Source organism: Selenomonadales bacterium (assembly GCA_018335585.1).
In the GTDB taxonomy this organism is placed as follows: Bacteria; Bacillota; UBA994; order UBA994; family UBA994; genus UBA994.
The window spans coordinates 1-43,055 of the sequence record JAGXRZ010000062.1; the positions used below are offsets into that span (position 1 = coordinate 1).

At 56.4% G+C, this 43,055-nt stretch carries 45 protein-coding genes and 1 rRNA gene; 12 read left to right on the forward strand and 34 right to left on the reverse strand.

The window, feature by feature from the left end; all coding sequences use genetic code 11:
• Nucleotides 1-188: 188 nt before the first annotated feature.
• From KGZ66_11250 to metG, 6 genes are all read right to left on the reverse strand, one after another.
• Entirely contained in the window at nt 189-842 is a 654-nt protein-coding gene (locus tag KGZ66_11250) for a hypothetical protein (GenBank protein ID MBS3986162.1), read from the reverse strand.
• 73 nt (nt 843-915) lie between these two features.
• Nucleotides 916-1,401 carry a hypothetical protein gene (locus KGZ66_11255; GenBank protein MBS3986163.1) on the reverse strand — a complete coding sequence of 162 codons (486 nt, stop codon included), beginning with the start codon at nt 1,399-1,401 and terminating at the stop codon, nt 916-918.
• Nucleotides 1,402-1,644: 243 nt separating this feature from the next.
• Nucleotides 1,645-2,112, reverse strand: a complete 468-nt coding sequence (locus tag KGZ66_11260; protein MBS3986164.1) for a ribonuclease H-like YkuK family protein — start codon at nt 2,110-2,112, stop codon at nt 1,645-1,647.
• A gap of 5 nt (nt 2,113-2,117) precedes the next feature.
• Complete coding sequence (gene rsmA / locus KGZ66_11265) at nt 2,118-2,981, reverse strand: 16S rRNA (adenine(1518)-N(6)/adenine(1519)-N(6))-dimethyltransferase RsmA (GenBank protein MBS3986165.1); 864 nt, start codon at nt 2,979-2,981, stop codon at nt 2,118-2,120.
• Nucleotides 2,974-3,756 carry a TatD family hydrolase gene (locus KGZ66_11270; protein ID MBS3986166.1) on the reverse strand — a complete coding sequence of 261 codons (783 nt, stop codon included), beginning with the start codon at nt 3,754-3,756 and terminating at the stop codon, nt 2,974-2,976. The genes rsmA and KGZ66_11270 overlap by 8 nt, the downstream gene beginning before the upstream one ends.
• Before the next feature lie 2 nt (nt 3,757-3,758).
• Entirely contained in the window at nt 3,759-5,678 is a 1,920-nt protein-coding gene (gene metG, locus KGZ66_11275; GenBank protein MBS3986167.1) for a methionine--tRNA ligase, read from the reverse strand.
• 516 nt (nt 5,679-6,194) lie between these two features.
• Here metG and KGZ66_11280 point away from each other — a divergent pair.
• Nucleotides 6,195-6,446 carry an AbrB/MazE/SpoVT family DNA-binding domain-containing protein gene (locus KGZ66_11280; protein MBS3986168.1) on the forward strand — a complete coding sequence of 84 codons (252 nt, stop codon included), beginning with the start codon at nt 6,195-6,197 and terminating at the stop codon, nt 6,444-6,446.
• 24 nt (nt 6,447-6,470) lie between these two features.
• Here KGZ66_11280 and rsmI read toward each other — a convergent pair whose 3' ends face one another.
• From rsmI to KGZ66_11325, 9 genes are read right to left on the reverse strand one after another with little or no spacing between them, the layout of a single operon-like run.
• Nucleotides 6,471-7,313: a 16S rRNA (cytidine(1402)-2'-O)-methyltransferase gene (gene rsmI / locus KGZ66_11285; GenBank protein ID MBS3986169.1), complete on the reverse strand. Its 843-nt coding sequence runs from the start codon at nt 7,311-7,313 to the stop codon at nt 6,471-6,473.
• A 25-nt stretch (nt 7,314-7,338) separates the two neighbouring features.
• Nucleotides 7,339-9,222, reverse strand: coding sequence for a hypothetical protein (locus KGZ66_11290; GenBank protein ID MBS3986170.1), 1,884 nt, complete (start codon nt 9,220-9,222; stop codon nt 7,339-7,341).
• The gene (locus tag KGZ66_11295) at nt 9,209-9,937 is read right to left on the reverse strand and encodes a stage 0 sporulation family protein (protein ID MBS3986171.1); all 729 of its coding nucleotides are present in this window, start codon (nt 9,935-9,937) and stop codon (nt 9,209-9,211) included. Before KGZ66_11295 ends, KGZ66_11290 begins: the two co-directional genes overlap by 14 nt.
• 11 nt (nt 9,938-9,948) lie before the next feature.
• Entirely contained in the window at nt 9,949-10,869 is a 921-nt protein-coding gene (locus tag KGZ66_11300; GenBank protein ID MBS3986172.1) for a hypothetical protein, read from the reverse strand.
• A 14-nt stretch (nt 10,870-10,883) separates the two neighbouring features.
• Nucleotides 10,884-11,216, reverse strand: coding sequence for a cyclic-di-AMP receptor (locus KGZ66_11305; GenBank protein ID MBS3986173.1), 333 nt, complete (start codon nt 11,214-11,216; stop codon nt 10,884-10,886).
• Entirely contained in the window at nt 11,213-11,863 is a 651-nt protein-coding gene (locus tag KGZ66_11310; GenBank protein MBS3986174.1) for a dTMP kinase, read from the reverse strand. The genes KGZ66_11305 and KGZ66_11310 overlap by 4 nt, the downstream gene beginning before the upstream one ends.
• Nucleotides 11,856-13,259 carry an aminotransferase class I/II-fold pyridoxal phosphate-dependent enzyme gene (locus KGZ66_11315; protein ID MBS3986175.1) on the reverse strand — a complete coding sequence of 468 codons (1,404 nt, stop codon included), beginning with the start codon at nt 13,257-13,259 and terminating at the stop codon, nt 11,856-11,858. The genes KGZ66_11310 and KGZ66_11315 overlap by 8 nt, the downstream gene beginning before the upstream one ends.
• Before the next feature lie 8 nt (nt 13,260-13,267).
• Complete coding sequence (locus KGZ66_11320; GenBank protein ID MBS3986176.1) at nt 13,268-13,453, reverse strand: hypothetical protein; 186 nt, start codon at nt 13,451-13,453, stop codon at nt 13,268-13,270.
• A 50-nt stretch (nt 13,454-13,503) separates the two neighbouring features.
• Nucleotides 13,504-14,883 carry an MATE family efflux transporter gene (locus KGZ66_11325; protein MBS3986177.1) on the reverse strand — a complete coding sequence of 460 codons (1,380 nt, stop codon included), beginning with the start codon at nt 14,881-14,883 and terminating at the stop codon, nt 13,504-13,506.
• A gap of 330 nt (nt 14,884-15,213) precedes the next feature.
• Here KGZ66_11325 and KGZ66_11330 point away from each other — a divergent pair, with 330 nt between their 5' ends.
• On the forward strand, nt 15,214-15,609 hold the full coding sequence (locus tag KGZ66_11330; GenBank protein MBS3986178.1) for a GNAT family N-acetyltransferase: 396 nt from the start codon (nt 15,214-15,216) through the stop codon (nt 15,607-15,609).
• Between the two features lie 35 nt (nt 15,610-15,644).
• On the opposite strand, the gene KGZ66_11335 is transcribed toward KGZ66_11330, so the two are convergent.
• The 10 genes from KGZ66_11335 to aroD form a co-directional block, all read right to left on the reverse strand.
• The gene (locus tag KGZ66_11335) at nt 15,645-16,331 is read right to left on the reverse strand and encodes a GntR family transcriptional regulator (GenBank protein MBS3986179.1); all 687 of its coding nucleotides are present in this window, start codon (nt 16,329-16,331) and stop codon (nt 15,645-15,647) included.
• Nucleotides 16,332-16,346: 15 nt separating this feature from the next.
• Complete coding sequence (gene aroE / locus KGZ66_11340) at nt 16,347-17,225, reverse strand: shikimate dehydrogenase (GenBank protein ID MBS3986180.1); 879 nt, start codon at nt 17,223-17,225, stop codon at nt 16,347-16,349.
• A gap of 21 nt (nt 17,226-17,246) precedes the next feature.
• Entirely contained in the window at nt 17,247-18,737 is a 1,491-nt protein-coding gene (locus KGZ66_11345) for a tripartite tricarboxylate transporter permease (protein ID MBS3986181.1), read from the reverse strand.
• Nucleotides 18,738-18,752: 15 nt separating this feature from the next.
• Complete coding sequence (locus tag KGZ66_11350; protein MBS3986182.1) at nt 18,753-19,229, reverse strand: tripartite tricarboxylate transporter TctB family protein; 477 nt, start codon at nt 19,227-19,229, stop codon at nt 18,753-18,755.
• 60 nt (nt 19,230-19,289) lie between these two features.
• On the reverse strand, nt 19,290-20,309 hold the full coding sequence (locus KGZ66_11355; GenBank protein MBS3986183.1) for a tripartite tricarboxylate transporter substrate binding protein: 1,020 nt from the start codon (nt 20,307-20,309) through the stop codon (nt 19,290-19,292).
• 37 nt (nt 20,310-20,346) lie between these two features.
• The gene (locus KGZ66_11360; protein ID MBS3986184.1) at nt 20,347-20,727 is read right to left on the reverse strand and encodes a cupin domain-containing protein; all 381 of its coding nucleotides are present in this window, start codon (nt 20,725-20,727) and stop codon (nt 20,347-20,349) included.
• An 89-nt stretch (nt 20,728-20,816) separates the two neighbouring features.
• Nucleotides 20,817-22,574, reverse strand: a complete 1,758-nt coding sequence (locus KGZ66_11365) for a thiamine pyrophosphate-binding protein (protein MBS3986185.1) — start codon at nt 22,572-22,574, stop codon at nt 20,817-20,819.
• Between the two features lie 30 nt (nt 22,575-22,604).
• Nucleotides 22,605-24,011, reverse strand: a complete 1,407-nt coding sequence (locus KGZ66_11370; GenBank protein ID MBS3986186.1) for an aldehyde dehydrogenase family protein — start codon at nt 24,009-24,011, stop codon at nt 22,605-22,607.
• 6 nt (nt 24,012-24,017) lie between these two features.
• Nucleotides 24,018-24,959: a hydroxymethylglutaryl-CoA lyase gene (locus KGZ66_11375; GenBank protein ID MBS3986187.1), complete on the reverse strand. Its 942-nt coding sequence runs from the start codon at nt 24,957-24,959 to the stop codon at nt 24,018-24,020.
• Nucleotides 24,956-25,720, reverse strand: coding sequence for a type I 3-dehydroquinate dehydratase (gene aroD, locus KGZ66_11380; protein MBS3986188.1), 765 nt, complete (start codon nt 25,718-25,720; stop codon nt 24,956-24,958). The genes KGZ66_11375 and aroD overlap by 4 nt, the downstream gene beginning before the upstream one ends.
• A gap of 268 nt (nt 25,721-25,988) precedes the next feature.
• Between aroD and KGZ66_11385 the strand changes: the two genes are divergently transcribed.
• Nucleotides 25,989-27,323 carry an MFS transporter gene (locus tag KGZ66_11385; protein ID MBS3986189.1) on the forward strand — a complete coding sequence of 445 codons (1,335 nt, stop codon included), beginning with the start codon at nt 25,989-25,991 and terminating at the stop codon, nt 27,321-27,323.
• On the opposite strand, the gene KGZ66_11390 is transcribed toward KGZ66_11385, so the two are convergent.
• Nucleotides 27,320-28,756 carry a HAMP domain-containing histidine kinase gene (locus KGZ66_11390; GenBank protein ID MBS3986190.1) on the reverse strand — a complete coding sequence of 479 codons (1,437 nt, stop codon included), beginning with the start codon at nt 28,754-28,756 and terminating at the stop codon, nt 27,320-27,322. The genes KGZ66_11385 and KGZ66_11390 overlap by 4 nt on opposite strands.
• A complete protein-coding gene (locus KGZ66_11395) occupies nt 28,746-29,444 on the reverse strand; it encodes a response regulator transcription factor (protein ID MBS3986191.1) in 699 nt (232 codons plus the stop codon). Before KGZ66_11395 ends, KGZ66_11390 begins: the two co-directional genes overlap by 11 nt.
• 394 nt (nt 29,445-29,838) lie before the next feature.
• Between KGZ66_11395 and KGZ66_11400 the strand changes: the two genes are divergently transcribed.
• The 5 genes from KGZ66_11400 to KGZ66_11420 all read left to right on the forward strand — a co-directional run bounded on the left by KGZ66_11400 (nt 29,839) and on the right by KGZ66_11420 (nt 34,778).
• Nucleotides 29,839-30,489 (forward strand): sigma-70 family RNA polymerase sigma factor, encoded by a 651-nt coding sequence (locus KGZ66_11400; protein MBS3986192.1) that lies wholly within the window; start codon nt 29,839-29,841, stop codon nt 30,487-30,489.
• On the forward strand, nt 30,479-31,732 hold the full coding sequence (locus tag KGZ66_11405) for a hypothetical protein (GenBank protein MBS3986193.1): 1,254 nt from the start codon (nt 30,479-30,481) through the stop codon (nt 31,730-31,732). Before KGZ66_11400 ends, KGZ66_11405 begins: the two co-directional genes overlap by 11 nt.
• Nucleotides 31,733-31,820: 88 nt before the next feature.
• Nucleotides 31,821-32,909 carry a hypothetical protein gene (locus KGZ66_11410; protein MBS3986194.1) on the forward strand — a complete coding sequence of 363 codons (1,089 nt, stop codon included), beginning with the start codon at nt 31,821-31,823 and terminating at the stop codon, nt 32,907-32,909.
• A 136-nt stretch (nt 32,910-33,045) separates the two neighbouring features.
• Complete coding sequence (locus KGZ66_11415) at nt 33,046-34,014, forward strand: ABC transporter ATP-binding protein (GenBank protein MBS3986195.1); 969 nt, start codon at nt 33,046-33,048, stop codon at nt 34,012-34,014.
• Complete coding sequence (locus KGZ66_11420; GenBank protein MBS3986196.1) at nt 33,999-34,778, forward strand: hypothetical protein; 780 nt, start codon at nt 33,999-34,001, stop codon at nt 34,776-34,778. Before KGZ66_11415 ends, KGZ66_11420 begins: the two co-directional genes overlap by 16 nt.
• A gap of 78 nt (nt 34,779-34,856) precedes the next feature.
• Here the strand turns inward: KGZ66_11420 and KGZ66_11425 are convergent, their stop codons facing one another.
• From KGZ66_11425 to KGZ66_11440, 4 genes are read right to left on the reverse strand one after another with little or no spacing between them, the layout of a single operon-like run.
• Nucleotides 34,857-36,584, reverse strand: a complete 1,728-nt coding sequence (locus tag KGZ66_11425) for a serine hydrolase (GenBank protein ID MBS3986197.1) — start codon at nt 36,582-36,584, stop codon at nt 34,857-34,859.
• Between the two features lie 2 nt (nt 36,585-36,586).
• Nucleotides 36,587-36,961, reverse strand: a complete 375-nt coding sequence (locus tag KGZ66_11430; protein ID MBS3986198.1) for a hypothetical protein — start codon at nt 36,959-36,961, stop codon at nt 36,587-36,589.
• A gap of 16 nt (nt 36,962-36,977) precedes the next feature.
• Nucleotides 36,978-37,376 carry a hypothetical protein gene (locus KGZ66_11435; GenBank protein MBS3986199.1) on the reverse strand — a complete coding sequence of 133 codons (399 nt, stop codon included), beginning with the start codon at nt 37,374-37,376 and terminating at the stop codon, nt 36,978-36,980.
• A complete protein-coding gene (locus tag KGZ66_11440; GenBank protein ID MBS3986200.1) occupies nt 37,373-37,897 on the reverse strand; it encodes an RNA polymerase sigma factor in 525 nt (174 codons plus the stop codon). The genes KGZ66_11435 and KGZ66_11440 overlap by 4 nt, the downstream gene beginning before the upstream one ends.
• Before the next feature lie 120 nt (nt 37,898-38,017).
• Here KGZ66_11440 and KGZ66_11445 point away from each other — a divergent pair, with 120 nt between their 5' ends.
• The 3 genes from KGZ66_11445 to KGZ66_11455 are packed head-to-tail and all read left to right on the forward strand — an operon-like array spanning nt 38,018 to nt 40,384.
• A complete protein-coding gene (locus KGZ66_11445) occupies nt 38,018-39,121 on the forward strand; it encodes an AAA family ATPase (GenBank protein MBS3986201.1) in 1,104 nt (367 codons plus the stop codon).
• Complete coding sequence (locus KGZ66_11450) at nt 39,118-39,807, forward strand: DUF4276 family protein (GenBank protein MBS3986202.1); 690 nt, start codon at nt 39,118-39,120, stop codon at nt 39,805-39,807. The genes KGZ66_11445 and KGZ66_11450 overlap by 4 nt, the downstream gene beginning before the upstream one ends.
• Nucleotides 39,808-39,835: 28 nt before the next feature.
• Entirely contained in the window at nt 39,836-40,384 is a 549-nt protein-coding gene (locus KGZ66_11455) for an ECF transporter S component (protein MBS3986203.1), read from the forward strand.
• Here the strand turns inward: KGZ66_11455 and KGZ66_11460 are convergent.
• Nucleotides 40,345-40,995 carry a hemolysin III family protein gene (locus KGZ66_11460; protein ID MBS3986204.1) on the reverse strand — a complete coding sequence of 217 codons (651 nt, stop codon included), beginning with the start codon at nt 40,993-40,995 and terminating at the stop codon, nt 40,345-40,347. The genes KGZ66_11455 and KGZ66_11460 overlap by 40 nt on opposite strands.
• Before the next feature lie 147 nt (nt 40,996-41,142).
• Entirely contained in the window at nt 41,143-42,003 is an 861-nt protein-coding gene (locus KGZ66_11465) for a hypothetical protein (GenBank protein MBS3986205.1), read from the reverse strand.
• A 103-nt stretch (nt 42,004-42,106) separates the two neighbouring features.
• On the opposite strand from KGZ66_11465, the gene KGZ66_11470 reads away from it, so the two are divergent.
• On the forward strand, nt 42,107-42,751 hold the full coding sequence (locus KGZ66_11470) for an undecaprenyl diphosphate synthase family protein (GenBank protein ID MBS3986206.1): 645 nt from the start codon (nt 42,107-42,109) through the stop codon (nt 42,749-42,751).
• 40 nt (nt 42,752-42,791) lie between these two features.
• Here the strand turns inward: KGZ66_11470 and rrf are convergent.
• Nucleotides 42,792-42,908: ribosomal RNA gene (gene rrf / locus KGZ66_11475) — 5S ribosomal RNA — on the reverse strand.
• Nucleotides 42,909-43,055: the final 147 nt, after the last annotated feature.

Genomic DNA, 43,055 nt, shown 5'->3' on the forward strand with positions numbered 1-43,055 from the left:
CCGTCTCTGTACACCAAACAAAAAACGCGGGGCGACTTTTCAAGCAGCCTGTAATTTGTTATGATTAACATGCTGTTTGGGGAGACGTCTCGGGTGAATCTGCTTAATTCACCGCAAAAGAGACGTCTTTTCCTTTCCTAAGATACGGTCATTATATCCGTCAGCTTGCGGACAAACAAGCATGTCAACTAGTGGCCATTATGCGGGAGCTGAAACACCCCAAGGTTAACCCGTCTTTTTACCTCAAGCCTCGTGCTGATATTAGTTCTAAACGCGAAGGACGATTCTAAGTAACCAACCTGGTTTATCGTGGCGACGGTAGTTAGACGATTGGCATATGTTGTATCATCCCACCATACCAACCGATGCCTTATTGTGCCAGGAGGAGTGGCCAGCGGAGCGATCTCTTGCGTCACCTGCTCTTCTGTGCTGGAGGTCCTCATGGGCCTTCTCAGCGTAACTGTCACGGCTTCGGTCGGCTCGTTTCCTTCACGAGCTGTTTTTCCGCTCTGGTGCATCTGTTCAACAGACCAGTGCCATGCCCCTACCTCGAATCCCGGTGCAGAAACCATGACCGACAGATGCACTCCTTGGCCACACTTATCTACATACTTAGGCTGTGTGAACACTGACACTCCCTCAAAGCTAGTATAGGAAGAACCAACCATGGTTGAAGGCGTAGTTGAGTGATTCCAAAGCGAGACATAAGCCTGTGGGACTGGCTGACCATCGACGCCTATTACTTTGACTGTGATTAGTGTGGCGGGTTCATTTGCGCCTGCATGTGTGATCACTCCGTTCAGCAACAACAACAGACACAGGACTGACAACGCTTTTTTCATTCCCTAGACACTCCTTCTAAATATAGTTGCGTTTTGTGCCATGTGGCAATGTCCCTACTCTCTGTGCCACGGATCACCTCCAAAGTGTCTCCCAAGTAATGTGCCGCCGCAGGAACAGGATTCGATAGTAGACGGTGATGGTAAATGCAGTTTTTGAGCCATCGTACGTGCGAGTCGGGTGAATTTCTAACAGGATGTTAAGTGGTGGGACAGCGCCTTGCAACGGAAGCTTTGCAGGTTTCTCCCCAAAATCGCACAATCCATCAATAGGCACCGGCATCCTGACGATGCTCGGGTCGAAGTCTGTAAGCCAAGCGTCAACGCTTTCGTAGTATGTTCCCTCCAAGGTCGCGGACTGCACCTTCACAAAGGCCCTCCAGATTGAAGGTGGCGCGTTAAAGCGTACGGTGATGTACAGCGGGCCCCTTGAGCCAACGGGAAACGCATGGGCCGCTACTTCCAGCTTGGCCTCATACCTAGCTATTGAGACACTAATAGCCACCAAACTAACAATGAGCAGGGCGGCGAACAGGACAACCCACATGACAAATCTTCGCATAAGGCACCTCCGGTTATGGCTCACTGATCAAATTTCCTGTACTTTGTAGGTAGATGCCCTCACCTCCGCATTTGTCCTCACTTGATAAGACACTTAACGCAAAGAAATGCAACGCTCCGTGGAAAATTTTCTTTCGAAAGAAGAAAAAAGTTCCGCGGGAAGTGCTCACCGAGCACATCGCGGAAGGTAGTGCCTAGTAGCCCGAGCAACTCCCGTCGAGTGATGGAGGTGACCCTAGGCCTGCTACTTTGTAAAGCGGTCAGCGACAGCAGACGCCCCAAAAGAGTCTGGTTTGACCTTGGCCACCAAGCCGGTAGCCATTACCATGCCCACAATCTCGCGGATAATCTCGCGGCTCGCCCCGACGAAACCGGCGTCCACGTGAATCTCGATGCGCATGCCGACGAGCAGGTTCTTGTAGAGCTTCTCCTTGAGCGCATGGACTACGTCAAGGCTGATAGCCGTCTCATAGTAAAGCTTCTGCCTGAGGCTGCTCATGCACATGTGCTCGGTATGGCGGTAGAAGAAACGCGCGCCCTTACCCAGCCGCTGAATAATGACAGCCGTGACCATATGCGTGCCCTTCTTGGTATGCGAATCTGTGCCGATAATTAGGCGGTAGTCGGCGGTGCGTTCGGCCCGCACGTAGTCCACGATGTCGGTCACCATTGCATCGAGTGTCATGGGGCCTTTAGACGGACTTACAAACATAGCTATCACTCCTCTCGCAAACTGCGTATTGTCTCTGCTAATGCTACAAAGGCTGCCAAGTCGAGTTTTTCTCCCCGCGTCGCAGGCGGGATACGGCAGATGCTCAGGGCCTCTAGAACCTGCTCGCGCGGGAAACCACCCGCAGTCAGCGAATTGGCTAGGGTCTTCCGGCGCTGTCCAAACGCGGCGCGTATGAGCTTAAACAGCAGACGCTCATCCTTAAGCCCGAAATACACTGCCGGGCACTCGCGCACTTCTAGTTCGACTACCGCTGAAGACACGCGCGGCGGGGGAAAGAAGGCGCGCGGTGGAATCACGGCTTTAACCTTGACCAAAGCATAATACTGCACGGCTAATGAGAGTGCGCCGTACTCCGGCGTGTCGGCTTTAGCCTGCATGCGCTCTGCTACTTCCTGCTGCACGAGGAAGACCAAACGGGAAAAGTGCACGCGGCTCTCTAAGAGCCCTAGTAGTAGCGGTGTCGTTACATAGTACGGCAGGTTAGCCACTACTTTGTACGGCGGGGCTTGAGTGCGCAAGCAGTCCTCCCACTCAATTTCTAGGGCGTCCTGAAAAACAAGCTGCACGTTAGCGTAGTCGCTTAAAGTCTCTGCCAGAACAGGCGTAAGCTTTTTGTCTTTTTCTATCGCTATGACTTGACGCGCACGCTTGGCTAATTCACGCGTAAGCGTGCCTAGTCCCGGCCCGATTTCGACTACTAGCTCACTGTCCTTAATATCGGCCGCGGCGACGATTTTCTCTAGGGCCGGCGCATCGACCAGAAAGTTTTGCCCTAGGCCTTTATGCGGCGCGAGGCCAAACTTCTTTAGTACCTCGGCGACGCGACTCGGGCGAACTAGGTCATTCATGAGAAATGCTCACGCCAAACAACATTTGTGCGTTAGCGGTAGTGGCTGAAGCAAGCTCGGCTAGCTTAATGCCGCGCCTCTGTGCGACGGCCTTGGCAATATTCACGAGGAAGGCAGGCTCGTTGCGCTGCCCGCGGTTGGGGTCAGGTGCGAGGTAGGGACAATCGGTTTCGATGAGGAGCCTCTCTAGTGGCACATGCCGAGCCACCTCATGCAGGCGTGGGGCATTCTTAAAGGTCACAGGTCCGGCGAGAGAGATAAACCCGCCTAAGCGAAGGCATTCTCGCGCTATCTCTAGACTGCCGGAAAAACAGTGCATGACAAACCCGCTTGGGTAGGGGGCGTGCTCCTTAAGGAGCGCCAAAATATCGGCGTGCGCGTCGCGGTCGTGGACAATGAAAGGCTTCCCAAGCGACTTCGCTAACTCTATCTGGGCGCGAAAAGCTGCGTGTGCAATCTCCTTGGGCCACGAGTTCCAGTGGTAATCTAGCCCAATCTCACCTAGTGCCACTACGCGCGGGTGCCGCAGGTGTCGCGCAAGTTCGGTTAGAGAATCCTCGCCCACTTCAACCGCGTCATGCGGGTGAACGCCAACCGTCGCGTAGATATCCTTATGCTGCTCGGCGAGAACGACAGCCTGTCTGGATGTGCGCATATTGTGCCCGACAACTACAATTTTTCGCACTCCGGCCTCGCTTGCGCGCGCGAGCACTGCGGGCAAGTCCTGGGCAAAAGCCGGGTCGTTAAGGTGAGCATGCGTATCGACTAGGAACATCTCTAGGTAACCTTAGCCCCGCTTGAGATGCTCTCCCGCGCCGGCGACAAGACAGCCAAGCTGTGCTCATCGCTGGCCGCTAAAACCATGCCTTGCGACTCGATGCCGCGAATCTTGGCGGGTTTGAGGTTAGCTACGATTACGACGCGCTTCCCTACTAGCTCGTCGGGGGAATAGTGCGTGGCTATGCCGGCGACGATGGTGCGCGTCGTAGGCCCAAGCTTAACCGTGAGCTTAAGCAGCTTGTCTGCCTTGGGCACCTTTTCCGCGGCTACTACTTCGACGACGCGCAGGTCTAGCTTGGCGAAATCGGTGATATCTACGGTCGGCAACAAGGGCGGCGTGAGCACATCGCTAGTGTCGGCTTCCGGCTCGGCGGGGACTTCCCACTCCACGCGCGGGAAGAGCGGCTCGCCCTTCTTGACCTGTACACCTACCGGAAACTGGCCAAACTTCGCCGCGGAGGCTAAAGTAAGTACGCTAGCATGCGCCGTTGTATCTAGCCCTAACTGCTCCCAGATGCGCTGTGGCGTGCGCGGCATAAATGGCAAAAGCAGTATGGACATGACCCTTAGCACTTCCGCGAGATTATACAGGACCGTCGCCAGGCGGTCGAAGCGCTTCTCGCGCGCTAGTTGCCAGGGCGCGGTTTCGTCGATGTACTTATTGCCTCGTTTCGCCAACTCAAGAATCTCACCTAGCGCCGCGCCAAACTGCAGCTTCTCCATGTGCTGACGCACTGCCTCCGGCAACGCCTCGGCCATAGCCATGAGTTGACCGTCTGGCTCCTCGGCCAGCAAACTTGCGGGAACCCGGCCCTGTGAGAACTTCTCCAACATGGCCACAGCCCGACTCAATAAGTTGCCTAGGTCATTGGCCAGGTCGGAGTTGAGGCGGTGTACGAGCAGCTCCTCGGTAAAGTTACCGTCACTGCCAAAAGATATTTCTTTCAGGAGGTAATAGCGCACGGCGTCGGAGCTATACTTGTTGGCTAACTCCACCGACGAAATGACGTTGCCCTTAGACTTAGACATTTTGTCGTTGCCAAAGAGGAGCCAGCCGTGCCCGTAGACCTGTTTTGGCAAGGGCAAATCTAGGGCCATAAGTAGCGCCGGCCAGATGATGGCGTGAAAGCGCACGATTTCTTTGCCCATGAGGTGCAAGTCCGCCGGCCAAAACTTGTTAAAGCGCTCGCTGTTGTCGCCTACTCCAAGCGCCGTAATGTAGTTACTTAAGGCGTCAATCCACACGTAGATGCGGTGCTCGGGGTCAAAGGGCACGGGAATGCCCCACTGATGCGTGGTGCGCGTTACGCACAGGTCGGACAAGCCGGGCAACAGGAAGTTGTTAATCATCTCGTTGCGGCGCGACGTCGGCTGTAAGAATTCGGGGTTCTCGGTGAGGTGCTTAAGGATGCGGTCTTGGTACTTGGATAGCCTGAAGAAATAGCTTTCTTCGGTTACCCACTGCACCGCGCGCCCGCAGTCGGGGCAGTTGCCGTTTTGCACCTGTCGTTCCGTCCAAAACGACTCGCAGTCCACGCAGTAATGGCCTTCGTACTGATGTTTGTAGATATCGCCCTGTTCGTAGAGCTGTGTAAAGATGCGCTGCACTTGCTCTACGTGCTTGCGCTCGGTCGTGCGGATGAAAATGTCATAGGAGATATCAAGCGTAGCCCACACTTGCTTGATGTCAGCCACAATCTCATCGCAAAAGGTCTGTGGGTCCTTCCCGGCGGCTTTGGCCTTGCGTTCTACTTTTTGCCCGTGCTCATCGGTCCCCGTCAGGAAGCAGACGTCTTTGCCGAGCATGCGCTGATAGCGCGCTAGCGCATCTGCGATAACGGTGGTATAAGCGTGGCCAACGTGAATGTTGGCGTTAGTGTAGTAGATAGGTGTCGTGACGTAATACTTGTTGTTCATCGGTTTCCTCCTGCCCGCACAAGCGGCGCGACAAATACTTCCCTTATTATAACCGGATAAAGGCGTGGGCGCCACTTGTCGAGTGTGGCGGTGTGGCATGTCGCATGTCGCTTGTCGCTTGTCGCTTGTCGCTTGTGGGGGCGCTCAGCTGTGAGCTGTGAGGGGGCAATCATCAATCGTCAATCATGAACTGCAACCGCGGAGTGGCTTTCCGCTTTCCGCTTTCCGCTGTAAGCCGTAAGCTACTGAGCACGAAGCACGCCTCCTCTACCAGCAGCCAGGAGCCAGGAGCTAGAGACCCCCGTTCTACTGGGCACTGGGCACTGGGCACTGAGCACTGAGCACTGAGCACTGAGCACTGAGCACTCCTCTCCTGGCGGCTGGCGGCTGGCGGCTGGCGGCTACACCTATAAGCAAATTTTATCGCTTACGCCTATTGACAGCTATTGGTAGTGTTGGTATACTATTTTCTGGGTGTAGAAATATGTCGAAACATGTAAGGAGGGAAATTTAGCAATGAAATCTACAGGTATTGTGCGTAAAGTTGATGAACTCGGCCGCGTGGTTATCCCCATCGAGCTCCGTCGTACTCTAGACATCAGCGAAAAAGATGCGCTTGAGATCTACGTTGACGGCGAAAAAATCATCCTCAAGAAGTACGAGCCCGCATGCATTTTCTGCCAAGACGCAGACGATGTCACCACTCACATGGGCAAGAGAATTTGCCAAGGTTGCCTCAAGAAGCTAGCAACCCACATCCATCCATAATAGACAAAGGCGCCTCGCAGGCGCCTATTTTTTTTGCATTTGTGCTCCACGCGCCACGGCCAGAGCATAGAGCTCCGCGCGCGGTAGCGCACAAACTTGCGCGGCGTGGCGGGCCGCCTGAGCCGGGGAGAGCCCCTTAGCAAGCAAACGAGCCACTACCTCCTCACCGTCAAGGTCGGACGACGTATCGCCGACCTCCGCGCCTCCTACTACCAGAACAATCTCGCCGCGCACGGGCTCGTGCCGGGCAGAGGCTAAGAGCGAAGACAGCGAACCGCGCTCGACTTTTTCGTAGACTTTCGTCAGCTCACGCACTACGGCCGCCGGCCGTTCACCAAACATCTCCAGTAAATCCGCGAGCGTTTCCGCTAAGCGATGCGGAGCCTCGTAGAAGATGAGCGTGCGCTCTTCATACTGCAGCTTACCGAGCACGCTGCGCCTATCTGTGCGTCCCCGCGGCAGGAAGCCTTCGAAGGCAAAGCGGGCGGTAGGCAGCCCCGCTATAGCCAAGGCGGCAATTGCGGCCATGGGGCCGGGGATTACGGTAACCTCTGTCCCCTGCGCGATAGCGTCGCGGATAAGCTCTTCGCCGGGGTCACAGATGCCGGGCATGCCTGCATCGCTAATCAGGGCGATATGCTTGCCGGCAGAGAGCGCCGCAAGCACCTGCGCGTGTTTGGCTTTGCCGCTGTGCTTGTGGTAGCTAATCAGCGGGGTATGGAGCGAGAAGTGGTGCAGCAACTTCGCACTATGGCGAGTGTCCTCGGCAGCAACAAAGTCGACTTCTTTGAGGGTGGCCAGCAGTCGGGGAGAGACATCGGCAAGATTGCCAATCGGGGTGGCGCAGACGTAGAGTTTGCCGCTCACGCTACTCATCTCCTCTATAGTAGACCTATCTTAACTGCAGCAGCTGCAAGCGGTGATTGTAGGTGTCGACGACCCATACTTGCCCCGCCTCCTGTGCCGGAGCCAGAGCAGTGGGCAGATACAGCTTCCCTACCTCGCTGCCGAAGCTACCGACGGCATAGAGCGGCTCACCGGTGTGCGCAAACTTAAGGATGCGGCTGTTGTACGTATCTAAGACGTAAAAGCTGCCGTCAGCCGCTACGATGATGTCGCGCGGCCCGCCGAGCAACCCACGGTCTTCCACTACGCGCAGCTGCCCAAAGCCGCGGCCCGGGGAGGCATAAACGGCCAGCAACTCCCCGGCGGCATTAAGGCGCAGCACCTGCCCGCCAAAAGTGTTAAGCACCAGGAGTTGCCCGTCCGCGGTGAGAGTTAGTGCGGCTGGCCACACGTCTGCGGTGAATGGTATTTCCTGCAGGAACTCGCCGAGAGCCGTAAACGCCACTATGCGGTGGTTAAACGTATCTGCAACCAACACGCGGCCTGTAGCATCGACGTATATGGCTTGCGGGCCTTGCTCTTCCCCAAACAGGTTAACTTGTTTGAAGCCGGCCCATTCCCCCAGCGCTTCGCCAAAGGTGCGCAGCTTTTCGCCTTCTAAGGAGTAAACGTCGACCCGATCCCCCTCTAGCACATAGAGCACCCCATTGCCGCTGGCAAGGCGCACTGCGTTTGTGCTTAACCCTACCAGCACGCGGCGCAGTTCTCCTCCTTGCGCCGCACGAAACCACACTTGGCGCTCTCCGTCAACGGCGGGATTAGCCGCTAACACGTACATGCCCGTGGGGGTTATCGCCACGTCTAAGGGATAGGCGAACTCGGCGCGGGACCGCACGGCAACGGCGGACACCCGCAGGCGGCCGGCCGCTAACTCAAAGCGTGAAACTGTCCCGGCCAGCGCGTTGCTGACAAAAATCTCTCCGCCCGGCGACACGGCGACATCGGCGATTTCAGCCTTGGCTAGCTGTTCGTTGGTTGTGAGGCGGTGCTCGGCGAGCAGCCGACCGGTGTAATCGAGTGCCAGCAGCATTTGACGGGCACTATCGACCACAATGAAGTTGCCTAGCGCATCTACGGCTAGGCTGGTTGGGTAGGGAGCTACACCCCTTACTGCTGGCAGGGTTAACACGCCGTCAAATTTGGTGCCCGCGCCTAAGCCAAGCAGGCGCCCGTTCACAGCGTCGCCCACCCAGACTACGCCTTCGCGCACCGCCAAACCTGACGGCCCCATATAGAACTCCGAAGCCGCCGTGCCAAGTTCGGTTGCGTCACCTGCCGTCGGATAAGCAGTCACCAGGCGCCCCGATAAGTCTAACTTAAGCAGCCGATTGAGCGTTAACACATAGTAGTGGTCGGCAGTGGCAACAACGCTTTTGGCCCACATAACCTCAAGCTCAGCGGCAAGCGCCGTTAAGTCTAAGCGCTTCTCTAACGCGCCGTCCGCGGTAAAGACATGCAGCGTCGGCGTCGCGTCAAGCACGACCACGTTGTCGACCGCATTAAGTGCGATATCGACTATTTCTGCCAAACCGTCACTCGCTAGCGTGCCAAAGCTGGTGACAAAAGTGCCGTCAAAAGCAAATACTTTAATAACCCCGCGCGTAGCCAAAGTATCCACGACAAAAACCCGCTCGTCTGCGGCGACAATATGAGCGGGGCGTCCTAAGCTGCCGCGCGCAATGCCCTCAACCACTTGCAGCGCGACCACCGGCGTGGCGTGCGGGTCCGGCTCTAGTTCCGCAGGGTCATTGGGCACCCTAGGGGTGGCCCAGCCGTCTAGGGTGATGGCCCATACTAATCCTGTCGCCATCAGGGCTAAGGCTACGACTACTAACGCCCACGTTCTCCTATGGCGATTAAGTCTCGTCACTGCTCCCCGCTCCTTCGCAGTTCCGGTGGCACGCCTCGCACTTGCAGCGATTATCTGCGCGGAGTGCCTCGAGGACTTCAGGGAAGTTGCTCTCGTAGCGGAGACAACACATCAGGCGCCCGCACAACCCCGAAATCTTGGCGGGGTTTAATGACAGGTGCTGTTCTTTAGCCATCTTAATCGAAACCGGAGCGAACTCCCCTAGGAAGCTAGTACAGCAGAGGACTCTCCCGCACGACCCCAGCCCGCCTATCATTTTTGCCTCGTCACGCACGCCAATCTGCCTAAGCTCAATGCGCGTGCGAAAGATGTGGGCCAGGTCTTTCACCAGTTCGCGGAAGTCGATGCGGCCGTCTGCCGTAAAGAAGAAGAGGATTTTGGTGCCATCGAAAGCGACTTCGACGTCGATTAGCTTCATGGGCAGCTGATGAGACGCAATTTTCTCTAGCGCCACGGCAAAGGCTTCTTCCTTAAAGCGCTGGTTCGATTCGACGCGTTGTTCGTCGACGGCCGTAGCCTTGCGCAGGACGGGTCTAAGCGGCGTGCGGCAGCTCTCGTCACTTGCGGCGCGCGGCAAGCTCACTACTTCACCGTACTCTTGACCGCGCACGGTGTCTACTACGCAAAAATCTCCCGGCACGAGCGGAATATCGCCTGCGTCAAAATGGTATACTTTCCCACCGCTCTTAAACCTAATGCCTACTAGATTCGGCATATCACTCACCTCTATTTCAGCGCCAAGAAAAGTTGGTCCAGCACTAGGCGCTTATTAGTGCCGGGACTCCACCGTGTGAGCAACTCCTGCAGGTGCAAAAGGCGTGCCACAATCGCACCATGCTCTAAGCGCCTTGCCTGCGCTTCGATTTCCTCGACGTAAGGCAAGGCGAGATGCTCGCGCAGTCCTAGCTTTAACCATAACACATCTCGCGTCCATAAAGCGAGAAAACTGACGTAGACGTAGAGGTCATCCTTTTTATCTTCCAGGTGAACCATCTCGCTTAGCTTCGCAGCGCCGGTCAGGCCCAAGATAGATTGCGCCAGCGTCGCCATTTCCCGCTGACGCTCCAAAGCGCCGGGGTCGAGTAGACGCAGCGCTTCCCCGGGCGAACCGAGGCTCTGCCTAGCAGCAGACTCTAGTCCGGCTGCCTGCGCGCCTACGCGTTTTAACACCAACATCGTCTCAGGCAATGTGAGAAACCCAAAGCGCAGCACTTGGCAGCGCGAAGAAATCGTACCAAAGACATTGGGTCTGTCCGCTAGCAGGATAAAATGCGTCGCCGCAGGCGGTTCTTCCAGTAGCGTCAAAAAGCCGTTAGCCGCCTCGATAGTAAGTGATTCGACGTTGTGGAGGATATAGACTTTACGCTTGGCTATGGCCGGCGCAAGCAGGGCTTCTGCGCTAAGCTCTTTAATCTGGCTAAGGCGCAGGCTATTGCCTTGTGGGCGTATCTCCCGTATATCCGGGTGTAGTGTGCCCTCTCTGCACTCCGGCCCGCCGATTATGCCAACGGCAAAGGCGCGGGCAATCGTAGCTTTGCCAACACCATCGGGGCCAAGAAACAAGTACGCATGGGGAATACGCCCTGCCTCTAGCGCGCGCCGCAGTAAGCGCAGTGCCAAGCTATGCCCGACAATATCCGAGAACACAGCCTTCCTCCTAGCTAGAAGCGTACAAACTGCGCAACGTCCACCACAAAAACCGTCGCGCCTCCCACTACCACTTCTATGGGATAGGGAACGTAGGACTCTACAGCGTTGCTGCCGGCAGGCGCCATCGGCGTCAGCAGCTGTTCACGCGCTTTGCAGGTCTCGCCGATGACGGCTAGGGCACTCTCTACCTGACTGTCTTCTACGCCAATAAGTAAAGTGGTGTTGCCGGACTTAAGGAAGCCACCGGTACTAGCGAGCTTGGTGGAGCGCAAACCCTTTTGTATGAGTTGGTCAATTAGGCGTTGGCTGTCTCTATCCTGCACGACGGCAATAACCAGTTTCATCCCCTGACGCCCCTCTCTAACGCGTGTATTTTATCTATTATATCACGTGTTATGCTGGAGGGGTCGCGCTCGGCATCAACTTCTACCACGCGCTCCGGAAACATGGCGGCTAGCTGGCTGTACCCAGCCGCCACCTTGGTGATGTACTCGAGGCCGCGAGCCTCAATGCGGTCGGGGCCGCTGGCAGTCTCGGTTTGTTTGGCTTGCAGGCGCGCGCAGGCGGAAGCTACGCTCACCTTAAAGACTACCGTGAGGTCAGGCAGACACCCCTGCACGGCCACCAAGTTCACGTTATAGACATCAGGCAGCGGCAGGCCTAGGCCGAGCCCCTGATATACAAGGCTAGAATCGATAAAGCGGTCGCAAATGACAAATGTCCCCGCCAGCAAGTGTGGGAGAATTACTTCTTCTACATGCTGTGCCCGGCTAGCCGCATACAGCAGCATCTCGGCGCGGGCGCTCATATTAGTGTGGCGATAAGAGAGGAGCATGTCGCGAATTACCTCCCCAAGCGCCGTACCCCCGGGCTCACGCGTGAAAAGCACTTCCTTGCCTTGCTGCCTAAGCGCCTGCCCGAGGGCTTGCGCTTGCGTCGTCTTGCCGCAGCCGTCGGGTCCTTCCAGAGAAATAAACAGTCCTCTACGCACTGCTTTCACCTGCAATCACCAGTATTTTTCCGGCGGGAGAAATGCCGGTGCAGCTTCCCCCTGCCGCCGAGAGCTCTGAGAGAAAAGCGATATCTGCTTGCTCGATACATTGTCCGGGCCACAGCAAGGGTATGCCCGGCGGGTTGGGGACTAAGGGCTCTGCACATATTCTACCCTTCGCCTCTCCAAGCGGCACCCATACGCGCTGACTATAGAAGGCTTGCCGCGGCGCCAACACCTGCGGCGCACAGGTCTTCGGCCTTGGTGCGACTTGTGCGGATACGGGAACGGCCTTCTGCGGCAAGCGCTCGGCGAGGGCGGCCGCTCTCTGACAGCCTTCATCGCCTTCCGAGAGACCTACGACCAGCGTTACCGTATATGCATCCGCCATTTCCGGGGCTAACCCGTGTGCCTGCATAACTTGCTCTAAGGCAAACCCACTCATGTCAAAGTAGCGAGCATCGACTACTACACGCAAAGGGTCCTGTTTCCAGGGCGGCGGCAGCAGTACTGTAGGCAGTGACGCCGAGAGCTTGTCCGCATGTCGGCGCGACAAACTAAACCGCGCCGCGCCTTCTGTGGCCAGCATTTTTCGCGCTAGGTCGAGGGAAGCAAGCAATAGATACGAGGGGCTGGTAGACTGCACGAGCCTAAGCGCCCGTTTGAGCGGTTCCTTGAAGTGCGGATTAAAGCAGTGCACCCAAGCCGCCCCCGTCAGTGCCCCCGCAGTCTTGTGCACGCTCTGCACCACGACATCGGCACCCGACCGCACCGCGGACTGCACCTCGGTATCGCTGACAATCAGGTGGGTGCCGTGCGCCTCGTCTACTAACAGGGGCACGCCGTGCTCCCGGCAAAGTTCGGCTATAGCGGCGGTATCGCTGCACACCCCATGATAAGTCGGCGTAGTGGCTACCACTAGGCTCGGGCGGCATTTCGCTAGGCTGTCGCAGAGAGTCGCCGCCGTATAGCAGAGAGGCAGCGCGACTTCGGGCTGAAACTCCACCGGCAGAAAGACCGGTCGCAGGTCGCCTAGCACACACGCGCCAAAAAAACATTGGTGGGCATTAGCTGGCAAAAAAACTGTGCTGCCCGGCGATGCCATGGCCAATACCCCCGCCATTAGGCCGGCTGTGCTGCCGTTGGTGGTGAAGTATGTGGCCTCTGCACCTACCAGTGAGGCCGCTAACGCTTCGGCTGCAGCCAAAGGACCGTTTGGGGCCAGTAAATTGTCGAGCCCCGGCAACTCCGTTAGGTCAAACTCGGCCATATGCGCGGCAAAAGAGGGGTCGAGGCCGCGTCCGCCCTTGTGACTCGGCACGTGATAGGGATAAAGGCCTTGTACTCTGTGCTTGGCCATGGCGTTCCACAACGGAGCCTCTCTTTGCTCAGCCATCCGCTCCCCTACCTCTCCCCTAATGGCACTCCTGTCCACAGCTTCCTTAGGTTGACTATGAGTTGCCCGTAGCCGGCGTCTCTGGCCCGCGCTTTGACGATTCTACGCTCGCACTTCGGACAGATTACAAGCTCCCGCACCTTAAGGCCCGCCGTGCATGACTCTTGGCAGACAAGGCATCTTTCGTCTTCCATGGGCACAATCCCTACCTCTTAGGCATTTCTACACCATGCTATGGCAACAGCTAGCGTTCGGTGCCTGCGGCAAGTATGGTCCGCCAAGGGCCACGGTAGTATCGAAATGTGCTTAGGCCAAAGCGCAGGAAAAGGTCGACCGTCATGGCTAGCCACACGCCTTCTATCCCTAGCCCAAAACCAACGCTGAGCACCCACGCCAGCGGCAGTCTGACTAGCCACAGCCCCACGCCACCTATGACCATGGGCGCTTTCGTGTCGCCTGCGCCTCGTAACGCGCCGTTTAGTACGCCGGCAATTTGCATCGGCAATTGTGCTAAGGCCATCAGCCGCAAATAGATGGCACCTAGCCTAATGACCTCGACTTCATTGGTCAGCACACCCATAAGGGCCTCGGGCAGAAAAAAAAGAATACTGGCCGTAACGACAGTCAGCAGTGCGCACACTCGCACAGTTTCTCCCACATAGCGCTCGGCGAGGTGTGGGTTCTTTGCCCCAAGACTTTGCCCAACCAGCGCGGTGGCGGCAATGCCAAACCCCACCGCCGGCATATAACTTAGCGACTCGGCGGTGAGGCCAAGCTGATGCGCCGCAAGCTCGTGCGTGCCAAACCGAACAATCAGACGCATAAGAACAATGGTAGCCGCCTGCCAGAAAATCATTTCAAAGGCTGCGGGCACGCCGATAGCCAGAATGCGCCAGACGACGTCTGGCTGCGGGCGATACCGCCGCACGGCACTGACCGAAATTATGGCGTGTAGCCGCGTCAGCGCAAAGAACGCCAAGACTGCACCTAAAGCCTGTGCCATGACGGCCGCTAAGGCTGCACCGCGGAGGCCTAACGCCGGGAGTCCGAAATGCCCATAGATCAAAGCATAAGTCAAGCCGACGTTTATGGCATTGACTAAGAAGGCAATCCCCATGGGCGTCTGCGTATTGCCCGCGCCGCGCATTATCGCTCCCGCTACCTGCATAATAGCCATAAAGGGCATACCAAGGGCTACTATGGACAAATACATGAAACTTAAGTCAAGAACTTTGCCTTGGGCCGTAAACAACCACATCATTAGAGCTCTCGCCTGCCACACTACTAAGGCTGTGAGCACGCTGACGAGAGCAATCGCGAGAACAAGTGCCTGCAGAGCCGTACGCTCAATGCCCTCGCGGTCGTTGCCTCCTACCGCCCGCGCAATCAGCACGGTCGCTCCGGTGCCGGCGGCAGAAAACATGGCCCAGACAATCTGCGTCACCCGGCTAGATAGACCGACGGCTCCTATTGCCTCTGCACTTAGGTGCCCTACCATCGCTGTGGCGACGATGCCTACTAACATTTGCAGCACGCTCTCCGTCGTGGCCGGCCACACAATACGGAGGATGTTGCTTCTTAACGTCGGCAACGCCACTTCATGAGGCTCCTGTGTAAGTTGCATGTCTGACGCACCTTCTTCCAGTCACCGGCTTTTCTTCGGCATGCTAAGATTATAGCACCGCGCGGCAAGCACAGAAAGCCTGTCCTTTTTCTCACGCTTCTCACGAGCGGACGTAGACTGGAGTGAGCGGGGAGTGCTCAGTGCCCAGTGCTCAGTGCCCAGTTGAGAACACGTACTTGTACGCTCATGAATCGCAAATCATGAACCATGAGTAAGGGTGAATCATGAACTAGGGGAATCGTACCCCGCTGGGCACTGGGCACTGAGCACTGGCACTCTACCAGAAGTTAGCAGCCGCTACGCGTCCCCAAAAGAAAAGGAGGCAACCCTATGCGCTTAGTAAGAATCCGCGATTGGCGCAAGGCCGGCCTGGTCGCGGCCGGAGTCAGGCGTTACAACGGCGTGAGCGTAAGCCGACAACGCATCTTGTCGCGCCCGCACTTTACTATTGAGACGGGTTCGCGCGTCGCCGGCTGGATTGGCTTCGAGGGACGACGTCCCGGCGTTTTTGAACTGGTGCATCTCTCGGTAAAGCCACAGTATCGCCACGGGGGACTGGCCCAAAGCGCTGTTTACCGCGTGCTGAACATGGTGCGCAGTTGCGGCGGGCGCTATGCCTACACGCGCATCAACCACCGCAACTACCCATCTATGTGCTTGGCGCGCAAGCTAGGCTTTGCCAGAACAAGCCGGGGTCCCCTCGTGCGCTATGGTCGGCGCGTATAAAGAAAAAGACTAGCCCTCTCGGCTAGTCGGATTGCCTAATTCTTGTGTCGGGGCGTAGCCATCGCTTTGCGCTTGCCTGGCGCGGCGCAGGCCTCCATGGCGTGCTGTACGTGCAGCTTGGCACGCTGCTCAGCTAGCTCGCCATTGCGTTGCTCGATGGCTTCAATGATTGTAAGGTGCTCGTCCCAGGCCGCACTTTGTCGCTCCGGTGTATCCAGGCTGACATAGCGCAGGCAGCTAAGCTGCGAAGCATAGGTTTCCATGAGCTGCATTAAGCGCGCGCTGCGGCTGGCGCGATTCAAGATGGTGTTAAACTCCGCGAAGATACGCGCATACTCTGCGAAGTCCCCGAGCGGGGGCTTCTTGGCTTTAAGCCGTTTGAGTTGCGCGAGTTCCTCAGGCGTGATATGCTCGGCCGCTAGTTTCGCCACCAGCCCTTCTAAGACCGAGAGAATGCTGTATATCTCTAGCGCGTCCTCGAGCTTTAGGCCGACGACGACTGTCCCGCGCCGCGGCACGGATACGGCAATGCCGTCCTTTTCCAGCATACGCAGGGCTTCGCGCACCGGCGTACGGCTCACCTGCAGTCGCTCCGCTATCTCACTCTCAACTAGGCGCTCCCCTGCCTCTAGATGCCCTTTCATAATGGCACTGCGCAGGCTTTCGTACACTAGGTCGCGGATAGGGCGCAAGTCAGTTATCTCGATAGGGCTTAAGGCCATGGGCAACCTCCCTGCTTAGGATAGACGCGCGCTTAATTCCGCTATTGTCTCCTTCATAGTGGCGACGGGGGCGGCTTGCCCTGTCCAGATGGTAAAAGCGGCCGCACCTTGATAGATGACCATACCGAGGCCATTGGCAGTTCTACAGCCCCTACCTGCGGCCTCGCGCAACAGCCGCGTAGTTGTAGGGTTGTAAATAATATCACAAACAAGCTGCCGGTTGTCAAGCCCGCCTGCCGCCAACCACTCGCTTGGCAGCGGTGTGTCGTCAGCGTAAGGGGCCATACCCACCGCCGTGGCGTTAATTACGACGTTTGCTTCCGCGACTGCGTTTCGCATGCTAGCTGTTCCGAGCTCTACGCGCGAGACAGGATAAGAGAAATGCTGGTCTATCGAATCCGCCAGGCTTGCTACCGCAGCGTCTGACATATCGGCCAACGTAATGCCTTGCGCACCTTTGGCGGCAAGAACAGCGGCGATAGCTCGCCCTGCTCCCCCGCAGCCAAGCACGAAAAAGCGCGTGCTTGGAATGTGAATCGCCTCGTCTTGCTCGAGAAAGGTCGCAAAGCCAAGGCCGTCCGTGTTGTAGCCGGTGAGCTTCCCGCCCTCGGCCTTAACGGTATTGACTGCGCCAATGGCGAGAGCGGCCGTGTCTACAGCGTCTAGATACTGCATTACCTCAATTTTGTTGGGCTTTGTGACATTGCAGCCTGCGAAATTCATGCGGCGCATGCCCTGTAGTACATCGCGGAGGCCTTCGGTCGCCACTTCGATGGGAAAGTAATAGTAGTTAAGGCCCGCTGCCCCAAAGGCGCGGTTTTGCATAGCCGGAGAAAAGCTCTGCTTTAAGGGCGTGCCAAGCAAGCCCACTAGCTTGGTTTCTACATCAATCACGTCTGTTTCCTCCTTGGTCGGCTACTTTCGCCACCTAGCGAACAGCGACTTCCAGTCTTGTTGACTGACAAGCATTATGACCATAAACGCGAGTAAAGCCGCCGAAAGTGGGTTCGTGACCATGCTCAGCAAGAAGTCGCCCACATTGCCGTGTGACAAGGCCATTGCCCGGCGGTAGTTTGACTCGATTAAGGGGCTAAGAATCACGCCTAGCACCATCGGGGCCAAGGGATAGTCATACATTTTCATAAAGTAACCGAGGACGCCAAAGGCAATCATCCAGTAGACGTCGGCCACGTTTAGGTTAATGGCGTAGCTGCCAATTACAGACAACACCAGAATAATTGGCACGATAATGTTTTTGGGGATTTCTACTACTTTGCTAAAGATGCGGATGCCCGTCATCCCGAACACGTATAAAAAGATGTTCGCGATGATGAGGGAGCCGACAATCATCCAAAAGAACTCCGGCTGTTCGCGCATTAGGAGCGGCCCGGGGCGCAGACCGTGAATCATCATTACGCCAATTAACACGGCCGTCACGGAATCGCCGGGGATACCGAGCGTCATCATTGGGATAAAGGCGCCGCCGATAGCCGCGTTGTTGGCGGCCTCCGGCGCAACCACTCCTTCCCAGGCGCCTTCTCCAAACGGACGCGACGGGTTCTTAATCGTGCGCTTGGCATGGTCGTAGGCCATAAGTGCGGCAATGTCTCCGCCGGTGCCAGGGAGCGCACCGATAAGGGTGCCTAGCACAGAGCAGCGCAGCGCCAAGGGCAGGTTTTTTAAGACAAGCTTTAGATCCGGCACTATGCGGTCTATTTTTTGCTTGACCGGAGGAATCTTGTAGCGCAGTTGATACAGTCCTTCCGATAAGCCAAACAAGCCAATCATCACTACGACGAAACTAATGCCGCCAAGGAGCCGCGGGTTGCCAAAGGTGAGGCGTGCCTGTGCGGTAAAGGGATCCATGCCGACGAGGCCTACAAACGTGCCAAGCGCGGCAGCAAGTAGTGCCTTGCTTAGCGAGCCACGGCTAAGACTCCCGACGAGAAGCATCCCCATTAAAGCCAGGAGCAGATAGTCGCGCGGCGCGAAGCTTAGCGCCAGCCTTGCCACAAACGGGGCGGCAACCGCTAACACCGCAATGCCAAAAAAAGTGCCGAGTACTGACATGGTCGTCGCTAACCCCATGGTCTTACCGGCCTCCCCTAATCGGGCTAGCGGGTACCCGTCAATGCCGGTAGCTACGGCCGACGGAGCGCCGGGGATGTTAAGCAATATTGCCGATCGACTGCCCCCGTACACGCCGCCTGTGTAAATGCCTACCATCAGCGCAAGCGCAGGGTACACATCCCAAGCGTAAGTGAAAGACAAGAGCAGCGACACGGCCATAGTTACCGAAAGACCCGGAATAGCGCCAATGTAAATGCCGACAAAGACACCCACAGCGACATAGAGCAAGAGCTCGATGCTCAGAAAAGGGATAAGAAAGCCCTCAAGACCTGCCATTAGATTCCCTCCTCACTACGGCAAGACGACTTCAAAGAGCATGGCAAAGATGACGTAGATGATACCTACCGTAGCGACAGCTAAAACAGCTTTTCGCAGTAGTCTAACGGGCTCCAAGAGATACATTGCGGCAACCAAAAACCCTAAGGTGGCCAACTCAAAGCCAAGCGGAACCAAAGCCACGGTGTAACCGACGACGGTAGCAAGCAAGAGAACCGCGTCCCGCGAAAACAGGTACTGCACGGTGGGCATGAGGCTCTGTGAATCGGCGCGGACAGCAGTTACCAAGAGCCCGCCGGCAAGAGCCATCAGCGCGAGCAACAAGAGCTGGGCGACAGAGCCCGGCCCGGCCCATTGCCCCTGAAAGATGCCGGGCAGTTTTAGTGCTTCGGGCAGCAACCGAGCGAGACCAAGCAGCAGGACTGCGAGAAATATGCCTTCCCCGGGACGCTTTTCGGCTTGTCGGACTTCGTGGGTTTCGTGCTCTACCACACTCACCCCTCCTTTGCTTTAACGAGGGGAGGACTTTGCTCCTCCCCTCATAATCATAACCTATGGTCTCGCGATATTGAATTTCTGCGGCGATTCCTTGGCACCGCCGGCATCGTAGATCAGCCAAGCCATATGGCGCTGCCACTGCGTCATGTAATCGCGTGCGGCTTGCCCGGTGTGTCCAAGGAGCACTAATCCGCGCTCGTTAGCGAACTGCACAAATCGCGGGTCGTTATATGCAGCAACGAAAGCCTCTCGCAGTCTGTCGACGACCGGCTGCGGGGTGCCTTTGCGCACATGCACGCCATAGAAGAAGCCGGCTGTCGTAAGCATGGGGCGCGCCTGCGGACGCATCTGTCCTAACGCCGGAACCCCGGGGAGCACTGCTAACGGCTCGTTGGCTACTACGGCCAGCGCGCGCAGCGTGCCACCCTGCACTTGCGGTACGGCGGCTAAGAGGGCGAGGCCTGTTACGTCAATGTGCTTGCCAAGCAAAGCTGTTGCCAACGGGCCGTCGCCGTCAAAGGCTACTTGGTTAAAGCGCACGCCTTCGATGCTGTTAAGGATAGCAGCGGTTACATAGGGCTGACCGCCTACGCCGCTGATGCCGAGGTTAACTCGGCCTGGGTTGCGTTTCGCTTCCTCAATGAGCTGCTCATACGTTTGGATAGGGGATTGCGGGTGCACGACGATAACCGTCGGCCCCTGCACCGTGAGAATAATGGGCTCAAAGTCGGCATAGGTGAGGTTTGAGAGCCCTAGTACCTGATAGAGCTGCGGGTTCTCGGCGTGGAACAGCACGGTGTAGCCGTCGGCGGGACGGTCTTGCACGTACTGCGTGGCAATGGCACCTGTTCCGCCCGTGCGGTTGGTCATGGTAATGCTTTGTCCAAGCTTAGCTTCGGCAATGGAAGCCAGCAAGCGAGACGAAGTATCCGTGCCGCCGCCTGCACCCCAAGCGATAACACCTTCAATCGTGCGCTCCGGGAAGGGACGCGCAGCCGGGCGACACCCGATAGTTAAGGTAACAAGTAGGACGCCTATTAGGACCAACCCGACGATTCTGCTCAGTTTACTCATTTTGACCCTCCTCTTTTTTTGGTTACCTAGAAAGCAATTAGGCTTTCGCCGGCGGCAGCTCCGCTTGCGGCGTGTACACCCACAAAAGCCACAGCGGCTCGTCGCCAATGCTTACGTGTTGATGGTACTCCCCTTCGGGAATAAACATGCAGTCATTTGGTTCAAGAATAGTCTCGTTGCCTTCTGCGTCAATCGCCAAAGCTCTGCCTTTCAGAATAAAGTCGATTTCTTCGGAGCCGGGGTGGTTATGCATTTGGCAGCGCTCGCCCGGTTCAAAAATGGTAATGCCCATGTTGAAGTGCTTTGAACCCACGAGCTGTTTGCTGATTAGGCGGAAGACTTTGCGCCTCATGCCGGGGTCGTCGAGTCCCAGCCAGATTTGTTCTGCGTCACGAAACGTCTTAAGAAATTTTGCCATTACTTGTCCCCTTTCTCTGGTTGCGTTAGTGTCAAGTAGTGTGCTTTTGTCTCCACCTCCTTGGATTAGTCTGGGTTTGGCGAGCTAGCCTAGGTGCTGGCATGGTGCACTTTGCGGTGCGGCGAGTAAATATCCATGATGTTCCAATGCCCCGCGGTAGGCACGGGGTTGTTGACCATCGGCACGTCGATAACTACGGCCTTGTTGCCGGCGATAGCTTCGCGGAGAGCCGGGCCGAACTCATGCGCTGCGTTTATGCGTATGCCGTCTACGCCGTAGGCGCGCGCTATCGCCGCGTAATCCGGCGAGTAGGGTTTCCCGTCTTTTTCGAACAGGGTGCCTAGGGTAGTGCCGTAGTGAGCTTTTTGCAGTCCGGCGATAGTCCCAAAGGCGTAGTTGTTCATGATTACGAAAATTACCGGCACATTCTCTGCCGCTGCCGTAGCCAGTACCGCGGGATTCTGCCCAAAACCGCCGTCGCCGATTAACGAGACTACGACGCGGTGCGGAGCGGCGATTTTTGCTCCCAAAGCGGCACTTGAACCAAAACCCATGGTCGCCAGGCCGCCGGGCGTAAGAATGCTGCCCGGTTCATAAATGGGAAACTGCTGCCCCACGCCGTTCTTGTTCCAGCCTACGTCGGTGGTAATCAGTGCATCGGGCGGGAGCGCTGCCCTTACTTCCGCAAGTATGCGCTGCGGGCTCATGGGGAAGGCGTCGCTCTGGGCGTGAGCTTGGTTGCCGGCCGCAAACTCCCGGCGATACTCCGCTATGGCAGCTTTTTCCTGTGCGTTGTCAAAGCCTTGCGGGTACATCTCCTTCGCTACGGCCAGCAGGGTGGCGGCGGCGGACTTCACGTCGGCAATGGCCCCTATCTCTACGGGGAAATTCCGCCCGATTTCGAGCGGGTCAATGTCGATGTGGATAAGCTTGCTCGGCGGGAAACTAAACGTGTACTCCGGATACCAGGAGCTGCAGTCGGCCTCGGAAAAACGCGTACCTAGAGCTAGGACGTAATCGGCACTGAGGCAGCGGTCGTTAATAAACTTGGTGCCCCAAAAGCCGGTCATACCTAGAGTTAGGGGATGGTCGTCCGAGACTACGCCCTTGCCCATAAGCGTGTGAGCGACGGGAATACCTAGATGGTCGGCTAACGCCCTGACCTCTCGGGCGGCATCAGCCAGAATAACGCCCCCACCCACGTAGAGAAGCGGGCGCTTAGCTTCCGCCAAGAGGGAGACTATGCGACGCGCTACACTCATCTCTAGCGCCGGGCGGGTTAACGTAAGGCTGCTTTGCATAACTCGCTCAAATAGCTTGCTGGGAATGTGCTCCGAGAAAATGTCCATCGGCACGTCGACCAAGACAGGTCCCGGCCTTCCCGCCTCGGCGAGAGTAAAGGCTTTGTGCATAATCTCCGGCAACAGCGCGGCTTTCTCCACGCGCCAGGCGCGCTTAACAAAGGGACGGTATATCTCCCACTGCGCGGCATCGGCGTGCATGCCCACTTCCTGGTGTGGGTGCTTGCCGTAGTAATGCGAGGGCACATCCCCGGCGATAACGACCATGGGGATAGAATCAAGCGCGGCGTTAGCTACCCCGGTGGCAGCGTTAGTTAACCCCGGGCCAAGGTGACTGAGCACGACTGAGGCCCGCTTGGTGACGCGGGCATAGCCGTCGGCGGCATGTGCGGCGATTTGCTCGTGCCGCACGTTAATGAACTTAATTTTACTCTCTGCCAGGGCGGCTAACACGGCAATGTTGGTGTGTCCGCAGAGGCCAAAGATATGTTCGACGCCTCTTTGTTCAAGGTATTTGACCAATAGGTTAGCTACTGAATCCTTCATGCCTGTTCTCCTTTACTGCGCTTTGTCGCCCTAGCGCTCAAGCTCTGGGTCATAAAACTCGCCAAACAACTCCGCATCGGACGGACGATCCTCAGGAATAGGGAAGGACACCCACGTCGTGTTGAGATAATGTTTTAGACTAATATTCTCTGAGACGATGTTGCCTCCCCAGGTGCCGCACCCTAGGCTCGAGGTCATGGGCATGCCGTTAGTGAACGCACCGGCATTGGCCTTAGACTGCGGCTGGCGCACCATGATTCTGCTTACGGGTGCCGCTAGGGCTAGGCGGTGAATGTGGTCGTTGTTAAAGGAGTAAATCCCCACCGAGTGGCCCTTGCCCCCGACTTCGTAGATAGCAGCCATCTTAGTGAGGGCCTCGTCAAACCCGCTGTACTTAAAGACAGAGAGCAGCGTGCCGAGTTTTTCCCCCGAGAACGGGTTGTTCTTGCCGATATGCTCTTCCTCGGTAACAAGGAACAGCCTGTCGTCAGGGATGGAGAAGCCGGCAGCCTGGGCTAAGGCGGTAGCGGCTATAGCTACCGTGTCACTTTTGCGATAGCCCGCTTCGTCCCACATTACTGCTCTTAACTTGTCGCGCTCGGCGGGAGTAACCAGATACCCGCCAACTTGGACTAGCGCTTCAAGGAGACCTGCGTAAACTCGCTCGTCAACGAGCAGGTTGCCGTCGGCCGAGCACCCCGACCCAAAATCCGACGTCTTGCTCTGCATCGTGTTCTGCGCGGCGTCCTGCAAATCCGCGGTCACGTCAATAACCATAGTGGCATTACCTGCACCCACGCCTAGTGCCGGCGTGCCTGAGCTATAGGCTGCGCGCACCATACCCGGGCCACCGGTGGCCATAACTAGGTCGGCCTCGGCCATCAGGGCCTTGGACATGGGGATATTGACCTCAGTCAAACACTGTAGAATATCTGCCGGTGCGCCTTCCTGCTCTAGCGCCTCGCGCATAAGCTGCACCGTCTTGTAGGTGGTGTGCTTGGAGCGCGGATGCGGGGAGAAAATAACTGTATCGCGCGCCTTAATCGCGTAGATAGCGGTGCCGGCGGGAGTAAGGTCCGGATTGGTGGTCGGAACAATCGAAGCAATAATGCCTACCGGTTTCGCGTATTTGACGATGCCTTTTTCCGGTATCTCTTCAATGATGCCGATGCTTTTCTGGCGGAGAGCATCGCGCAGGATACCGCGAATCTTAAACCGCTTGTTAGCGCGACTCACGGGGTCGCCTAAGCCGCTCTCCTTAATGCCTAGGTCCACTAGCTCTAAAAAAGTGCGCTTGTTGGCCACAGCCCAAGCGACGGCTTGGCAGAGGCGGTCTACCCGAGCTTGGTCGTACGTAGAGATGATTTCAAGCGCACGCCGAGCTTTTGCCAGCGCACTGTCTAGTTCTGCCCGCTGTGTGGGTGTTAGGTCACTCATTCTGCTTCATCCCTTCTGCTGTTGGTCAGGTGTCGCGTGAGAAGCTCTAGCCGCCGCGAGGCGAAGCATGGCGCTGTCGGTGACTCGTCCCACTAGCTCTTGCACCCGGCACCCTAGGCCTACCACTTTGGCTAACTCAACCCCGGTCTCTATCTGCAGCGCCTCGGCCATATGCACGAGGTCCTCCGTCGCGATGTTGCCGGTGGCTCCGGGCGCAAAGGGACACCCGCCGAGTCCGGCAAAAGCGGCGTCGTAGTGCGTTACGCCGGCGAGCAGGCCGGCGAAAACGTTTGCTAGTCCCAAGCCGCGCGTGTCATGAAAATGCAGGGTCCATTGTACAGTCGGGTACTCCGCGCGCAAGGTAGTGCAGTAGTCGTAGACTTGGCGCGGGTTAGCTACACCCGTCGTGTCCGACAAAGAAAGCTCCGTAATGCCAAGCGCCAAGAAGCTTTCGATGAGAGCGCGCACCCGGTCTATGGAAACCGCTCCTTCATAGGGACACCCAAAAGCCGTGGAGATAGCCCCTGCAAGTGCTATGTGGTGCTCGCGCGCAAAGGCCGCGCAATCCGCAAAGTCTTGCATTACCTTGTGCGGCGTACGACCTAGGTTTTTTAGGGAGTGCGTCTCACTCGAGGATACGGTGAGTTTAGCCTTATCAATGCCGGCAGTCTGACAGCGCTTGAGCCCGGCTAGGTTAGCGACTAAGACTCGGTACTCCACTCCTTCGCGTCGCTCAATGCGGCGCGCCACTTCGTCGGTGTCTGCCATGGAGGGGACTGCCTTAGCGCTGACAAACGAGCCTATTTCAATACAGCGCAATCCTGCGGCTGCTGCCATCCCAATAAGCTCGGCTTTCTGTGCGATGCTAAGCTGTACGGCCTCGTTTTGCAGACCGTCGCGCGGCCCTACTTCGCAGATACTTATCCTCTGCGGCAAGCTAAGCGTCATGGCAACAGCCTCCAAATGGAGCGCAGCTCTGCTATGGGAATCTGCCCCGGCGCTGAACCGCTTTGCCCCCGGGCAAAAGTGACATCCGAGCCGAAGTTGCCGCCAAAGACGCGTGACATTGCGCCAAGCGCACCCATAGACATAGTGATAAGCGGCATATCCGGTGCCGCTTGCCGCGCTGCGAGAGTTGCGGCGAGGAGCGTTAAGACATCGCGGGCGTCGTTTGGCATAACCGCAACTTTAGCTATGTCTGCGCCTTGCTGCCTAGCTTCGTGGAGCTTGCTTAAGATAAAAGACTCGTCCGGGGTAGTGGCAAAATTATGCCAGGAAAGTAGCAGCTTTTTGTCTTGCTTACTTGCTTCGTGCCTCACTCTCTGCACCGCTTCCGGGCCGGAGGCGAGCTCGAAATCCACTATGTCTGCGTTTGGAGAGGCCAGAGCTGCAAACACCGTTTGCAGGCGCAGCGTTAAATCGTCCGGGGCGCGCCCGCCTTCTTGCGGCGAGCGATAAGTGAAGATAAGGGGCGTCTCCCCAACTAGCCCACGCAACTCGGCCAAAAGCGGAGCAACGTCTGCCGGCAGCAGCCCCGTAAGGTAGTCCGCACGCCACTCTAAGAGGTCTGGCCTGCTCTGGCAAGCCTCGCGCGCCTCCGTCAGCAGCGCTTCTCTTTGCATTGCGACAAGCGGCACACACACCAAGGGTTCCTGCCCGCCAATTAGTGTGCCTCTTACTAGCAGCGGTTGTTTGACAGGTATTCGCATCTTTAGCCACTCTCCTACGTCACACATCATACTACTGCGGCCGGAACAGATAAAGTCAGGCCGTTATTCGAACTGCTATTGTAGCCCGGTATACCGGAATGCCGGCATACCGACGCGCTTTAAAAAAATGCCCCAATATAACTGCTTCTTTCACCCCTAGTGTAAAGTGTAGCGCGACTATTGTCAATATTGTTTGTATGGAATTTTCCTGTCATATAGCCGACAATTCGTGTACCATAGTAAAGGAGCAGCATAGGAGGGATGCATTTTGCACTTACCACAGCACGAGAAGCTAAAAAATGGGCTGGCCCTGCTTAAAGCCGACTTCTCCGGCTGTACCAGCGACACGCTAGCCACAAACATTAGGCTAAACAACTACCACGGCATTATGTCTACGCTTGCGCAGAACCTTGTGGGCCCGTTTATTGGGATTTTCGCAGTGCGTCTTGGGGCCAGCAACTATCAAATTGGCCTCCTCTCTTCGGCACCTGCACTGATGGCTCTGCTCGCGATGATTCCGGGCGCAAAGTACGTCGACAGCCGCAGCAACAAGAAACGCGTTACAGCTGCCTTTATGTGGGCACATCGCCTCTTTTTCTTTCTGCTTGCCCTTATCCCTTTGTTTGCCGAAGACAGCCGCGCAACCATTTTAGTTATCTTAATTGCCGCCATGAACTTCCCCGGAGCCATCAGCAATGTAGGTTGGCAGGGGTTTATTGCCAATGTCGTGCCAAGTGAGCGCCGTGCGGCTGCCTTTGCCGACCGCAATCGGCTGATGAATATCGTAGGGACGCTAGCGGTGCTTGGAGCGGGCCGCATGCTCGACATTATGCCCTTCCCGCTTGGATACCGCATTATGTTCACGCTAGCCTTTGTGCTGGCCATAGGGGAAATCTGGGTCTTCTCGCGGCTCAAGGAGCTCTCGCCAAGCGGCACACCGGCACACGGGCAGGACGTACCGTGGCCGCGCTTTCTCTTGGAGTTGCCGCGCTCAATTGCCGCAGACATTAAGGGTATGGCGCACCAGAAGCGTTTCTTGCGTTTTACCGCGACCTCGCTGTTTTTCCACTTTGCCTGGCAGGTTGCTTGGCCGCTGTTTACACTTTATCAGACTAGAGAACTCGGAGCCAACAACCTGTGGATTAGCATGCTTACCCTTAGCAACACGGGCGGCACGCTGCTTGGATACGGGTTTTGGGTGCGTTACACCCAGAAGTACGGCTCCCTAAAAACACTCTTTATTTCTTCGCTAGGGATGTTCATGGTGCCGCTTGTGCACGCTTACTCGCGCAGCCTCACTACCATTGCTCTGTTCAATATCATCACCGGAGTAATCTTCTCCGGCGTGATGCTGTCACTCTTTAATGCCCTACTCGACATGACGCCAGAAGACAGGCGTACGACATCTATAGGTTATTACAATACGGCCATCAGCCTAGGTGCCATAGCTGCACCGCTTGCTGGCGTCGCTATGCTCAATCTGTTCGGCTACAAAGTTGCCTTTTTGGTTGCTGCCGCTCTGCGCATCCTAGGCGGCCTCGCCTTTGGTGCAGTGTACTGGCTAGAGACGGCTGAGCAGAAGAAGTCGGCCGCAAACCCCTAGCTAGGCGGTGTCGTTACGGGCACAGGTAAGCTGAGGAGGAAGGTGGCGCCGTGCCCATGCGCAGTTTCTACACGGATATTGCCCTCATGGGCTTGCACTACCTCGTAAGCAATCGCTAGCCCCAGCCCGCTACCGCCTGTAGCGCGTGCGCGTGATGCGTCGACACGATAGAAGCGTTCAAAAATCCTCGCCTTAGCTTCGAGCGGAATCCCAGGACCGTCATCCACGACACAGAGCGAAATCGCCTCGGGAGTAGTGCTTAAGGCAATATGTACGGCGTTGTCGGCAAACTTGATGGCGTTGTCTACTATGTTAAAGATCGCTCGGTGCAGCGCGGCTTCATCCCCCACGTAAGGGACCTCCCGCGGAATGTTCGTCGTCACACTGACTCGCCGCGTCCTGGCAAGAGCCGACAGGCTCGCTACCACCCGCCGGGTTAGGTGTGCTAAGTCGCAGTGTTCACGCACTAGCGCCGCTCGGCTGTCGAGGCGGGCTAGCTGGAGCAGGTCTGCCACGAGAGTGCTGAGCCTGTCTATTTCCCGCACGAGGTCAAGCAGCAGTTCTTGTCGGGTATCAGAGTTTATGCTTGGGTCGGTCACCAGCGGGTCGATAAGCGCCTTCATGGCCGCTAAGGGAGCGCGCATTTCGTGGGAAGCGTCGGAAATAAAGCGCATGCGAGCCGCTTCTAGCGCATGCACTCGCTCGCTCATATGATTAAATGCTACGCCAAGCTCGTAGATCTCTTCATCGCCGCTCTCGGCCACCCTAGCCGTCTGTTCCCCATCGCATATTTTGCCAACGGCTTGCGTCAGGTGCACAAGCGGAGAAGTTATACTTGACGCTAGCCCGAGTCCCATGATGGCGGCAATCAGGGCGACTGCCGCGCTCCCCACTAGCAGCCGCCGCTCAAGGAGATCGAGAGAAGCGTAGACATCGTCGAGGCTGCTGGCAATAAAGGCCACGCCGATTTGCTCGCGCCCCATCAGCTCGGTAGGGACTCCCCCTTCGCCGTAATGGTCGCGGAAAATCGGCGCCAACACGTAGAGAGTAGCCCGCCCTACATTCGTGTGCCGTTCCAAGACCTCGGTGTTTCCCATAAGGCTACTCGGCAGCGCCGGGTGCGTGAGTGCGTGCCCCGTGAGTTGGTCAAACGCATCCGCTAACACCAGACCTGACGTATCCGTAATAATGACACGCGCCCGTAACTGCTCGGCGAAAGTGCGGGTCATGCGCGCTAGGTCAAGCTTACTATCAAGCATGGCTTCCCGCGCGCTGTTGGCGATAATGTTGCTCTGTATCAGCAAGGCTGCGCGCCGCTCACTAAGAAAATGCTCGTGCAAAAACTGCTGTATGATGAGCCCTAGTCCCACTACAGCCATGGCGATGACGAGCAAGTAAGTAAGCGGCAGTCGCAGCCTGAGGCTAAGTCGCATGATCGTTTTCTCGTAAATAGTACCCGGCGCCCCATCGCGTTAGCACGTACTTGGGGCAGGCTGGGTCTTCTTCTATTTTGGCCCGCAGGCGCCCTATGTGCACGTCGACGTTGCGCAAATCGCCTAAGTGGCTGTATCCCCACACGAGCTGCAGCAGGTTCTCGCGCGAAAACGTTTTGCCGCGGTTAGTAGCCAGCGTTAGCAAAATATCGTATTCTTTATTGGTTAAGTCGACAGGTCGCCCTGTGACGGACACCTTGCGCTTACCCGTATCTATGACTAAGTCCCCCACGCTGAGGCGCGTTTCCTCGCCAGAGCTGCGGCTCCAATCTTTGCGGCGCAGCAATGCGCGCACACGCGCTACTAACTCGCGCGTGTTAAAGGGCTTCGTCAGGTAATCGTCGGCACCTTTTTCTAAGCCCAGAATCTTGTCTACGTCTTCGCTGCGCGCCGTAAGCATCAATATTGGGACAGTGGCCTTTCGCCTGATGGCTTCGCAGACAGCGAACCCGTCTAGACCGGGCAGCATGACATCAAGTATTACTAGGTCTGGGGCAAGGCGACTAAAGGCGGCAAGCGCTTCGTTGCCGTCGTAGGCGGCATGCACTTCATACCCCTCGTGCTCCAAACTGAGGGTGAGCCCCTTAAGAAAGCTAGCTTCGTCGTCGACTAAGAGTAGCTTATACATGGCCAGACCTCCTGTACCATTAGTATAACGGGTCGGGGGTAGGGGGGCAAGGGAGCGCGCGACGTGCGACGTAGGCCGTGCGCCGTGCTTCGTGCTTCGTGCTTCGTAGCTTAAGGCGTACGGCTTACAGCGTACAGCTTACAGCGAAGAACCGTTCCCCTTTGACCTTTCCACCTTTCCACCCCTCCCCTCAACGCTGATAGCACTCCCACCCAGTTCATGATTCACGATTCACGATTCACGATTACCCCGCTCACAGCTCACTGCTCAAAGCTGTCGGCTGGCGGCCGGCGGCTGGCGGCCCCCGCCCCAAGCGACAAGTGACAAGCCACAAGCAGGATTGTTTCATGCGACACCGTATTTAATGGTTACGGAAAAGAGGCAGGTGAAATGAGTGGATCTCGATGAGCGCGGCCTAGAACAGGAACGTCAGCTAGTGGAACGGGCCAAACGAGACCCGGAGGCTTTTGGCCTGCTTTACGAGCGGCACTACGATTCTGTCTATAACTATGTACTGCGCCGCACCGGACACGTGCAGACCGCGCAGGACATTGTCAGCGAGACGTTCTTTATTGCGCTGCGTAGCTTAGGCAAGTTTAAGTGGCAGGGCGTACCCTTCTCGGCTTGGCTCTACCGAATCGCTATCAATGAGCTGGCCGGCCACTTCCGCCGCGGGCGCGCTAAGACTGTCTCGCTGGAAGCCCTGCGCGAGGAGGGGTTTGAGCCGTTAGCGGACAGCGATGTTGAACGCGAGGCGCTCGCCTGTCAGGAAGAGATAGACCGCTACCTTGAGTATCACGCCGTGAGGAAGGCCGTGAACGACCTACCGGAGCGATACCAAGACGTGGTCGCGTTGCGTTTTTTCGCCGGCAAGCAGGTAGCCGAGATCGGCGTAATCCTAGGCAAGCCGGTAGGTACCGTAAAGTCGCTCCTGCACCGCGGGATAGAAAGACTAAGGCAAACGCTCACACAGGCAAGACAAGGTGCAACCTTTAGCGAGGCGTCGACTTATGTAGAGAAAGGGAGGGGATTGCATGGAGACTAACGCACGCGATGACCAAGCGTTTGTTTCAGCCCTAGAGGCCGTGTCGTTGCCGCATGCCGATACCCCCCGCTTTAAGGCAGAGCTTAAGGCGAAGCTACTGGTGGAGGCGGCGCAGCGCGCGCAACCCGTCCGTCCCGCTAAGCCCGCCGGTGTGGTAGGGCACCCGTGGTGGCGCTATGCGCTTGTTGCGGCGGCATTGCTTGTGGTGCTGACTTGGCAAATGCTACCCGCTCCCTTGCCTGCTTTTGCCTACCTAGAGATTGAGGTTAACCCCGGCGTACGCCTGACGCTAAATGTGCGCGGGCAAGTCATCGGCCTGGAACCCCTAGACGACGCTGCGGCACTGGCCTTGGGCAACATTAATCTGCGCAGGCAAACCACTGCGGAGGTCGTAACACAGGTACTGGGGCGCTTGCATGGCGCGGCTCTACTTGACGCAACAAGTCGGGTGTGGCTGGTGGCGTCTCCTGTCGGCGAGGCGCGGGCAGAGGAAGTAGAAAAGCTCTTGACCATGGCGCAGACGGCCGTCAACACAGCGACACAGCACTTACTTACGCAGTCGGCGGCAGCACAGGGGCTGGTAGTTGACCGCGAGCGCTACGAAATAGCCAAGCAGGCCGCGCTTAGACCGTCGCAGTACCTTCGCGTGGCACGGGCAGGTGTGTCGGCAGCCGGGATGAAGGAGCTGGTGGCGGCAGGTGCAAGGCTACAGGCGACAGGGAAACTACCCGGGAACCGCCTGCGCGAACTGGCGGAACTAGTCGCGGAACTGCTGGAGCTAGGCTTGCCGGAAGGTGAAGCTGTGCAGCTTATTGAGACCTTGCTTGCGCAAGAACAGAACATGGAACGCTTGACTAAGCGCATTGAGAAGGCCGTGGAGCGAATAGAGGAAGGGCAAGCGCTAAAGGACGCCGTGCAGGAGCTGCGAGAGGGCAAGGATCGGCTAGATGAGCGAGACGACGCAGAAGACGACGAAGATGACGACAAAGACGACGAAGATGATAAGCGTGACAGATCCGAAGGCCGGGGACAAGGACAAGGTCAAGGTCAAGGTCAAGGCCAAGGCCAAGGTCAGCGCGAGCGCGAGGATAAGCGCGAGGATAAGCGTGAGGATGAGGGCGAAGGCGGGATTGACGACACAGGTGACGACGAGCGCAAGCCCGGCCCTGAGGATATTCCGCCACAAACCGATGGGGACGGCCAGGATAAGCAGGCGAACGAAGACAAAGACGAGGGAAATTAATTTTCGGCGGGAGTGCAACCTTTCGCTGCTAGACCCCTTATGAGAGTAAGAGACGCCGGTCTCGCAAAAATTGTAAGAGGTGAAGGCAATGTTATCAGGAAACCGGAAATTCCTTGTTCCCTTATTGGTAATCGCTCTTTTGGCCACTAGTTTACTCTGGACCTTCCGTGCTCGCCCTGCGTTCGCACATATCACGCTGGAAGTTAATCCGAACCTGACGCTTACGGTTGACTCGAGGAACCGCGTTTTGGCCGTCGAACTAGGGGAAGGCAAAGCGCAAGAGCTTTTTGCCGACACCGATTTCCGCCATATGCCGCTTGAGGCGGCCCTCCGGCAAATCACCGCCAAAATCGAAGCGGCAGGGCTCCTTACTCCTGAGAGGCGTGTACTGCTAACTGCCCATGCGGCGACAGGCACTACCCCGGAACAACTGGCTCCGCTGGTGAAAAAGGCACAGGCAGTGATAGACGTCCACATCAGAGAGGCTGCGTCGGCGGTACCGGTAGCCACGGCGATTGTATCGGCACCGCTAAGCGAGGCAGCAAAGAGACTGGGCGTATTGCCCTCAGTTTACGCAGAACTGATCGCCGGCGGCATATCCAATGAAACTCTGGTGGCACTGTTTGGCCAACTGACCGGCGAGGGCATTACCGCCAAGAATTTTCGCAAAGAGATTCGCGACATAGCCGAGAGCCTGCTCGATATGCGGGAGGAAGGCATTAGCGAGGCAATGGCTCTGCAGGTGCTGCAAAAGGCCATTAAGGCAGACCCGGCTCTGCGCGAAGTTACTACTATCGCTTATGATTTCCTAGACCTAGTCGAGGCCGGGTTTGCGCCTGAAGCTGCACTGGCCGCCATTTCTCGGGCTATCGCCGCCGACCCGACGCTCCGCGAACATAGCACAATTGTTGCGGTGCTTGCCGATCTAAAAGAGCAGGGCCTCTCCGACACAGATGCGTTAACTAAGCTTGAGCAGGCCATTACCGCCGACCCCACCCTGCGCAGTCTAGACGATTTGGTGGAAAAGGCCCCCCCGGGCACGCGCGGCCGCGCTCTAGGGAGGAACAAGGACAAAGATCGGGCTGACGAAGATAAGGATGACGAGGACGACGACAGCGACGACGACGACAGCGGCAAACCCGAGTTTCCCGGCAAGGGCAAGGCACGCGGACGCTAAACCTAGTAGCGACAACGAACAGAGGGCTCCCCGCAATATCGGGGAGCCTTTTTTTGATCAGACCATTGACAACATCTACTTGCCCTTGCTAAAATCAAGGCACGTATTATTAATATAAAGGGGTTGATACACATACATGAGCATGCTAGATATTCATAACCTCAGGAAGACTTTCGCCGGCAAGAAGCAGAAGGTGGTGGCCGTGGACGACGTGTCTTTCACAGTGCTACCGGGGGAAATGGTGGGGTTGCTGGGCCCAAACGGCGCGGGCAAGACTACCATCATTAAATCTGTGCTTGGCATCGTCGAGCCTGACAGCGGCACGATTAGCGTTAAGGGGTATAGCCCGGCGCGGGAGCTTAGGCAGCTCCTCTCCCACACCGCGGCGGTACTTGAGGGTAGTCGCAACATCTATTGGCGCCTAAGTGTGTGGGAGAACATCTGCTTCTTTGCGGGTATTCACGGCATATCTGTAGCCGCGGGCAAGAGCTACTTCGAACACCTCTTGACCACCTTTAGTCTCAAAGAGAAGCGCGACAGCGAGGTGCGCCATTTGTCGCAGGGCATGAAGCAAAAGGTGGCCATCTGCTGCGCACTGGCCAAGCAGACCTCGCTTGTTTTTCTGGATGAACCCACGCTTGGACTCGACGTAGAAACTTCCTATGAACTGCGCGATGCACTAAAAGACCTGGTACAAAATGAGCAGCGCACCGTCGTGGTGAGCAGTCACGATATGGACGTGATTCAGGATATTTGCCAGCGTGCCATTATTGTATCCGGAGGCAGAGTGATCGCCGACGAAAGAATCATCGACCTATTAGCGCTCTTCGAAAGCCGCACATTCAAGCTTGTCGTGGCGGGGGCCGAACACAAGGAGCTGCTTGCTGCGCTAACCCACATCTTCCCGCATTTTACTTACAGCACTAACGACAGGCAGCTCCTGCTTACGGCTAACTTGCCGCAAGCGAGCGACCTGTACGCCTTAATCGACCTCTTGCGTGAACACGGTGCCGAGCTTGAGACCATTAACCAAGAGGCGCCCGACCTAGAAAAAGTCTTTGTCAACCTGGTGCGGAAGGAGAGAGAGCGGTGCAACGGTATTTAATCGCCATGCGGGCCATGATTACCCGCAACCTGATCAATATGCGGCGCTATGTGTTTAACACCATATCGGGGCTAGTCACGATGTACATAGTCTTTATGCTGCTTTTTATGGGGGTGCGAGGCATAGGCGGCGCGGCTCTCGCCGGCGGCACGACGCTCGAAGGGTTAGTTGTAAGCTACCTGCTGTGGGTGCTTTCCATTAGCGCCTACAGCGACCTCGCATGGGACTTAAACCAAGAAGCGCAGGTAGGCACACTAGAGCAGCTGTACATCTCTCCTATCGGCTTCAACTGGCTAAATGCCTTCAACCTTATCTCGGGGCTTGGTCTAAGCTTTGTTTTCGCGAGCGTGCTCCTGACGTTAATGATGCTTACTACCGGGACGTACCTTAACCTGGACGTAATAAGCGTGATACCGCTGATGATACTGTCGCTGCTTGGGGTCTACGGCATTGGCTTTGCTATGGGCGGCCTAGCCCTTATCTTTAAGCGCATCCAGGCCTTCTTTCAGATCTTCCAGTTTGTCTTTGTGGCTTTCCTCGCCCTGCCCCTAGACCGCTTCCCGTGGGCACAGTTTCTGCCGTTGACCATGGGCGGGCATTTAGTTCGTCAAGTGATGGTTCACGGCACTCGCCTGTGGGAACTGCCCGCATCTTCTCTGGCGGTGCTAGCACTAGTTGGCGTCTTCTACTTAGCACTTGGCCTCACTATCTTTGAGTGGAGCGCGCGTATCGCTAAGCGCAAGGGGCTGCTAGGGCACTATTAGGCTATTAACTAGCTACTTTAGACAAGAACTCCCCCTACCTGTGCGTAGGGGGAGTTTTATTGTGCCGGGGAGTTGCTCTTAGCCTAACTTGCCTACACGGCGCAGAAGATACCGTTCGTAAATCAGCTCGATGCCTTTGTCGCTTACCGCAAACTCAATAGGCACTCTCACGCCGGTGTTAAGCGTGTAGAACCGCTTGTGCGCGCCCGATAAATCCTCCACAAGCAATGGCGCGGTAGTGTCGTTGTATTTGTCCTTGTTCTCAAGCATCAGGAGACTGCCCGCCTTCTTGACCTGCACGCGCATCGTGCCCTTGTAAGTCTCGTACACGCCTGTTAGCGCGGTTAGTTCGCGCTCTAGCGCGATAAAGGGGAGCTCTGCTGGCTCTTGCCCAAGCAGCAGGCACAAGGCGTATTGCCCTATCTGCGACAGCGGATAGCCGCTGCCGTTAGCGAGTAGGACTACCCCCAGCCCTTCCTCGGGCACAAAACCCATAAAGGCAGTCGCCACGAGCACCGAGCCGCCGTGGTCAATCAGAGTGCGACCGTAAAAGGCCGGTGTATTAAACAAGCCCAAAGCGTAGTAGCGGGAGCCGAAGTTCCCCTGATAGGGGAGCGCAATGCGCGGCTCCTGCATGGCTTTGATGCCGTCTTCGCCTAAGACGCGTGTCTGCCCAAACTTGCCCCCGCCCAAATACATCGCGGCGTAGCGGGCTAAGTCGTAGATATTGCTAATCAGTGCGCCGTCGGCCGTCAAGCCGCCGTAAGCATAAGTTGAAGGCATCTGCTCGCCGGTGCGGGTGATGACGTAAGGCACGGCGACGTCGCTGTCCTTCTCTACCGCGGCTTTGCCAAAAAAGCTTCTGTCCATACCAAGGGGCAGCAAAATATGTGTGCGCACGTAGTCCTCGTAAGGGACGCCCGCGCACTTCTCAATCACCGCGCCAAGCGCGGCATAGCCCTCGTTCAGGTAAAACCAGCGTTCGCCGGGCTTAAACAGAGTCCAGTCGTTAGCGTCCTGCATAAAAGTCACGAGGTCGCTGTAGCTCGCAATCGGCAGCCAATTATCCTGCGCGCCCGTGCGTCCTCGGATTACCGCCTCGGCATAAGCTAACGCCGGTATGCCGGACGAATGGGTGAGCAGGTGCAGAATGGTCACGCGCTCGCCCTGCGGCCTCACCGGAAACGGCACGTGCAGGTCGACCGGGTCGTCGAGGCGGAGCTTCCCCTGCTCGGCTAGCTGCATAATGGCTAGCGCAGTAAAGGACTTGGTCACCGAGCCGATGCCATACAGCGTCTTCGTCGTGGCCGGGAGCCCGCGCGCCACGTCTTTAAAGCCAAACGCCCTCGCCCACACCACTTCCTCTCCCTTGACGACGGCAGCTGTCAGCGACGGCAGCTTAGTTTCGGACAGCTTCTCCAGAATAAACTCCTCTAACCTAGCAAACACAACGCCACCTCCTCGTATTTGGCACACATAGGTGCTGTAAGTGGTAATTCTGCGGCGAGGCGGCAAATCCTTTAGATATGCGAAACTGCAGGCTCCCCCACTCGCAAGGCGCACGAAACGCCTGGAATGGGGGAGTCTCTCTAGCCAGTGATTAATTCTCCTCTGGGTCTCCTGGTAACCTTGGCTGTCACACAACTGGGCAATTGTCTCGGGCGGGAGATTGGCTTTTCTTAGCTCTGCGGCAAAGGCGCCTACGGCCGCTTGACGCGATGCTTTAAGGCTTAGACCCATAACACCTGCTTTGACTGCTAAGCCTAGGCCCTTGCCGGCAAGGCGCATTAACCGTAGTGCACCCAAGGCTATTCTTCGTCCTCAGGGCAGCAGACAATCTCCTCGCCATGGCTTCGGTGCATCCGTATTTTGTGGCTCATCTTATGTGGGTGTATCGATACCACGCCGGGCTTGTCGATTTTGTCACTAAAGCTTTTGATTGTGCTAAGGTAGTCGCGCGTGAGACTGGAGGCAAGCTCAGTGTCAATACCGCTGGCAATAAGCTCTTTGTAGAAGTTGCCTACTGCTTGCCCCATGCCCTTCCCGGCTTCGGGGGAATAGACTACTTCCTTTATGGACCTAATGAGATGCGGCACTTTGTCGCTTACTACGCCAAGCAGCTTGCTGATCTCTTCAACCGGAATCTCTCTTCTCCCTTTGTTTTCATCGTGTTCTTTTGACATTTCTCAGACCTCCCTGTTAATTCCCTACTGCGGCGAGCAGCCAGTCGGCAAGTGATTGGTTTCTTAGTGTCGGGACGGGCATTTTGACTACAAGGAACCCGTCGAAGAGCGGTGGCAACGCAAATTCGGCCATGCAGACTGTCACCCTAGGAACAGAGATTGGCACGAGCTGGAGTATCTCTCGCAGCACCCTGTGCGTCAAGGCATCGTCGGTATGGTCCGGCAGCGGTCGTGTGCACAGCCTCGCGATGGGCAGGGAGTCAATTTCTGCGTGCAGCTTAGGCCCAATGCTATGCCAAAACGCAAGCTCCTGCCGGCATGTACCACACGTGCCGAGGTGATGCACTACCAACATTCTATCGCTTTCATCGAGGCCGTCGGCAGCAAACCAAGGCAATAGCTCGCAGATGCTCATGTCCTCACCTCCCCTAGGCTTGCCAGTAGCGCACGTCTGGCTAGAAACATTCGGCTTTTGACTGTACCGACCGCAACGCGCTGCAGCTCTGCTATTTCGCGGTAGGTTAATCCGGCATAATAGGCTAGTAGCACAACTTCTTGCTGCTCCTCCGGCAGAGCGCGTACCGCACTAAGTACCACCAGCCGATTTTCGCTCGACTCGCTGGCATTGCCCACGCCTAGATGCTGGACTTCGCTAGTTAGCTCCTCCGTCGGTCGGTGTTTACGCCTTGTCTCGCGGATTTTGTTGTGTGCGACTCCAAAGACCCAAGTAGAGACGGTGGACTTCCCTGTGAATGAAGCGGCTGATTTCCACACGGTTAGGAATGTCTCCTGCAGACAGTCGCTGGCCAGTTCGCTATCCTGCAGCCGACTTAGGGCAAAGCGGTAGATGCGTTCCTTATACTTTTCGTACAGCGCCGCAAAGCTACTCGTGCAGCCTTTACTGATAGCTGCCAGCAGTTCTTGGTCACTGTACACCGCGCTCACCGCCTCTCGTATATTAGTGTCGGTTTAGGGGTGAGAGGTTCACTTCGCAGCAGGATTTTGCTCGATCTCGGCAGAATAAGGAGTGAAACGTAATCGATGGGAGCTGATTAGGTGCTTCGACGAATCAGCATTAGAGGCTTTAAAAGCTTACGCGATGCGGACATTGAACTTCAGCAAATCAACGTGCTGATCGGTGCTAACGGAGTCGGGAAATCTAATTTCCTTGCGTTCTTTCGCATGCTCAATTACCTAACTAGTAAGGGCCTGCAGGTGTATATTGCTAAGGCTGGCGGAGCCGACATGCTTTTGCACTACGGGTCGAAGAATACTCCACGCTTAGAATGCTCCCTCGCATTTGATACAGAGCAGGGAACGAATATTTACGAGATGTCATTAACAAGTGCTGCAGGTGATACCCTAATCTTCACTGATGAGAAAGCATGCTTTAACAGGAGGGATGGCACGCAGAGGCTTCCGATATCATTAGGTCAGGCGGGCCATAAAGAGACGGCTCTTGACGAGAGCACAGTGGAGGGTATTAGTAGAGTCGGACGCTTCATTAGATCTGCTATGAGCATGTGGCGAGTCTATCATTTTCATGATACTTCTCCTGAGGCCAGACTAAAGAAAAAGTGTAGCATCTACGATAACGAGTACTTGCGAGATGATGCCGGGAACCTCGCTGCCTTCTTGTTTCGTTTGCGTTCTGAATCATCACCGTACTACAATCGAATTGTTGAAGCTGTTCGTCAGTTTGCGCCTTGGTTCGGTGACTTTGTTCTCAGACCAGACGTGGTGAATTCGGGGTCGATCTCCTTGGCGTGGCGTGAAAGAGACTCGGACCACTTGTTCAGCGTCGACCAGCTGTCTGATGGCACGGTAAGAATGATGGCCTTGGCTACACTCCTCTTACAACCCCAGCTACCCTCATGCATTATTCTGGATGAGCCGGAACTGGGCCTTCACCCCTATGCGCTTAACATTCTCTCAGATCTCATCAAGGCAGCCTCCATGAAGTCACAGGTAATACTGGCAACTCAATCTGCCCACCTCGTTGATCAATTCGCTGCCAAAGACATCATTGTCGCGGAGCGAAGGAACAGTCAAACAGTCTTTGAAAGACTAAATGAGGAACACCTTGCAGCTTGGCTACAAGAATACTCCCTAGGCGAGCTGTGGGATAAGAATGTCTTCGGGGGCAGGCCCGCCCTATGAGTCGCATTAATGTTGTTGTGGAGGGGCAGACCGAGGAGGCTTTTGTCACGCAGGTGCTCGCTCCCTATCTTGGCGCACAAGGCGTCTTCCTCACACCTAGGCGAGCCTATACCAGCAAGCGCGGAACTAAGTATCATAGAGGAGGTGTGACCACCTACTCTCTAGTCAAACGCGATATAGTCACTTGGCTTCGGCAAGACCAAGGCGCGTGGGTAACAACTATGCTGGACTTGTACCGGCTTCCTGACGACTTTCCCGGGCACCTAACTACATCATCTAGCCAAGACCCCTATGTGATTGCGAGTGCGCTAGAAGCGGCATTGGCTCAAGACATAAGCAGCCTTCGGTTCATCCCCTACATCCAGCTACACGAATTTGAGGCTTATCTGTTCTCAGACGTTTCTGCTATAGCCAGTTATTTCTTCGAATGTGAAGGTCTCAGAGACAACCTTAGTGCGATCAGAGATGGATACCATAGCCCAGAACACATTAACTCCAGACCTGGGCAGGCACCCTCCAAGCGACTCATGCAGCACGTACCTGCATATGACGCGTTAAAGAGAATAGCTGGGCCCGTGATTGCGGAGAAAATCGGTCTCGCTGTAATCCGAAAGGAGTGTCTGCACTTTAACTCCTGGATTGAGCGCATGGTGGCCGTCACCCAGAAGCCCAGCGGAACACGTTAACGTAAAGATGAGAGGAGCAAAACTCAATATGAAGCCAAGTTTGCCTCTATTTGTTAGAACAGCCCTAATGATTGCACTAGGAATCGCTCTCCCGTTTGCGTTTCACGGCATCCCTAATGCCGGACGCATATTCTTGCCGATGCACATCCCTGCCATTTTGGCCGGGTTGCTGTTTGGGCCACTTTCGGGTCTTCTGACCGGCGCGATAACGCCGCTGCTTAGCTCGCTCCTTACGGGCATGCCACCGCTAGCCCCTGTCCCCATTGCTGTGCAAATGAGCGTAGAGCTAGCGATCTTTGGCTTATTGGCAGGGGTCTTGTATCGCGTTTTGCGCCAAAACCTCGTGCTTAGCTTAATTGTCGCGGTGTTTGGGGGCAGATTCGCCTATAGCGTCATCACGCTGGCGTTTTTCCCACTGGTTGGCCTGCGTCCGGCCCCGCTCGGCGTCGTCTTTGGTGCCGCGCTGACCATGGCTGTGCCTGGCTTGCTGCTACAATTTGTGGCCATTCCTGCGGTCGTATTGGCATACGAAAAGCTCTATCCTACAAAGGCCAGAAAGCGAAACACCGCCCAGTAGTGCAGCGCACTGCCAGCCAGGACAAAGAAATGCCAAAGCTCGTGAAAGCCAAATACGCCTGGGAGAAGCCTGGGCCAGCGCAAGCCATAGAATACTGCCCCCACGGTATAAGCTAGGCCTCCTAAGGCCAGAAAGATTAGTGCCCCAGCGGGGAGAGCTTGTACCAGCGGCACAGCTACTATAACCACCATCCACCCCAAAAGCAGATAGAACCCGAGATAGAGCCACCGCGGTGCGCTAAGCCATACGACGCGAAAGACCATGCCTAAAATGGCCAGTGTCCAAACGGCACCAAGCAGCCACTCACCGCCCCGCCTTTGTAGAGCTACAAGGCAGAAAGGTGTATACGTGCCGGCAATCAGCACAAAGACCATCATGTGGTCGATGCGGCGCAACCACTGCTTGACCTTTGTGCGGACGGCGGCTAAGTGATACACGGCCGAAGCGGAGTAGAGCAACACCAGGCTGATGCCAAAAACAAGGAACGAGGCTAAGTGCCGCGCGGTGCCATGCGCTAAGGCGACACTAATCAGGGGAATTAAGGCGACTACAGCCAAGACCGCTCCTGCCGCATGCGAAATGCCACTCGCCCAATCGGGCCTGCTGATCACTGGCGCACCTCCAATGCGATGTTCGAGGCTGACACGCTTATATTATTGACGATATCGAGAGCATAAAGTGTCTATTTGGGGACGGAGCGGAGAGTGTCTTGTGATGGACGGAGGAGAGCGACATCTGCAGCTCCCGCTCGCTCGCAGCTACTCATACATACGCAGGTAATCCTTGACGTGCTGTCTGACCTTCTCGCGAGGCAGTGAAGCGATTTGTTGGATATCCAACTCGATCTCCTCAAGGTACAGCACGAACTCCCGGCCTAGGTAATAGCCTGCGTCACTTTTCCCCCCGATATGATTCCAGTTCCCGTAGAATTCAGAGACGGCTTCGCCAGCATCAACTCGTTCGCGGTACACCCCGCAGAGCCTAATGTGATTTTCTTTGCACCAGGCTAGCCAGCTTGCTCCGTAGCGCTGAAATGCCGGATAGCCGAGGACTAGTTCTTGGTAGCGCTCTGCGAACCCTTCGAGGTACAGCCTGAGGGAGCCGTCCTCAGCTGTTCCCTGCAGCAAGTCTAACCATTCCCGCTTACCGCGTAATGCTTGGTGCGCAACGTGGCAGATTTCGTGGGCCACTAGATATTGCAGCGAGGCGACGTCCGTCCAGCCGAGATCCGCGATGTTCTCAAGGCCAAACAAAATAGCTGACTCCCCTTCGTATTCGGTCACCCAGCCTGCACCGTTACCCAGCCCGATATAGACGACTATGTTCACCTCTCCTACGCGTCCGAAGAAGTTGGCACCCCTCTCCGTGACCGACGGAAGAACTGCAAGCAAGTTGTCGTGCGCCATTTGCATCTTCTCTATGCTCCGACAGAGCCTTGGGAAGACGTGCGAAAAGAAGACTTCCCGCCAGTTGTCGCCGTACTCGCCTTGGCACAGCTCGCGAAGAGCTGGCCACGCAGAGATATAGCGCTCCCACTCCGCTAGCGCCTCTTCGGCAGAGCCGCTACAGCAAGTCTTAAGGTAAAGCTGAGCAGCGTCAAAGGTGTCGATTACTGTCATGGCGGCATCACCTGACTTTCGAGTTTCTGGATGTCGCGCTCCTCCGTCCTCATCCTCCGTCTCTCTCCGTATAAGTTCCTTAAGCGCGGGGCACACCAAGGCTATGCAGAGAAACAAGAGGTTCACCCGACTGCCAAAGCATATCGGCATTATTCCCGATGGGAACAGAAGATGGGCTGTCAAGAACGGCAGGCAGAAGCAGGACGGATACCAGCGGGGCTTAGAGCCGGGGCTCCTAGTGTATGAGATGTGCCTAGAGCTAGGGGTACCGGAGCTTACCTTTTATGGCTTTACCCAGGACAACACCAAGCGCCCCGCTGCCGAGAGATTGGCTTTTCAGCAGGCCTGCGTGGATGCTGTTAGGCTGCTCTCTAACCGCGATGCCTCCTTGCTCGTGATGGGGGACCATACGTCGCACTTCTTCCCACCCGAACTTTCGGAGTATGTCCACAGGAAAGTCTTCGGCAAGGGTCTTATGCACATTAACTTCCTCGTTAACTATGGCTGGAAATGGGATTTGTCGCATCTGACGAAAGCAAGCGGTGGTCGCATTGCTTCCCACGACATATCGCGCATTGACCTGATCATACGGTGGGGTGGCCGGAATCGGCTTAGTGGCTTTCTACCTTTGCAGTCCGTCTACTCAGACATCTACGTGGTAGATGATTATTGGCCGGACTTTAGACCAGAGCATTTGCAGAGGGCCTTGGAATGGTATCAGAAACAGGATATCACGTTGGGCGGATAGGCGAAAACCCCGAGCGTATGCTCGGGGTTTTCTAATTTTCTTCCGGCAGCGTCCTACTCTCCCGGGGACTTGCGTCCCAAGTACCATCGGCGCTGGAGGGCTTAACTGCCGTGTTCGGGATGGGAACGGGTGGGTCCCCTCCGCCATTGCCACCGGAAATGTGTTAATCTTGAATCTTGAATCTTGAATCGCGAATCATGAACTGTGAGCCGCAACCCGAAGGTCATGTTTCATGATTCATGTTTCATGATTTCTCAGGCGCATCGTGCACCTTCAAAACTGAACAGTGGGAAGTTCACATTCA

Bases quoted from the DNA above. Each gene is read 5' to 3' on its own strand.
- KGZ66_11250 (MBS3986162.1), bottom strand. From the start codon at position 842: ATGAAAAAAGCGTTGTCAGTCCTGTGTCTGTTGTTGTTGCTGAACGGA.
- KGZ66_11255 (MBS3986163.1), bottom strand. From the start codon at position 1,401: ATGCGAAGATTTGTCATGTGGGTTGTCCTGTTCGCCGCCCTGCTCATT.
- KGZ66_11260 (MBS3986164.1), bottom strand. From the start codon at position 2,112: ATGTTTGTAAGTCCGTCTAAAGGCCCCATGACACTCGATGCAATGGTG.
- rsmA (MBS3986165.1), bottom strand. From the start codon at position 2,981: ATGAATGACCTAGTTCGCCCGAGTCGCGTCGCCGAGGTACTAAAGAAG.
- KGZ66_11270 (MBS3986166.1), bottom strand. From the start codon at position 3,756: ATGTTCCTAGTCGATACGCATGCTCACCTTAACGACCCGGCTTTTGCC.
- metG (MBS3986167.1), bottom strand. From the start codon at position 5,678: ATGAACAACAAGTATTACGTCACGACACCTATCTACTACACTAACGCC.
- KGZ66_11280 (MBS3986168.1), top strand. From the start codon at position 6,195: ATGAAATCTACAGGTATTGTGCGTAAAGTTGATGAACTCGGCCGCGTG.
- KGZ66_11295 (MBS3986171.1), bottom strand. From the start codon at position 9,937: ATGCCGAATCTAGTAGGCATTAGGTTTAAGAGCGGTGGGAAAGTATAC.
- KGZ66_11305 (MBS3986173.1), bottom strand. From the start codon at position 11,216: ATGAAACTGGTTATTGCCGTCGTGCAGGATAGAGACAGCCAACGCCTA.
- KGZ66_11315 (MBS3986175.1), bottom strand. From the start codon at position 13,259: ATGGCTGAGCAAAGAGAGGCTCCGTTGTGGAACGCCATGGCCAAGCAC.
- KGZ66_11320 (MBS3986176.1), bottom strand. From the start codon at position 13,453: ATGGAAGACGAAAGATGCCTTGTCTGCCAAGAGTCATGCACGGCGGGC.
- KGZ66_11325 (MBS3986177.1), bottom strand. From the start codon at position 14,883: ATGCAACTTACACAGGAGCCTCATGAAGTGGCGTTGCCGACGTTAAGA.
- KGZ66_11330 (MBS3986178.1), top strand. From the start codon at position 15,214: ATGCGCTTAGTAAGAATCCGCGATTGGCGCAAGGCCGGCCTGGTCGCG.
- KGZ66_11335 (MBS3986179.1), bottom strand. From the start codon at position 16,331: ATGGCCTTAAGCCCTATCGAGATAACTGACTTGCGCCCTATCCGCGAC.
- KGZ66_11345 (MBS3986181.1), bottom strand. From the start codon at position 18,737: ATGGCAGGTCTTGAGGGCTTTCTTATCCCTTTTCTGAGCATCGAGCTC.
- KGZ66_11355 (MBS3986183.1), bottom strand. From the start codon at position 20,309: ATGAGTAAACTGAGCAGAATCGTCGGGTTGGTCCTAATAGGCGTCCTA.
- KGZ66_11360 (MBS3986184.1), bottom strand. From the start codon at position 20,727: ATGGCAAAATTTCTTAAGACGTTTCGTGACGCAGAACAAATCTGGCTG.
- KGZ66_11365 (MBS3986185.1), bottom strand. From the start codon at position 22,574: ATGAAGGATTCAGTAGCTAACCTATTGGTCAAATACCTTGAACAAAGA.
- KGZ66_11370 (MBS3986186.1), bottom strand. From the start codon at position 24,011: ATGAGTGACCTAACACCCACACAGCGGGCAGAACTAGACAGTGCGCTG.
- KGZ66_11375 (MBS3986187.1), bottom strand. From the start codon at position 24,959: ATGACGCTTAGCTTGCCGCAGAGGATAAGTATCTGCGAAGTAGGGCCG.
- aroD (MBS3986188.1), bottom strand. From the start codon at position 25,720: ATGCGAATACCTGTCAAACAACCGCTGCTAGTAAGAGGCACACTAATT.
- KGZ66_11390 (MBS3986190.1), bottom strand. From the start codon at position 28,756: ATGCGACTTAGCCTCAGGCTGCGACTGCCGCTTACTTACTTGCTCGTC.
- KGZ66_11395 (MBS3986191.1), bottom strand. From the start codon at position 29,444: ATGTATAAGCTACTCTTAGTCGACGACGAAGCTAGCTTTCTTAAGGGG.
- KGZ66_11405 (MBS3986193.1), top strand. From the start codon at position 30,479: ATGGAGACTAACGCACGCGATGACCAAGCGTTTGTTTCAGCCCTAGAG.
- KGZ66_11410 (MBS3986194.1), top strand. From the start codon at position 31,821: ATGTTATCAGGAAACCGGAAATTCCTTGTTCCCTTATTGGTAATCGCT.
- KGZ66_11415 (MBS3986195.1), top strand. From the start codon at position 33,046: ATGAGCATGCTAGATATTCATAACCTCAGGAAGACTTTCGCCGGCAAG.
- KGZ66_11430 (MBS3986198.1), bottom strand. From the start codon at position 36,961: ATGTCAAAAGAACACGATGAAAACAAAGGGAGAAGAGAGATTCCGGTT.
- KGZ66_11435 (MBS3986199.1), bottom strand. From the start codon at position 37,376: ATGAGCATCTGCGAGCTATTGCCTTGGTTTGCTGCCGACGGCCTCGAT.
- KGZ66_11450 (MBS3986202.1), top strand. From the start codon at position 39,118: ATGAGTCGCATTAATGTTGTTGTGGAGGGGCAGACCGAGGAGGCTTTT.
- KGZ66_11455 (MBS3986203.1), top strand. From the start codon at position 39,836: ATGAAGCCAAGTTTGCCTCTATTTGTTAGAACAGCCCTAATGATTGCA.
- KGZ66_11465 (MBS3986205.1), bottom strand. From the start codon at position 42,003: ATGACAGTAATCGACACCTTTGACGCTGCTCAGCTTTACCTTAAGACT.
- KGZ66_11470 (MBS3986206.1), top strand. From the start codon at position 42,107: ATGCAGAGAAACAAGAGGTTCACCCGACTGCCAAAGCATATCGGCATT.